General features: G+C 65.1%; 46 protein-coding genes and 1 riboswitch. Of the genes, 24 read left to right on the forward strand and 22 right to left on the reverse strand.

What is annotated here, in order from left to right; genetic code table 11:
* Together FNJ47_RS12070 and FNJ47_RS12075 are read left to right on the forward strand one after the other, a co-directional pair.
* Positions 1 to 1,726: M23 family metallopeptidase (locus FNJ47_RS12070; protein ID WP_163153295.1), on the forward strand; the 1,726-nt coding region annotated here is incomplete at its 5' end.
* A 90-nt stretch (positions 1,727 to 1,816) separates the two neighbouring features.
* A complete protein-coding gene (locus FNJ47_RS12075) occupies positions 1,817 to 2,074 on the forward strand; it encodes a hypothetical protein (RefSeq protein ID WP_163153296.1) in 258 nt (85 codons plus the stop codon).
* A 54-nt stretch (positions 2,075 to 2,128) separates the two neighbouring features.
* On the opposite strand, the gene clpB is transcribed toward FNJ47_RS12075, so the two are convergent.
* Together clpB and FNJ47_RS12085 are read right to left on the reverse strand one after the other, a co-directional pair.
* The gene (gene clpB / locus FNJ47_RS12080) at positions 2,129 to 4,780 is read right to left on the reverse strand and encodes an ATP-dependent chaperone ClpB (protein WP_163153297.1); all 2,652 of its coding nucleotides are present in this window, start codon (positions 4,778 to 4,780) and stop codon (positions 2,129 to 2,131) included.
* A 191-nt stretch (positions 4,781 to 4,971) separates the two neighbouring features.
* Complete coding sequence (locus FNJ47_RS12085; protein WP_163153298.1) at positions 4,972 to 5,535, reverse strand: helix-turn-helix domain-containing protein; 564 nt, start codon at positions 5,533 to 5,535, stop codon at positions 4,972 to 4,974.
* A gap of 58 nt (positions 5,536 to 5,593) precedes the next feature.
* Here FNJ47_RS12085 and FNJ47_RS12090 point away from each other — a divergent pair, with 58 nt between their 5' ends.
* Entirely contained in the window at positions 5,594 to 6,109 is a 516-nt protein-coding gene (locus FNJ47_RS12090) for a GNAT family N-acetyltransferase (protein ID WP_163153299.1), read from the forward strand.
* A gap of 56 nt (positions 6,110 to 6,165) precedes the next feature.
* A complete protein-coding gene (locus FNJ47_RS12095; RefSeq protein ID WP_163153300.1) occupies positions 6,166 to 6,957 on the forward strand; it encodes an MOSC domain-containing protein in 792 nt (263 codons plus the stop codon).
* A 41-nt stretch (positions 6,958 to 6,998) separates the two neighbouring features.
* Here FNJ47_RS12095 and FNJ47_RS12100 read toward each other — a convergent pair whose 3' ends face one another.
* A complete protein-coding gene (locus FNJ47_RS12100) occupies positions 6,999 to 7,664 on the reverse strand; it encodes a TIGR02594 family protein (protein WP_163153301.1) in 666 nt (221 codons plus the stop codon).
* 75 nt (positions 7,665 to 7,739) lie between these two features.
* Here FNJ47_RS12100 and FNJ47_RS12105 point away from each other — a divergent pair, with 75 nt between their 5' ends.
* Both FNJ47_RS12105 and FNJ47_RS12110 read left to right on the forward strand, forming a co-directional pair.
* A complete protein-coding gene (locus tag FNJ47_RS12105; protein ID WP_163153302.1) occupies positions 7,740 to 7,934 on the forward strand; it encodes a hypothetical protein in 195 nt (64 codons plus the stop codon).
* A complete protein-coding gene (locus FNJ47_RS12110) occupies positions 7,909 to 8,781 on the forward strand; it encodes an alpha/beta fold hydrolase (RefSeq protein ID WP_163153303.1) in 873 nt (290 codons plus the stop codon). The genes FNJ47_RS12105 and FNJ47_RS12110 overlap by 26 nt, the downstream gene beginning before the upstream one ends.
* A gap of 128 nt (positions 8,782 to 8,909) precedes the next feature.
* On the opposite strand, the gene metW is transcribed toward FNJ47_RS12110, so the two are convergent.
* Positions 8,910 to 9,575 (reverse strand): methionine biosynthesis protein MetW, encoded by a 666-nt coding sequence (gene metW, locus FNJ47_RS12115; protein WP_163153304.1) that lies wholly within the window; start codon positions 9,573 to 9,575, stop codon positions 8,910 to 8,912.
* Positions 9,572 to 10,777: a homoserine O-acetyltransferase MetX gene (metX, locus tag FNJ47_RS12120; RefSeq protein WP_163153305.1), complete on the reverse strand. Its 1,206-nt coding sequence runs from the start codon at positions 10,775 to 10,777 to the stop codon at positions 9,572 to 9,574. The genes metW and metX overlap by 4 nt, the downstream gene beginning before the upstream one ends.
* A gap of 85 nt (positions 10,778 to 10,862) precedes the next feature.
* Positions 10,863 to 10,942: riboswitch (SAM riboswitch) on the reverse strand.
* A 186-nt stretch (positions 10,943 to 11,128) separates the two neighbouring features.
* On the opposite strand from metX, the gene FNJ47_RS12125 reads away from it, so the two are divergent.
* From FNJ47_RS12125 to FNJ47_RS12135, 3 genes are read left to right on the forward strand one after another with little or no spacing between them, the layout of a single operon-like run.
* Entirely contained in the window at positions 11,129 to 11,992 is an 864-nt protein-coding gene (locus FNJ47_RS12125; protein WP_163153306.1) for a chorismate mutase, read from the forward strand.
* Between the two features lie 23 nt (positions 11,993 to 12,015).
* On the forward strand, positions 12,016 to 13,113 hold the full coding sequence (hisC, locus tag FNJ47_RS12130) for a histidinol-phosphate transaminase (RefSeq protein ID WP_163153307.1): 1,098 nt from the start codon (positions 12,016 to 12,018) through the stop codon (positions 13,111 to 13,113).
* A gap of 4 nt (positions 13,114 to 13,117) precedes the next feature.
* The gene (locus FNJ47_RS12135) at positions 13,118 to 14,050 is read left to right on the forward strand and encodes a prephenate/arogenate dehydrogenase family protein (protein WP_163153308.1); all 933 of its coding nucleotides are present in this window, start codon (positions 13,118 to 13,120) and stop codon (positions 14,048 to 14,050) included.
* Between the two features lie 344 nt (positions 14,051 to 14,394).
* On the opposite strand, the gene FNJ47_RS12140 is transcribed toward FNJ47_RS12135, so the two are convergent.
* Together FNJ47_RS12140 and FNJ47_RS12145 are read right to left on the reverse strand one after the other, a co-directional pair.
* Complete coding sequence (locus tag FNJ47_RS12140; protein WP_235999841.1) at positions 14,395 to 14,904, reverse strand: hypothetical protein; 510 nt, start codon at positions 14,902 to 14,904, stop codon at positions 14,395 to 14,397.
* 40 nt (positions 14,905 to 14,944) lie between these two features.
* Entirely contained in the window at positions 14,945 to 16,519 is a 1,575-nt protein-coding gene (locus tag FNJ47_RS12145) for a hypothetical protein (protein ID WP_235999842.1), read from the reverse strand.
* 379 nt (positions 16,520 to 16,898) lie between these two features.
* Between FNJ47_RS12145 and FNJ47_RS12150 the strand changes: the two genes are divergently transcribed.
* On the forward strand, positions 16,899 to 17,324 hold the full coding sequence (locus FNJ47_RS12150) for a GFA family protein (protein WP_163153309.1): 426 nt from the start codon (positions 16,899 to 16,901) through the stop codon (positions 17,322 to 17,324).
* 9 nt (positions 17,325 to 17,333) lie between these two features.
* Here the strand turns inward: FNJ47_RS12150 and FNJ47_RS12155 are convergent, their stop codons facing one another.
* The gene (locus FNJ47_RS12155; RefSeq protein ID WP_163153310.1) at positions 17,334 to 18,521 is read right to left on the reverse strand and encodes a DUF2125 domain-containing protein; all 1,188 of its coding nucleotides are present in this window, start codon (positions 18,519 to 18,521) and stop codon (positions 17,334 to 17,336) included.
* Positions 18,522 to 18,662: 141 nt separating this feature from the next.
* Here FNJ47_RS12155 and FNJ47_RS12160 point away from each other — a divergent pair, with 141 nt between their 5' ends.
* The 4 genes from FNJ47_RS12160 (at position 18,663) to FNJ47_RS12175 (ending at position 26,210) form a co-directional block, all read left to right on the forward strand.
* Positions 18,663 to 19,268, forward strand: a complete 606-nt coding sequence (locus tag FNJ47_RS12160) for a gamma-glutamylcyclotransferase (RefSeq protein WP_163153311.1) — start codon at positions 18,663 to 18,665, stop codon at positions 19,266 to 19,268.
* A gap of 109 nt (positions 19,269 to 19,377) precedes the next feature.
* Positions 19,378 to 21,174: a caspase family protein gene (locus FNJ47_RS12165; RefSeq protein ID WP_163153312.1), complete on the forward strand. Its 1,797-nt coding sequence runs from the start codon at positions 19,378 to 19,380 to the stop codon at positions 21,172 to 21,174.
* A gap of 131 nt (positions 21,175 to 21,305) precedes the next feature.
* Positions 21,306 to 24,599, forward strand: coding sequence for an efflux RND transporter permease subunit (locus FNJ47_RS12170; RefSeq protein WP_163153313.1), 3,294 nt, complete (start codon positions 21,306 to 21,308; stop codon positions 24,597 to 24,599).
* Positions 24,600 to 24,728: 129 nt separating this feature from the next.
* On the forward strand, positions 24,729 to 26,210 hold the full coding sequence (locus tag FNJ47_RS12175) for an aldehyde dehydrogenase (RefSeq protein ID WP_163153314.1): 1,482 nt from the start codon (positions 24,729 to 24,731) through the stop codon (positions 26,208 to 26,210).
* A gap of 2 nt (positions 26,211 to 26,212) precedes the next feature.
* On the opposite strand, the gene FNJ47_RS12180 is transcribed toward FNJ47_RS12175, so the two are convergent.
* The 4 genes from FNJ47_RS12180 to ftsE all read right to left on the reverse strand — a co-directional run bounded on the left by FNJ47_RS12180 (position 26,213) and on the right by ftsE (position 29,478).
* A complete protein-coding gene (locus FNJ47_RS12180; RefSeq protein WP_163153315.1) occupies positions 26,213 to 26,971 on the reverse strand; it encodes a lysophospholipid acyltransferase family protein in 759 nt (252 codons plus the stop codon).
* A 13-nt stretch (positions 26,972 to 26,984) separates the two neighbouring features.
* Positions 26,985 to 27,695, reverse strand: a complete 711-nt coding sequence (locus tag FNJ47_RS12185) for a YdcF family protein (RefSeq protein WP_163153316.1) — start codon at positions 27,693 to 27,695, stop codon at positions 26,985 to 26,987.
* A 159-nt stretch (positions 27,696 to 27,854) separates the two neighbouring features.
* Entirely contained in the window at positions 27,855 to 28,826 is a 972-nt protein-coding gene (locus tag FNJ47_RS12190; RefSeq protein WP_163153317.1) for a cell division protein FtsX, read from the reverse strand.
* On the reverse strand, positions 28,819 to 29,478 hold the full coding sequence (gene ftsE, locus FNJ47_RS12195) for a cell division ATP-binding protein FtsE (RefSeq protein WP_163153318.1): 660 nt from the start codon (positions 29,476 to 29,478) through the stop codon (positions 28,819 to 28,821). The genes FNJ47_RS12190 and ftsE overlap by 8 nt, the downstream gene beginning before the upstream one ends.
* Before the next feature lie 171 nt (positions 29,479 to 29,649).
* Here ftsE and FNJ47_RS12200 point away from each other — a divergent pair, with 171 nt between their 5' ends.
* Together FNJ47_RS12200 and FNJ47_RS12205 are read left to right on the forward strand one after the other, a co-directional pair.
* Entirely contained in the window at positions 29,650 to 30,513 is an 864-nt protein-coding gene (locus FNJ47_RS12200; RefSeq protein WP_163153319.1) for an MJ0042-type zinc finger domain-containing protein, read from the forward strand.
* Positions 30,514 to 30,550: 37 nt separating this feature from the next.
* Positions 30,551 to 30,928 (forward strand): response regulator, encoded by a 378-nt coding sequence (locus FNJ47_RS12205; protein ID WP_163153320.1) that lies wholly within the window; start codon positions 30,551 to 30,553, stop codon positions 30,926 to 30,928.
* A gap of 162 nt (positions 30,929 to 31,090) precedes the next feature.
* Here FNJ47_RS12205 and FNJ47_RS12210 read toward each other — a convergent pair whose 3' ends face one another.
* Positions 31,091 to 33,724, reverse strand: coding sequence for a TIGR02302 family protein (locus FNJ47_RS12210; RefSeq protein ID WP_165445653.1), 2,634 nt, complete (start codon positions 33,722 to 33,724; stop codon positions 31,091 to 31,093).
* Between the two features lie 171 nt (positions 33,725 to 33,895).
* Between FNJ47_RS12210 and FNJ47_RS12215 the strand changes: the two genes are divergently transcribed.
* Entirely contained in the window at positions 33,896 to 34,279 is a 384-nt protein-coding gene (locus tag FNJ47_RS12215) for a carboxymuconolactone decarboxylase family protein (protein WP_018268955.1), read from the forward strand.
* 193 nt (positions 34,280 to 34,472) lie between these two features.
* Positions 34,473 to 35,384, forward strand: a complete 912-nt coding sequence (locus tag FNJ47_RS12220) for an NAD(P)-dependent oxidoreductase (protein ID WP_163153321.1) — start codon at positions 34,473 to 34,475, stop codon at positions 35,382 to 35,384.
* Between the two features lie 177 nt (positions 35,385 to 35,561).
* On the opposite strand, the gene lysA is transcribed toward FNJ47_RS12220, so the two are convergent.
* The 3 genes from lysA to argH form a co-directional block, all read right to left on the reverse strand.
* Complete coding sequence (gene lysA / locus FNJ47_RS12225) at positions 35,562 to 36,827, reverse strand: diaminopimelate decarboxylase (RefSeq protein ID WP_163153322.1); 1,266 nt, start codon at positions 36,825 to 36,827, stop codon at positions 35,562 to 35,564.
* Between the two features lie 16 nt (positions 36,828 to 36,843).
* Positions 36,844 to 37,101: an LPS translocon maturation chaperone LptM gene (gene lptM, locus FNJ47_RS12230; RefSeq protein ID WP_163153323.1), complete on the reverse strand. Its 258-nt coding sequence runs from the start codon at positions 37,099 to 37,101 to the stop codon at positions 36,844 to 36,846.
* 92 nt (positions 37,102 to 37,193) lie between these two features.
* Complete coding sequence (gene argH / locus FNJ47_RS12235; RefSeq protein ID WP_163153324.1) at positions 37,194 to 38,591, reverse strand: argininosuccinate lyase; 1,398 nt, start codon at positions 38,589 to 38,591, stop codon at positions 37,194 to 37,196.
* 128 nt (positions 38,592 to 38,719) lie between these two features.
* On the opposite strand from argH, the gene tlpA reads away from it, so the two are divergent.
* A complete protein-coding gene (gene tlpA / locus FNJ47_RS12240) occupies positions 38,720 to 39,412 on the forward strand; it encodes a thiol:disulfide interchange protein TlpA (protein ID WP_347341658.1) in 693 nt (230 codons plus the stop codon).
* On the opposite strand, the gene FNJ47_RS12245 is transcribed toward tlpA, so the two are convergent.
* From FNJ47_RS12245 to FNJ47_RS12255, 3 genes are all read right to left on the reverse strand, one after another.
* Entirely contained in the window at positions 39,413 to 39,601 is a 189-nt protein-coding gene (locus FNJ47_RS12245) for a putative motility protein (protein ID WP_163153326.1), read from the reverse strand.
* Positions 39,602 to 39,670: 69 nt separating this feature from the next.
* Positions 39,671 to 39,889 (reverse strand): helix-turn-helix domain-containing protein, encoded by a 219-nt coding sequence (locus FNJ47_RS12250; RefSeq protein WP_021079458.1) that lies wholly within the window; start codon positions 39,887 to 39,889, stop codon positions 39,671 to 39,673.
* Between the two features lie 10 nt (positions 39,890 to 39,899).
* Positions 39,900 to 40,475, reverse strand: a complete 576-nt coding sequence (locus FNJ47_RS12255; RefSeq protein WP_163153327.1) for a DUF2975 domain-containing protein — start codon at positions 40,473 to 40,475, stop codon at positions 39,900 to 39,902.
* 83 nt (positions 40,476 to 40,558) lie between these two features.
* On the opposite strand from FNJ47_RS12255, the gene FNJ47_RS12260 reads away from it, so the two are divergent.
* Positions 40,559 to 40,927 (forward strand): chlorophyllide reductase, encoded by a 369-nt coding sequence (locus tag FNJ47_RS12260; protein ID WP_163153328.1) that lies wholly within the window; start codon positions 40,559 to 40,561, stop codon positions 40,925 to 40,927.
* Between the two features lie 8 nt (positions 40,928 to 40,935).
* On the opposite strand, the gene FNJ47_RS12265 is transcribed toward FNJ47_RS12260, so the two are convergent.
* Positions 40,936 to 41,793, reverse strand: a complete 858-nt coding sequence (locus FNJ47_RS12265) for a LysR substrate-binding domain-containing protein (RefSeq protein ID WP_163153329.1) — start codon at positions 41,791 to 41,793, stop codon at positions 40,936 to 40,938.
* A gap of 105 nt (positions 41,794 to 41,898) precedes the next feature.
* On the opposite strand from FNJ47_RS12265, the gene FNJ47_RS12270 reads away from it, so the two are divergent.
* The 4 genes from FNJ47_RS12270 (at position 41,899) to FNJ47_RS12285 (ending at position 45,741) form a co-directional block, all read left to right on the forward strand.
* Positions 41,899 to 42,282, forward strand: a complete 384-nt coding sequence (locus FNJ47_RS12270) for a tautomerase family protein (protein ID WP_163153330.1) — start codon at positions 41,899 to 41,901, stop codon at positions 42,280 to 42,282.
* The gene (locus FNJ47_RS12275) at positions 42,279 to 43,490 is read left to right on the forward strand and encodes a pyridoxal phosphate-dependent aminotransferase (RefSeq protein WP_165445655.1); all 1,212 of its coding nucleotides are present in this window, start codon (positions 42,279 to 42,281) and stop codon (positions 43,488 to 43,490) included. The genes FNJ47_RS12270 and FNJ47_RS12275 overlap by 4 nt, the downstream gene beginning before the upstream one ends.
* A 414-nt stretch (positions 43,491 to 43,904) precedes the next feature.
* The gene (locus FNJ47_RS12280; RefSeq protein WP_235999843.1) at positions 43,905 to 45,245 is read left to right on the forward strand and encodes a metallophosphoesterase family protein; all 1,341 of its coding nucleotides are present in this window, start codon (positions 43,905 to 43,907) and stop codon (positions 45,243 to 45,245) included.
* Between the two features lie 88 nt (positions 45,246 to 45,333).
* A complete protein-coding gene (locus FNJ47_RS12285) occupies positions 45,334 to 45,741 on the forward strand; it encodes a hypothetical protein (protein WP_057016305.1) in 408 nt (135 codons plus the stop codon).
* 757 nt (positions 45,742 to 46,498) lie between these two features.
* Here FNJ47_RS12285 and FNJ47_RS12290 read toward each other — a convergent pair.
* Together FNJ47_RS12290 and FNJ47_RS12295 are read right to left on the reverse strand one after the other, a co-directional pair.
* Positions 46,499 to 47,380 carry a 3-hydroxybutyryl-CoA dehydrogenase gene (locus FNJ47_RS12290; RefSeq protein ID WP_163153331.1) on the reverse strand — a complete coding sequence of 294 codons (882 nt, stop codon included), beginning with the start codon at positions 47,378 to 47,380 and terminating at the stop codon, positions 46,499 to 46,501.
* A gap of 247 nt (positions 47,381 to 47,627) precedes the next feature.
* The coding region (locus FNJ47_RS12295) for an electron transfer flavoprotein subunit alpha/FixB family protein (RefSeq protein WP_163153332.1) at positions 47,628 to 48,295 on the reverse strand (668 nt) is incomplete at its 5' end.

The raw sequence follows: 48,295 nt of genomic DNA on the forward strand, positions 1-48,295 counted from the left end.
CCTGGTGCGCGTGTCGCCCGTGCCCCGCGTCGGCAATCGCGACGTGATGCGGGTACGGCCCTTCATCCGGATTTCCGGCAATCTCTCGATGACCACGAGCGATCTGTCGTCCAAAATACCGGCATTCAACGCGCAGCGTCTGTTGACCGATGTCGGCTCCAACACGCCGGCGGCGACCGAGGATCCGAATGCGGCGGATGCCGCCGAGCCCGACGCCGAGGTCTCCTTCGTCACCAAGGATCTCGGCTCCGTGCTGCCGAAAGCCAAGCTCGCCGCCGTCGTCGCGCTCGACGACGTGCTGATGCGGGTTCGTGACGCCGCCAACTGGCGCGGCTCCGGCAATTCGGTGCGCTACGCCTCGCTGGCCAATGCCACGGCCGACGCAAGCGGCGCCGCCCCCGACATGAGGATGGCCTACGCCACCGAGGGCAACACCTCCGATCCCTATGCGGGCTTCGAGACCCGCGTGGTGCCGGAGAACGTCACGCTGCTGCCGAAGACCAAGGAGCAGGTCACCGGCGGCAATCCGGTCGGTGAGCGGGTTCACCTCGTCAAGAAAGGCGACACCATCACCTCGATCCTGCGCGATCAGGGCGCGACATCGGACGAGGCGAAGGCGATTGCCGCAATGCTCGGCCCGCGCGGCCGCGACGGCGGCCTGAAGGAAGGCCAGAAGGTGCGGATCCTGATGGCGCCGGCAGCTCCCGGACCGAATGTCAGGCTGCAGCCCTATCGCGTCGTCGTCGCCAATGATTCCGCCGTCGAAGCCGTCGCCGCCCTGTCCGATCTCGGCAAATACGTCGCCGTCGACGTGCAGAGCATGAACACCGTCAACGAAACCGCGGATAATTCCGGCGACGATGACGAGGATGATGGCAGCGGCGTGCGGCTCTATCAGAGCATTTACGAGACCGCGCTGCGCAACAAGGTGCCGCCAACCGTGATCGACGACATGGTCAAGATCTACTCCTACGACGTCGATTTCCAGCGCAAGGTGCAGCCGGGCGACTCGTTCGACGTGTTCTATGCCGGCGAGGACGAGGGCGTTACCAGCACCGAAAAGACCGAAGTGCTCTACGCCGCGCTGACCGTGGGCGGCGAAACCAAGAAATACTACCGCTTCCAGAGCTCCGACGACGGCCTCGTCGACTACTATGACGAGACCGGCAAGAGCGCGAAGAAGTTCCTGGTGCGCAAGCCGGTCAACAACGCGATCATGCGTTCGGGCTTCGGTGGCCGCCGCCATCCGATCCTCGGCTATGTGAAGATGCACACCGGCGTCGACTGGGCCACCGCCTACGGCACGCCGATCTTCGCTTCCGGAAACGGCGTGCTCGAGAAGGTCGGATACGAAGGCGGTTACGGCAAATACATCCGCATGAAGCATGCCAATGGCTATGAGACGGCCTACGGCCACATGTCGGCCTTCGCCAAGGGCATGGAGATCGGCAAGAAGGTGCGGCAGGGCCAGGTGATCGGCTTCGTCGGCTCGACCGGCCAGTCGACCGGCCCGCACGTCCACTACGAAATCCTGGTCAACGGCCGATTCGTCGATCCGATGCGCGTGAAACTGCCGCGCGGCCGCTCGCTCGAAGGCCCGATGCTGGCGAGTTTCGAACAGGCACGCGACAAGATCGAAGCCCAGATGTCCAGCCGCGGCAGCTCGCGCATCGTCTCGGATGCGACCAGCTCCACGTCGCAGACCCGCTCGATCAGCAACCGCTGACGGCGAGAATCGCCCTCGAACCATCCAAACGGAACGATTCGCGCCGGTTGGGCTTTGTCCGGTCAGGCAAACCTTGCAGAGGAGGCGCGGATGGCCAGCCTCACCCGCGACGACGTGCTGAAAGCGGTCGGCAACGCCGACGACGTCACGATTGCCCGGATCATCGCGTCGGGAGCAACCATCGCCGAGCTTGCCGAGGCGCAGGCCTGGCTTACCAATGACGAGCCGTTGATGAATGCCGGCAAACCGCTGGCCACGGGTCGCGCCCGCGAGCTGGTCGACATCTTGTCCGAACTCGAGCCCGTCGAGGACGACCAGCCGTCACCGCCCATCGCTCCGCAGGGATGATTCGTACAACAAACCCTCCCCGCGGCGTGCGGGAAGGGTTTTCTGTTGTTGCGATCAGTTCAGCTTGCGCTTCGAGACCGGGGCATCGAATTGCACGACCTCGGCAGTCTTGGACGGCTGACCGTTGAAGGTCAGCACGTTGCCCTTCACCGAAATCAGCACGCGATCGCCGTCCCTGACCTCGCCGGCGAGGATCATCTCGGCCAGCGGATCCTGCACGCTGCGCTGGATTACCCGCTTCAGCGGACGGGCGCCGTAAGCCGGATCCCAGCCCTTCTCCGCGAGCCAATCCCGCGCTTTCGCATCGAGCGTCAGCTCGATCTTGCGATCCTCGAGCAGCTTGGTCAGCCGCGCGAACTGGATCTCGACGATGCGGCCCATCTCGTTCCGCTGCAGCCGGTGGAACAGGATGATCTCGTCGATGCGGTTCAGGAATTCCGGCCTGAAATGCGCCCGCACGACGCCCATCACCTGATCGCGGACATCAGCGGTGTCCTCGCCTTCCGGTTGATTCACCAGGAATTCCGAACCGAGGTTCGAGGTCATGATGATCAACGTGTTGCGGAAATCGACGGTGCGGCCCTGACCATCGGTCAGGCGGCCGTCATCGAGCACCTGCAACAGCACGTTGAAGACGTCGGGATGCGCCTTCTCGATCTCGTCGAACAGCACGACCTGGTAGGGCCGGCGTCGAACGGCTTCGGTCAGTGCACCCCCCTCGTCGTAACCGACATAGCCGGGAGGCGCGCCGATCAGCCGCGAGACCGAGTGCTTCTCCATGAACTCGGACATGTCGAGGCGGACCATCGCGGTCTCATCGTTGAACAGATCAGCGGCGAGCGCCTTGGTCAGCTCGGTCTTGCCGACGCCGGTGGGGCCCAAGAACATGAACGAGCCGGTCGGCCGGTTCGGATCCTGCAAGCCGGCGCGGGCACGGCGCACGGCGGTCGCCACCGCACGCACGGCTTCGGCCTGGCCGACGACGCGCTTGGCGAGCGCATCCTCCATCTTCAGGAGCTTGTCCTTTTCGCCCTCGAGCATCTTGTCGACCGGCACGCCGGTCCAGCGCGAAACGACCTGCGCGATGTGGTTGGCGGTGACCGCCTCCTCCATCATCTCCCCGCCGTTCGGCCTGCTGCTTTCGGCAGCCTCGATGTCGGCGAGCTTCTTCTCCAGGTCGGGGATCCGGCCATAGGCCAGCTCGCCCGCCTTCTGGAATTCGCCGCGACGCTGCGCATTGGCCAGCTCGACGCGGAGCGCATCGAGTTCGCTCTTCAGCTTCTGGGCATTGGAGAGCTTGTTCTTCTCCGCACTCCAGCGCGCCGTCAGTGCCGTCGACCGCTCCTCGAGCCCGGCGAGCTCCTTCTCCAGGTTCTGGAGCCTGCTCTTCGAGCCGGCATCGCTTTCCTTCTTCAGCGCCTCCTGCTCGATCTTGAGCCGGATGATGTCGCGATCCAGCGAATCGAGCTCCTCCGGCTTCGAATCGACCTGCATCTTCAGCCGCGCCGCCGCCTCGTCCATCAGGTCGATGGCCTTGTCGGGCAGGAAGCGGTCAGTGATGTAGCGGTTCGACAGCGTGGTCGCGGCCACCAACGCGGAGTCGGTGATGCGCACGCCGTGGTGCTGCTCGTATTTGTCCTTCAGGCCGCGCAGGATCGAGATGGTGTCCTCGACCGTCGGCTCGCTGACATAGATCGGCTGGAACCGGCGGGCCAGCGCCGCATCCTTCTCGACATGCTTGCGGTACTCGTCGAGCGTGGTCGCACCGATACAGTGCAGCTCACCGCGTGCGAGCGCAGGCTTCAACAGGTTGGAGGCGTCCATCGCACCGTCGGTCTTGCCGGCGCCGATCAGCGTGTGCATCTCGTCGATGAACAGGATGATGCCGCCCTCGGCGGTCGAGACCTCCTGCAGGACGGATTTCAGCCGCTCCTCGAACTCGCCGCGATATTTCGCGCCGGCGATCAAGGCGCCCATGTCGAGCGACAGCAGCTTCTTGTCCTTCAGGCTCTCCGGCACGTCGCCGTTGAGGATGCGCAGCGCCAGGCCCTCGACGATCGCGGTCTTGCCGACGCCGGGTTCACCGATCAGGACGGGATTGTTCTTGGTTCGCCGCGACAGCACCTGGATGGTACGGCGGATCTCCTCGTCGCGGCCGATCACCGGGTCGAGCTTGCCGTCGCGCGCAGCCTGGGTCAGGTCGCGGGCATATTTCTTCAGCGCGTCATAGGCGTTCTCGGCGGTAGCACTGTCCGCAGTGCGGCCCTTGCGCAGCGCTTCGATCGCCGCGTTCAGGTTCTGTGCCGTGACGCCGCCCTTGCTCAGGATGGAGGCTGCCTCGGTGCCCTTCTCGAGCGTGAGCCCAAGCAGCAGCCGCTCGACGGTGACGAAGCTGTCGCCGGCCTTGTCGGCGGCCTTTTCCGCCGCATCGAAGGCGCGCGCCAGCTCCGGCGACAGGTAGACCTGCCCGGCACCATTGCCCGAGACCTTCGGCAGCTTGTTCAGCGCCTCTTCGGTCGATTTCAGGATCGCTCTGGAATTGCCACCGGCACGGTCGATCAGACCGCCGGCGAGCCCCTCATTGTCGTCCAGCAGCACCTTCAACAGATGCAGCGGTGAGAACTGCTGGTGACCGTCACGCATTGCGAGTGATTGGGCAGACTGGATGAATCCGCGCGAGCGCTCGGTGTACTTCTCAATGTTCATTCGTTTTCCCTCGGCCTGCCATCGTCACCCATTCAGGCATGACAACGGCATCTTCATTGGGTTTCCGCGGGCCGCGTTGACGTTCCTCAACCAGCCTCTGGTCGTCGCCATCATTTTTCAGGCTTGCCGCAGATGTGGGCACTTGGTTCCGAAACGGAAGAGCCACGGTCCGCGATTTCGCCCGATCGAGCTCAGCGCCGCACGATGGCGACAAGGTAGCGGCAGGGCTGAGCAGTTTCGTTACGGAAGACGATGTCCGACGGCGGACCAAGCTCGACGCGGTCACCCGCAGCGAGCTCATGACGCTCCGTCCCTTCCATCAAGGTGAGGCGGCCGCTGATCACCCAGACCACCTGACGGACCAGGTGATAGGCACTGGCGGGGAAGCCGGCTTCCTGCCTGGCAGGCAGTTCGACCTCGACCAGCTCCAGCGGATTGGCCGGGTGCAGAAACACCTGCCGTCGCAGATAGGCCGCCTTCGGATCCCGCCATACCGGCTGATCCTTGGCCCGCTGCAGGCGGGAAGTGGCCGAGGCAACCTCGAACAGCGCGGCCATGGTCAGGCCATAGGCGGTGGCGATCCGCGACAGCGTTGCCGCCGTCGGGCTTGCCTCCGCCCGTTCGATTTTGCTCAGCATGGCCTTGGACACGCCTGCCCGCCCGGCGAGTTCCGCCAGCGACCAGCCGCGCCCCTCCCGTTCGGCGCGAACCCGTCGCCCGAGAGCCTCCTCGGCCTTGTCTTCTATAATTGACATGTCGTCTTATATAGTAGACGATGGGGTCCATTCAAGAGGCTTCGTTAAGGGAACCACGATGATTATCCGTCCCGCCACCGAGGACGACATTCCTGCGATCACCGCGATCTTCAATGAGGCGGTCGTCAACTCGAACGCGATCTGGACGGAGAAGCAGGATTCGGAAGCGGAGCGGCTGGCCTGGATGAAGGCCCGGCTGGCGCTGGGTTACCCGGTGCTGGTCGCGGTCGAAGGATCTGTGGTGCTTGGGTACGGCACGTTCGGCGACTTCCGGGCCTTCCCCGGTTACCGCTACAGCGTCGAGCACAGCGTCTATATCCATGTCGATCACCGCGGCCGAGGGCTCGGCCGCGTCATTGTCGACGAGCTCGTGGCGGCTGCGCGGGCGCTGGGTAAGCACGTCATGATCGCCGGTATCGACGGCGGCAATCCCGCCTCGCTCCGGCTGCACGCGCAGGCAGGCTTTGTCGAGGTCGCCCGGATGCCGGAGGTCGGACGCAAGTTCGGCCGCTGGCTCGAACTCGTGTTCATGCAACGTGTCCTCGACACCGAAGGTGCGGCGCGGCCCGACTAGCAGCCTCACCGCTGGCGGCGGTTCTCCTCGCCCGGCAAACAGGCTAGAGCGGGCGGATGGACACCACGCACGCTTCCTTCGCCCGGATCACCGGCATCTACCGCTACCCCGTTAAGGGTCTGACGCCCGAGCCCCTGCCCCGCACAGAGCTCAAGGTCGGCGAGACACTCCGCTCGGATCGCCGCTACGCGATCGAGAACGGCCCGAGCGGCTTCGATGCATCAGCGCCGAAATGGCTGGCGAAGCCGCATTTCCTGATGCTGCAGCGGGACGAGTGGCTGGCGCCGCTGCGCGCCCGTTACGACGACGACAGCCATGTGCTGACACTGCGCCGGGATGGCGCGATGGTGGCCCAGGGCGATCTCGAAACGGCCGAGGGGCGCGCGGCGATCGAGCGCTATTTTGCCGATCGCCACGCCGGCCAGATCAAGGGACCGCCCAAGGTGCTGGTGAGCCCCGGGCACAGTTTCTCCGACGTGCCGCGCAAGGTGGTCTCGATCATCAACCTGGCGAGCCTGCGGGCGATCGAGGAGATGGTGCAGGCGCCGGTCCACCCGCTGCGCTTCCGCGCCAACCTCTATGTCGAGGGCTGGCCGGCCTGGCATGAAGCCGGCCTGCTCGACCAGACCATCGCGATCGGCAGCGCGCGGGCCAAGGTAGTGAAGCGCATCACCCGCTGTGCCGCAGTCAATGTCGATCCCGATACCGGCGCGCGCGACCTCTCGGTCCCGAACACGCTGATGCAGCGCTTCGGCAACAATGAATGCGGCATCTACGCCGAAATCATCAGCGAGGGCGGCGCGGCCGTCGGCGACATGATTGCCGCCGAGCAGCCTGTCGTTTCGTAGAGAGGGCAAGGCGCGCACGCCGAGCCCACCCTTTCGACCGATCAGCTCGTCGGCATCACATAGGCGTAGATGCGGCCGCGCGAGACTGGCGTCTCGCGGACGCGATGGCTGCTGTTGCCCGAGATCATGATCGGATTGCCCTTGGCGTCGACGCCGGTGATGATGCCCACATGGCCGCCGCCGCGGCGGCCCATCACGGCGATGGCGCCGACCTGCGGACCGGAAACGCGCGTGCCGTATTTCGCGAACGAGCTCGCCATGTCGGAGCCGGTGCCGTGATGGCCGGTCTGCTGCAGCACCATGTTCATGAAGCGCGCGCACCACAGGCTGGAGCGGCCGGTCGGATTGCCGCCGAGATAGCGGCGCGCCGTGGCGACGATGCCGGACGAGCCGAAGCCGCCTGCCGTGCTCACGCCGCCGGTGTTGGGCACGGTTTCGGTGCCGCCCGGCAACGCGGCCGCATTGGCCTCGTTGAAATCACCCGACTGCATCTGTTCGCGGCGCTCGGCGCGCGAGAGCCGTGCGACGTGCCTGTTGTGACGATGAGCGGAGTGGCGCGCGTGATGGCCGGCATGGGCCGAATGCGCGTGACGCGAGTGGTGCGGACGGGCGGATGCCGGAGCGGCGGCGATCACGGCGAGAGTGAGCGAACACAGAGCCAGCGCCAAGACTCGAAGCGACCGGCGATACGCAACCAACTGAACCATACTTCACGAGATCCTCTGTAACGCCCCCCAACTCCCCGTCGCGTTCCTTTGTCATTTCCCCTGGGAAACGCGGCGATGGTTTTGAAAATCACGATGTGGCGCGAGGAAGATTTCATGCGGCGCTGCGGAAACGATTTCTGGGTCATTCCGAGCAAATTCCATGACGAAAATAGTCAGGACTGCCGCATTGCAGCCGCGGAAATTAATTGCAAATCTGAAGCCGGCCAACGAGAGGAGAATTTCAATGCCCCACGCCGTCACGAAAGATAATGTCCGGCTCCATTTCGAGGAGGCCGGCAGCGGAACGCCGATCATCTTCCTGCACGAGTTCGCAGCTGACCACACCAACTGGGAACCGCAGATGCGCTACTTCTCGCGCGGCCACCGCTGCATCGCCTATTCCGCACGCGGCTACACGCCGTCGGACGTGCCTGCGAGTGCGGACGTCTACACCTACAAGCATTTCTATACCGACGCGCTCGCAGTGCTCGACCACCTCGGGATCGCAAGCGCGCATTTCATCGGCCTCTCGATGGGCTCCTATTCGTCGTTGCAGGTTGCGCTCAACGCGCCGGAGCGCGCACTGTCGATGACGCTCGCCGCCGTCGGCTCCGGCTCTTCGCTCGAGAATCTGGATGCCTTCCGCGCCCAGTGCCGCGCCAATGCCGAGCAATACGAGTCGATCGGCGCGGCCGAGGTCGCCAAGGCGACGCGCGAGGCGCCGAGCCGGATTTCGTTCCTGGTGAAGGACCCGCGCGGCCACGCCGATTTCTATGCCGCGCTCGCCCGCCACGACGCCAGGGGCTCGGCCAACACGATACGCAGCTTCCAAGGCGGCAGGCCATCGATCTACACCATGACCGACGCCATCAAGCGCGCAGCGACGCCGGCGCTGATCCTGTGCGGCGACGAGGACGACAATTGCATCGCGCCCAGCATGTTCCTGAAACAGCATCTGCCGGCCGCCGGCCTCTCCTTCTTTCCGAAGTCGGGCCACGTGCTCAACCTCGAGGAGCCGGCGCTGTTCAACGAGATGGTCGAGCACTTCATCGCGCTGGTCGAGGCCGGCCGCTGGCCGGTGCGCGATCCGAGGTCGCTGGTGGCGGCGCCGGTGTAGGCCGTCATTCCGGGGCTCGCGAAGCGAGAACCCGGAATCCATTGGGCCGCAAAGTTCGTGGATGAATGGATTCCGGGTTCGATGCTGCGCATCGCCCCGGAATGACGAAAGTAAGCTACCGCGCAGCCCTACTTACCCTGCCCGCCGCGGCTGAGCAGGAACACGCCCTGCTCGCCGAACATGTTCCACACCCACCAGGGCAGGTTGAGCGGGACCGGGCGGCCGTAGAGATCGAGCGCCACCGCGCGCTCCATCTTGACGTTGATCTGCTCGCAGAGCTCCACGAAATCCTTGATGGTGCAGAAATGGATGTTGGCGGTGTCGTACCAGCTGGCCGGCAGATTCTCGGTCCGCGGCATGTGGCCGCCGATCAGGAGCTGCAGCCGCATCCTCCAGAACCCGAAATTCGGGAACGAGACGATGGCGCGCTGGCCGATCCGCAGCAGGTTCTCCAGCACCACCTTGGGCTGCCGCGTCGCCTGCAAGGTCTGCGACAGGATCACGTAGTCGAACGCATCATCGGGATAATTGACGAGGTCGGTATCGGCGTCGCCCTGCACCACCGCGAGCCCCTTGGCGACGCAGCCATTGACGCCCTCGCGCGACAGCTCGATGCCGCGGCCGTCGATGCCGCGGCTCTCCAAGAGCTGCAGCAATTCGCCATCGCCGCAGCCGACGTCGAGTACGCGCGAGCCCGGCCGCACCATCTCGGCGACCAGAAGATGATCCCTGCGATAGCCGCCGGTCCGCTCCGGCGCGACGCCCGGCAAGGGCAATGTCTGCTGCATGCTCATGACTGGCCGTCGTCCTTCAGTCCGCGCGCCTTGCCTGCGGCCAGCAGGAAGGCAAGGGAGATTTCGAGGAATTCGGGCACGTCGAGCAGGAAGGCGTCGTGACCTCGATCGGTCTCGATCTCCGCGAACGACACCCGCGCACTCGACGCATTCAGCGCGTGCACCAGCGCGCGCGATTCCGAGGTCGGAAACAGCCAGTCGCTGGTGAACGACACCACGCAGAACCGCGTCTTGATGCCGGTGAACGCTTTCGCCAGTACGCCGTTGTGGTCGGCGGCGATGTCGAAATAGTCCATCGCGCGGGTCAGGTAGAGATAGCTATTGGCGTCGAAGCGCTCGACAAAGGACGAGCCTTGATAGCGCAGATAGCTCTCGACCTGGAAATCCGCATCGAACGAGAAGGTCGGCAGCTCGCGGTCCTGCATGCGCCGCCCGAACTTGCGATGCAGCGCGGCGTCGGAGAGATAGGTGATGTGCGCGGCCATGCGGGCGACCGCCAAGCCGCGATGCGGATGGGTGTCCTCGTCGACATAACGGCCGCCGCGCCAGTCCGGATCGGCCATGACAGCCTGGCGGCCGAGCTCGTGGAACGCGATGTTCTGCGCCGAATGGCGCGTCGAGCAGGCGATCGCGAGCGTCGCGAACACGCGCTCGGGATAGGCCGCGGTCCATTGCAGCACCTGCATGCCGCCCATCGAGCCGCCGACCACGCAGAACAGTGTCGCGATACCGAGGCGATCGATCAGCATCGCCTGCGCGCGCACCATGTCGGGGATCGTGATGATCGGGAAATCCAACCCCCACATCTTGCCGGTCGCAGGGTTCAGCGACGCAGGGCCCGTCGAGCCCATGCAGCCGCCGATCACGTTGGAGCAGATGATGAAGTATTTGTCGGGATCGATCGGCTTGCCGAGGCCTACCATGGTGTCCCACCAGCCGGGCTTGCCGGTGACGGGATGGATGTTGTTGACGTGCTGATCGCCGGTCAGCGCATGGCAGATCAGGATCGCATTGGACCGGTCGGCATTGAGCTCGCCATAGGTCTGATAGGCGATCTGGAACGGCGCGAGATCGACCCCGCAATCGAGCTTCAGCGGCTGATCCATGCCGAACTTCGCCACCAATGACGACGGATGATCGGCCTCATGGGCGCGATCATCGCTCTGGGTTTGCGGGCTCGGTATCGGACGCACGTTGCTCATTTCAGCGACCCTGCCTCCGCGCGGGAGGGCTCGAACAGAAATCAGGCCAATAAAAAACCCGGCCTGAACATAGGTTCGGCCGGGAGCTGATCTGTCCCCGGCCTGTTTAGCGAGTTGTTTAACGTGGCTGCAAGCCGGCCGGCTCAAATGACCACGGAGTGCAGCGAACCTAGTCCTCACGCCCCCCGTCGTCAAGGCGGCCGGCCAACGTCCCCCTGCCGGGCGCCGATGGTTAACCGAATGCGCAAGGCACGGCTGCGACGTTTCTCTTTGCTTTCGCTGCCCGTCTTTCCTAATCAGGGACCCTGTCCGGCACGGCATCGGGCCGCCCGGACGACAAGGTTTTAGAGCATGTCCAAGCCACCCCCGTCGCCGCCCTCGTTGCAGGAGCTGCGCAAGGAGATCGACGCGATCGACGAGCAGGTTCACCGCCTGCTGATGGCGCGCGGCGACATCATCGACCGCCTGATCCAGGTCAAGAAGACCCAGGAGGTCGGCTCCGCGTTCCGCCCGGCGCGCGAGGCCAGCATGATGCGCGAACTGGTGCAGCGTCATCGCGGCATCCTGCCGCTCGACACCATCGAGGGCATCTGGCGCGTCATCATCTCGACCTTCACCTACGTGCAGGCGCCGTTCGCCGTGCATGCCGATGTGTCCGTCGGCGAGCAGGCGATGCGCGACTCGGCGCGGTTTCACTTCGGCTTCGTGGTGCCCTACGTCTCGCATTTCAGCGCGCAGGCCGCGGTGGAGGCGGTGGCGAAATCGAAGGGCGACCTCGCACTGGTCTCCGCGATCGCGAGCCGCACGCCGTGGTGGAATGCGCTCGAGGCCGATGGCGCGCCGAAGATCATCGCGCGGCTGCCGTTTCTCGAACGCGCCGACCATCCCGCCGCTTTGCCGGTGTTCCTGGTCTCCCGCGTCGCTGACGACGCGATGGTGACCGAGGTCCAGATGTGGAGCGTCCGCGTTTCCGGCTGGAACGCCGATGTCGCCCGCGCGCTGGCGCCGCTCGCCGAGATCGTCGCGGTCCCCGACACCGCCTTCGACGGCGCGGCGCTGCTGGTCTCGGTCGCCGGTCAGGACCCGGAGAGCAAGCGCTTCGAGGCCATCAAGCTCGCTCTGATCAAGGCCGGCGCCTCGGTGCGCTCTTCTGCCCTCGTCGGCAGCCACGCAACACGCTATACGGTGCCCACCAACGGATCGGCCAGAAGCTAGCCACCCGTAATCCGGAGTTGATGATGTCCCGCCCCGTGCCGAACCCCGGCATCCTCGATATTGCGCCCTACACGCCCGGCAAGAGCCCGGTGCCGGAACCGGGCCGCAAGGTGTTCAAGCTGTCCGCCAACGAGACGCCGTTCGGCCCGTCTCCGAAGGCGATCGCGGCCTACAAGGGCGCGGCTGACCATCTCGAGGACTATCCGGAGGGCACCTCGCGCGTGCTGCGCGAGGCGATCGGCCGCGCCTACGGGCTCGATCCCGACCGCATCATCTGCGGCGCCGGCTCCGACGAGATCCTCAATCTGCTGGCGCACACCTATCTCGCGCCCGGCGACGAGGCGATCTCGACCACCCACGGCTTCCTGGTCTACCCGATCGCCACGATGGCGAACGGCGCGAAGAACGTGATTGCCGCCGAGACCAACTTTACGGCCGATGTCGATGCCATCCTGAAGGTGGTGACGCCACGCACAAAACTGGTCTGGCTCGCCAACCCAAACAATCCGACCGGCACCTATATCCCGTTCGACGAGGTCAAGCGCCTGCGCGCCACCCTGCCCTCGCATGTGCTGCTGGTGCTCGACGCCGCCTATGCCGACTATGTCTCGCGCAACGACTACGAGTTCGGCATCGAGCTGGTCGCGACCACCGACAACACGGTGGTGACACACACCTTCTCGAAGATCCACGGCCTTGCCGCGCTGCGGATCGGCTGGATGTTCGGCCCGGCGCATATCGTCGATGCCTGCAACCGGATCCGCGGCCCGTTCAACGTCACGACCCCGGCGATGCTGGCGGCGGTGGCGGCGATCGAGGACTCCGCGCATGTGCAGATGTCGCGGACCCACACCGAACAGTGGCGCAACTGGCTGACCGAGGAGATCGGCAAGCTCGGGCTCAAGGTGACGCCGAGCGTCGCCAACTTCGTGCTGATCCACTTCCCGACCGACAACGGCAAGACTGCGGCGGAAGCCGACGCCTATCTCACGCGGCGCGGCCTCGTGCTGCGCGCGCTCAACAATTACAAGCTGCCGCATGCGCTGCGCATGACCATTGGCACCGAGGAAGCCAACCGCCTCGTGGTCGAGGGGCTGCGCGACTTCCTGGCCGGAAAGTGACATCGTGACCACGGCTCCACTCTTCAACCGCATCGCGCTGATCGGCTTCGGCCTGATCGGCGGCTCGATCGCGCGCGGCGCGCGCGCGCAAGGCCTGGTCGGCGAGATCGTGACCACCGCCCGCTCGGAGAAGACGCGTGCGCGCGTCGCCGAGCTCGGCATCGTCGACCGCGTCGTCGAGACGAATATCGAGGCGGTCAGGGATGCCGATCTCGTCATCCTCTGCATCCCCGTCGGCGCCTGCGGTCCGGTCACGGCCGAGATCGCAAGCCATCTGAAACCCGGCGCCATCATCTCCGACGTCGGTTCGGTGAAGGGCGCCATCGTCAAGGACATGGCGCCGCATCTGCCAAAGACGGCGCACTTCGTGCCGGCGCATCCGGTGGCCGGCACCGAGCATTCGGGTCCGGATTCTGGCTTCGCCGAGCTGTTCATCAACCGCTGGTGCATCCTGACGCCGCCCGAAGGCACGGATCCCGCCGCGACCGACCGGCTGCGCGCCTTCTGGGCCGCGCTCGGGGCCAAGGTCGAGATCATGACGCCGGACCATCATGACCTCGTGCTCGCGATCACCAGCCATCTGCCGCATCTGATCGCCTACACCATCGTCGGCACCGCCGACGAGCTGGCGCAGGTGACGGAATCCGAGGTCATCAAGTTCTCCGCCGGCGGCTTCCGCGACTTCACCCGCATCGCAGCCTCGGACCCGACGATGTGGCGCGACGTGTTCCTCGCCAACAAGGACGCCGTGCTCGAGATGCTCGGCACCTTCACCGAGGATCTGTCGAAGCTCACCCGCGCGATCCGGCGCGGCGACGGCGAAGCGCTGTTCGACCACTTCACCCGCACCCGCGCCATCCGCCGCGGCATCGTCGAGACCGGCCAGGACTCCGCCGCGCCCGACTTCGGCCGCCCGCATGCGAATTTGAAGAAGTAGGCGGGGCTCGGTCCGCATGCTCGCTGTCGTCCCCCATACGCCGCGGCTTGTGTCGTGAACGAGACTCGTCGTTCCAGCATTGCACAACAATGATGAGCTGTGGTTATGGGTCCCGGCCTTCGCCGGGACGACGATGCTGATGGTTCTCGATACAAGATGCCGCGCAACGCGGTGTCATCACCCGCGAAAGCGGGTGATCCAGTATTCCAGAGGCAGTCGTTATTGAGCCGAGAGGCCGCGGCGTACTGGATCGCCCGGTCGAGCCGGGCGATGACAGTTGAGGATGAGGACGCAGCTTCGCGTTCTCGCGACATGGATTGCTGGCCGCGCACCCGTACCGGTGCTCACCGTTTCATCCGTTGATCCCGGATCGGCCCCGCCGACGCCACTGCGACCTTCTGCGCCAGCCGCTGACGGCCGGCCAAGCCGGCAATTGCCAGCATGACCGCGCCGCCGAACCACCACGAGCCGAACACGAATTCCCAGGCCCGTGGCGGAATCTCGTCGAACACGATGCCATAGACCGACACCAGCGCGGCGAGTGCGGCGAGAAAGATGCCGCCCGCGCTCAGCAGCTCGACGGTGTCGATGCGCCCCGTCACGCGCACCGTCGGCTTCGGAATATCGATGCCGAGATAGAAGCCGACGGCGCCGATCACGATCGTCGTCGCGATGAAGGCAAGTGTGCCGAAGAAAGCGATGTGGCCCTTCGCGAGCTGAGCGGCGACGAAGGTGCCGCCCATGGCACCGGCCATCGCCAGCCCGGTTCGCTGCAGCACATGCGCGGCGCGGCTGACCATCATCAGTTCGCGAGCGATCACGGCCCTGCCCTTCGGTCTGCTCACGATCCTCATCTGCGGTCTCCTTTACCGGCTCTGCTCCCTCTCTCCGTTTCTACGGAGAGAACGGGTAGTAGCGGATCTGCGACATGATGATGTGGTCGTCGGTCCTCGGCGCGCCGCCGACACCGGCGAAGGCGAAGCGCTGGTTGTAGGAGTACTGGACGCCGGCCTTGATCGCACCGTAGTCGCCCTTGAAGATCGTGTCGTAGAAGCCGGCGGTATACTGCCTGACCTCCGAGGTGTTGCCGTTACAGGTCGCCGCCGGCGAATTCTCGATGTTGCAGCCGAGATTGTTGTAGAGCGGATTGCCGTAGCCGAACGGCACCGTGCCGACATTGGAGAACGTCGCCTTGGTCTTCTCGAGGCCGGCATAGGCGTAGAGATCGAGCGACGGCGTCGTGTGCCAGACCGTGCCGAGCAGGAAGGCCGTGATCGGCAGCGGCTGGATCGTGCCGTCCTGGCGAAGCGTTGCATCCGGGAACGGCGTCGCGGTGAACCGGCCGAGCGCACCGTGGGACGCGGAGCCCTGCAGCTCCAGCAGCTTCGGCACGATCTCCGCCGAGAAATGCCCGCCGAAGCTCACCGTGTTGAGGTCGTGGTTGGCGAAGTTGAAGCGATCGTAGAAGTCGCGATACATCGCCCAGCCCTCGACGTGTACCTTGTAGGGCCCGAGCCGCGGATCCCACGCGCCCTTCACGGTGAAATCGGGCACATGGTTGAGGCTGACATTGTTGGCGTTGTTGAAGAAGCTGCCGCCCGGCCCGGTGAGGTTGACCAGCACGTTCGGATTGAGCACGCCCTGCGGCCCGACCGCAGGCGTGCCGACCAGCGGCGTGTTGCCGCCGAAGAACGAGGTCTGCGGGTTTTCCGCCGAGACCGCGAGCTTGACCTCGGGCCCGATATCCTGCCAGACGCGAATGCCGGGCTGCCGCGCCGCAAGGAAGCCGGGCACCGATTCGAAATCGATCACACCGGGTGCATCGACCCCACGCGGATCGATGCCGGCCTTGCTCGGCGCGTTCAACGACCAGCTCTGGCCGGCGAGGATGTGCAGGCCGAGATCGGTGCGATCGATCTCGACGCTGGCCTGCCGCAGCCGCGGATTGAAGGAGTTGGTCGCGACCGAATTCGCCGTCTGCGCCGCGCCTTCGAGGTCGAGTTCGCCGTAGCCGGCGACACGGGTGTTGGCGAACACCTCGGCTTCCGCAAGCACCGAGAAGCGGGTCTGCCGCGCCGAGAAGCGCGACTCGCCGGTGTTGAAATTCTTGCTCTGCGGGAACGGAATGAAAGCGTAGACCGAGCCGGTGTCGGAGGCGAGATTGCGGGTGCGATAGATGCCGGTGAGGTCGACCCAGCCGCCGAAAGTGAAGGTGACGCCCTTGTAGCAGAGCTTGCCCGATGCGCAGGGATCGAACGGCACCGGCGCCTTCGCGGCCATCTGGGTATGCTGCATTGCGCTCTGTTTTGCGGCCAGCGCCTCCTCCTTGCGCGCCTGCACCTCCATCTTCTGTTCAAGCTGCTTGAGACGTGCCTTCAACGCACGCAGCTCGGACGCATCGTCCTCCGCCAGCACCGGCCCCGCCGACAGCAGCATGCTGCCGAGCAGAATTCCCCCGAGAATTCGCATCGCTTCCTCCACACGAGGTTGTTTCCTCAGGCGAGAGAGAGCGGTACTCGGGGAATGATATTCGCGGCGACCCGCATTATTGCGGTCACGTTTTTCTCATCGCGACCGCGGGAATAGGTTGCCGCAACCGACAATATCGCGCGCGAGGGAATAGTGAGTGCGTCCGATGCGTAGGGCGGATTACCGTCAGCGTAATCCGCCGCACAGCCGACGGCGACCGTTGGCGGATTACGCCTGACGGCTAATCAGCCCTACAAGACTGACGTCGAGCCCTCGCGTGAGTTTTTCTAGCGCTATGCGCGAGTTTTGCGGGATTGTCGGGCCCGGATTTTGGAGATACGCCCGTATCGAGTGCAGGCTATCAAGAGGGGCAGGCAACATGGTGGACGACGCCAACGTTCGAGCTGGCCAGTGCCATTGCGGCGCGGTGCGTTTCGAGGCGACGCTGAGCGACGGCTTCAATTCGATCCGCCGCTGCACCTGCTCCTACTGCCGGATGCGCGGCGCCGTCGTTGTCATGGCGGAAATGGGCGGGATCAAGTTTCTGCAAGGCGAGGATGCGCTGACCAGCTACCGCTTCCATACCGGATCGGCGCAGCACTTCTTCTGCTCCCGCTGCGGCATCTACACCCATCATCAACGGCGATCCGATCAGAACCTCTATGCCGTCAACGTGGCCTGCCTGGACGGCGTAAGCCCGTTCGACTTCCCCGAGGTGCCGGTCATGGACGGCGTCAACCACACCAACGACACCGGCAAGCCGACGCGCCGCGCCGGCACGCTCCGCTTCATCCCGGCTGACTGAGCGCGCAGCTCAGAACAGCGGCGGAATCTGCGCGACTTTCAGCGGGCCCAAAAACACCGCGCCGTCGGCGAAGCGCAGCGGGAAGCTGCGCGCCTTCTTGCCTTCGAGCGTGGCCTCGGTGCCGAGCGAATTGATGCCGGCGGAAATGCCGGCATTGGCGTTCTGCTTGATCACCTTGCCGAGGCCGGGGATCGCGCGATCCAGCGCGCCGAAGAGATTGCTGAGGTCCTGGCTCTTCACGCCCGGCGCGACGCGATCGAGCGTCGACTGCGGCACGCCCTCCTCCAGCATCTTGTCGATGCCGAGCGCGGGGATGACGCGTTCGAGGCCGGCGACCGTCATCTGCAACTCGCCGTCGATGCGACCTTGCGCGTTGAGGCGCAGCGTGCCGGCCGCGACCGACACCACGTCGCCCTGCTCGATCCGCGACTGCTGGATCTCGACGCTGCCGCCGGCCGCCTGAATCTCGCGGAAACGATCCGGCCACGGCTTAGGCGAGAAATCCTTCAGGCCGTTCAGCCGCGCATGGATGTCGGCGTTGAACGGCTGGGTCAGCAGCGGATGCACCTCCTGCAAGGTGCCGCCTGATATTTGCAGCACGGTCTCGATCGCGGGGCTGTCCGGGGCCGAGCCGTCGACCTGCCTTCCATGCAGCTCGATGTGATTGACGCGCATCAGCGGCGTCGGCGCGGGACCGCCGGTGCGGTCGATGGCGAGATTGTCGAACACCAGCGAGGCGCGCTGCGGCACCGCCGGCAGGCCGACCACGCTGCTGCGCCCGAGGCTCCAGTTCACGGACAGCGTGGGCTGCGCGTTGCGCTCGGCGATCGTCGCGGGGCCCTTGAACTCCGCGATCACAAGCTTGGGGTCATAGACCTGCGCGACCACCAGGATCTCGGCGAGCCGCGCCACGAACGCCATCTGCGGCGAGGCGGTCTGCGACACCAGCATCACGCTCGGATCGGTGCAGCGGACCTCGAATCGGAACGGGTAACCCGCCACCGAACGGTTGCCGCAATCATAGACCCGGCCGGCCTTCGCCTCCTGGGCGCGCCAGGCATCGGCCTGCACGCCGACCTCGGAAGCTGCAAAGAACCAGAAACCGCTCCACGCGACCGCGGCGATCAGGACCGCGACGGGGACGGCATAGAGGCCGAAGCGCGAGCGGCGGCGGGGGGCGGAGGTCAAATCGGACATGCGGGTCCTTTGGCGGGCGAATTTGTCAAATCTAAGCGGCCGCAAGCGAAGGGCAACCCTTGCGCAACTCCTGCGCAACTCTTGGAAACATCACGGAATTTGCTTCGCTTCGACTCGTTGTTCTGCTAGCCCATCTGCGCGATGTCAGCAAATCCAACTCATTCCGAAACCGACGGCGACCTCTGGGTGTTCGGTTATGGCTCGCTGATGTGGAAGCCGGGCTTCGAGTACCTCGAGCAGGTGCCGGCGCGGCTGATCGGTGAGCATCGCGCGCTCTGCGTCTATTCGTTCGACCACCGCGGCACGCCGGAGAAGCCGGGTCTGGTGCTCGGGCTCGACCGCGGCGGCGCCTGCCGCGGCATCGCGTTCCGCGTCGCCGCGCAGCTGCGCCACGACACCATCGCCTATTTGCGGGCGCGCGAGCAGACCACCAATGTCTATCGCGAGGTGATGCGCTCGGTGTGGCTGGAGAATGCGGCGCGCGATCGCGTCTCTGCGCTGGCCTATGTGGTCGATCGCGGCCATGTGCAATATGCCGGGCGGCTGTCGCTGTCGGAGCAGCAGCGCCTGGTGCAGCAGGGCCATGGCCGCTCCGGCAACAACCGCGACTATGTGCTCTCGACCGTTGCCTCGATCGAGAAGCAGGGCTTTCGCGACACCCAGCTGCATCAGCTTGCGACGATGCTGCACGATTCAGGCTCGCTGCACCGGGATGCGCGTGCGGCTGGCGGGATCGATCCGGCCTGAGCCCGGCCGCGCCGATTGCCGGCGCCGAGGAACCCGGTTCGCGAATTCTTGCCACGGCGCGAACAACATTGTGGTCTCAATTTCCGGTCGCTGGAATGGAATGACAGGAATGCGCCCCTCATTGTTCAAGCTCGCCGCAATCGGCCTGCTGTTGCTGCTGAACGCCCCATCTTATGCCGGTCTGAGAGAGGATGGCGCGGTTTGCGATGCCAGGAATTCGCGGCCTGACCTGGTGATCCCCGCCTGCACCCGTCTGATCGCGCTCAATCCCAGGGGGCGCGACCTTTCGATCACCTATTACAACCGGGCGCTCGCCTGGCATAACAAGGGCGATCTGGAAAAGGCCAAGGCTGACTACGATCAGTCGATCGCGATCAATCCGGCGTTCGCGCCCTCCTATGGCCAGCGGGCCAAGGTCTATCTGCAAAACCAGGACTACGACCGCGCGCTGAGCGACTTCGATCGAGCCATCCAGCTCAAGCCTACCGGTCCGTTCAGCGCCGGCTGGTTCAACAATCGCGCCGAGCTGTTCGTTGCCACCGGAGACTATGATCGCGCGCTGGCCGATTACGGCAGATCCATCGAGCTCGATCCCAACTCCTGGTACGCCTATGTCAATCGCGCGCTGGTCTATGATTTCAGCGGCAAGGATCGGCTCGCGGCGCTGCATTGCCAGGATGCGCTCAAGCTCGCGCCGCGCGCCGGCGGTCCCTATTATTGCCGGGCCGTGATCGAGGTCAGCGCCGGCGACATCGACAATGCCGCACGAGACGTCGATCGCGCGATCGCGATCCAGGATGGGCAGCCCGAGTTCTACTCGCTGCGCGGCCTGACGCTGGCCAGCAAGGGCGAGCTCGATCAAGCCGTGCGCGACTACGACCACGCCACGCAACTCAATGCCCAGGGCGCGTTGAACTACGCCCACCGCGGCATCGCCGACGAGAAGAAGGGCGATATCGAGGGTGCGCGCGCCGACTTCCGCCACGCGCTCGATGTCATCGGCCTCGATCAGCTCGACCGCACGCAAGGGCAGCGCGTCGCCAGGGAAGGCCTGCAACGGCTCGATAAAATTGCCAGCACGGACAAGAGCGTCGTCGCGGATCACGGTGCGGCAAAGCCGGCCCCCGCCCTCGCCGCGGCCGTTCCGATCGCGCCGGTCGGCGCGGGCCCAAAGGCGGCAACGACCGAACGGCGCGTCGCCCTTGTCGTCGGCAACTCAAAATACCGCTCCGTCCCGGCGCTGCCGAACCCCGTCCAGGACGCAGCGGCGATCGCCGAGACGCTGCGTGCCACAGGCTTTCAGGATGTCCGCCTCGTCAATGACGCCACCCGCGACGGCCTGGTCGAAGCGCTGAAGTCATTCGCCAACGCTGCAGACGGCGCCGACTGGGCGGTGATCTACTATGCCGGGCACGGCATGGAGATGGCGGGCGAGAACTATCTGGTCCCCGTCGACGCCAAGCTCGCGACCGACCGCGACGTGCCGTACGAGGCCGTCGCGCTGACCCAGGTGATGGGCGCCACCGAAGGCGCGCGCAAGCTGCATCTCGTCATCCTCGATGCCTGCCGCGACAACCCGTTCGCCAACCAGATCAAGCGGACCGTCGCCTCACGTTCCATCGGCAGGGGATTGGCACAGATCGAACCCGACAGCGGCACGCTGGTCGTCTACGCCGCCAAGCACGGCCAGGTCGCGCTCGACGGCGACGGCGGCCACAGCCCGTTCGTGACGGCCCTGATCAAGCGGATGCAGACGCCGCGGATCGAGATCCGCAAGCTGTTCGACCTCGTGCGCGACGACGTCATGGCCGCGACCGATCGCCGGCAGCAGCCGTTCAGCTACGGCTCGGTGCCAGGAAGCGAGGATTTCTACTTCGTCGGCGCGAGCGCGAACGCGGCGAAGTAGTCCGCGGCCGTGGCCTTTGTTGCGACCAGACACATCGCGGCTTCTGTATGGCAGCGCCCTGTGACATTTAGGCTTTTGCATCGCGGCGCGGACGGATAGAAGCTGATCCGCAAACATCGCTTGCTGATGCAATGAACCTCTCCGCGCCCTTTATCCGCCGACCGGTCGGCACCACGCTGCTGTCGCTTGGACTAGTGGTGGCGGGCATCATTGCGTTCTTCAAGCTGCCGGTGTCGCCGCTGCCCGACGTCGACATCCCGACCATCATGGTGCAGGCGACCCTGCCCGGCGCCAGCCCCGCCGACGTCGCCTCCACCGTGGCGAGCCCCCTGGAACGTCACCTCGGCCAGATCGCCAGCGTCACCGAAATGACCTCGGTGTCATCGCTCGGCTCAGCCCGCATCACACTGCAATTCGACATCGACCGCGACATCAACGGCGCCGCGCGCGACGTGCAGGCGGCGATCAACGCGGCGCGGGCCGATCTGCCGACCAACCTGCGCGCCAATCCGACCTACCGCAAGTTCAACCCGGCCTCGGCGCCGATCCTGATCTACACCCTGACCTCCGACACGCTGACGCCGGCCGAGCTGTATGACGCCGCCTCGACCGTGCTGGCGCAGAAGCTGTCGCAGGTCGAGGGCGTCGGCGAGGTCTCGGTCGGCGGCGGCTCGCTGCCCGCGGTGCGCGTCGAGCTGATCCCGCCGGCGCTCTACAAATACGGCATCGGACTCGAGGACGTCCGCGCCGCGCTCTCGAGCGCCAATGCGCACAGCCCGAAGGGCGGCATCGACGTCGGCCACCAGCGCTACCAGATCTACGCCAACGACCAGGCCCGGAAGGCGGCCGACTACAAGCCGCTGGTCGTCGCCTACCGCAACGGCGCGGCGGTGCGGCTGACCGATGTCGGCGACGTCATCGACTCCGTGGAGAACGTGCGCACGCTCGGCCTTTCCAACGGCAAGCCGGCCGTCGTGATGATCGTGTACCGGCAGCCGGGCGCCAACATCATCAAGATGGTCGACAATGTGAAGGGGCTGATGCCGCAGCTCCGGGCCTCGGTCTCGCCGGCGATGGACATCACGCTGGCGATGGACCGCTCGAAGACAATCCGGGCTTCGCTGCACGACGTCGAAATCACGCTGTTGATCGCCGTCGCGCTGGTGATCCTGGTGGTGTTCGCGTTCCTGCGCAATGCACGGGCGACGCTGGTGCCTGTCGTGGCGGTCGGCGTATCGCTGATCGCGACCTTCGCGGTGATGTATCTGCTCGGCTACACGCTCGACATCTTCTCGCTGATGGCGCTGACGGTGGCGACCGGTTTCGTGGTCGACGATGCCATCGTGGTGTTGGAAAACATCACCCGCCACATGGATGCCGGGTTGTCGCGGATGGAGGCCACGCTGCTCGGCACCCGCGAGGTCGGCTTCACGGTGCTGTCGATGAGCGTGTCGCTGGTCGCGGTGTTCGTGCCGATCCTGTTAATGGGCGGGCTGGTCGGCCGCCTGTTCCGCGAATTCGCGATGACGATCACGATCGCGATCGTGATCTCGCTGGTGGTCTCGCTGACCACGACGCCGATGATGTGCTCCGTGCTGCTGCGCAAGGAGGAAGGCCAGCCGCATGGCTGGATCTACCGGATCAACGAACGCGTCTTCGAGCTGATGCTGAACGGCTACCGCGCGACGCTCGGCCTCGCGCTGCGCCATCCGCTGCTGGTGATGCTGATCCTGGGCTGCACGCTCTATTTGAACGTCCATCTCTACACCGTCGTGCCCAAGGGCTTCGTGCCGCAACAAGATACCGGGCTCCTGGTCGGCTCGATCCAGGCCGACCAGAGCACCTCGTTCCAGCTGATGCAGCAGAAGCTGACGCAGTTCATCGACATCGTGAAGGCGGACCCGGCGGTGGATACCGCGGTCGGCTTCACCGGCGGCGGCGGCGTCGGTCCCGGCGGCACCAACACCGGCACCGTGTTCGCCTCACTGAAACCGATGGACGAACGCAAGCTGCGCGCCGACAAGGTGATCGAGCGGCTGCGCGACAAGCTCGCGACGGTGGCGGGCGCCACCCTGTTCCTGCAATCGATCGGCGATCTCGGCGCCGGCGGGCGTTCGGGTAACGCCGCGTATCAATACACGCTGAAGGGCTCGACCTTCGAGGGGCTCAACGAGTGGACGCCGAAGCTCGTCGCGGCGCTGCAGAAGGAGCCGACCCTCGCCGACGTCAACACCGACCAGCAGAACAAGGCGCTGCAGGCCAATCTGGTGATCGATCGCGACGCCGCCTCCCGGCTCGGCATCACCGTCAGCCAGCTCGACAACACGCTCTATGACGCCTTCGGGCAGCGCCAGGTCTCGACCATCTTCGTCGCGCGCAACCAGTATCACGTGATCATGGAGGTCGCGCCGCGCTTCTCGCAGGACCCGCAGACCCTGAAGGAGGTCTACATCTCGACCTCGGGCGGCTCGGCGAGCGGCACCCAGAGCACCAATGCGGTGGCCGGAACGGTGGCCTCGTCGTCGCAAAAGAGCTCGATCAGCTCGGTCGCCGCCAATGTGGTGCGCAACCAGGCCACCAACTCGATCGGCGCCACCGGCAAGGGCGTCGCCTCGACCGGAACCGCGGTCTCGACCAGCGCCGAGACGATGATCCCGCTGTCCAGCGTCGCCCGTTTCGAGCATGGCGAAACGCCGCTCTCGGTCAACCACCAGGATCTGCTGGTCGCCAGCACCATCTCCTTCAATCTGCCGCCGGGCGTCTCACTGAGCACGGCGACCACCACGATCGAGAATACGATGCATGCGCTCGGCATGCCGGCAGGCATTTCCGGCGGCTTCGCGGGCTCCGCAAAGGTCTTCCAGCAGGCGCTGGCCAACGAGTTGTTCCTGATCCTGGCCGCGCTGGCGACGATCTACATCTCGCTCGGCATGCTCTACGAGAGCTACATCCACCCGCTGACGATCCTGTCCACTTTGCCCTCGGCCGGCGTCGGCGCGGTGGCCGCGCTGATGCTGTCGCACACCGATTTCGACATCATCGGCATGATCGGGGTGATCCTGCTGGTCGGCATCGTGAAGAAGAACGCCATCATGATGATCGACTTCGCGCTCGATGCCGAACGCCAGCGCGGGCTGTCGTCGCGCGACGCGATCTACGAAGCCTGCCTGATGCGTTTCCGGCCGATCATGATGACGACGCTCGCCGCATTGTTCGGCGCGGTGCCGCTGATGATCGGCCTCGGCGAAGGCAGCGAGCTGCGCCAGCCGCTCGGCATCGCGATCTTCGGTGGACTGATCCTGAGCCAGATCCTGACGCTCTACACCACGCCGGTGGTCTATCTCTATCTCGACCGCGCGAGACTCTGGACCCAGCGGCGGCGCGCCGCACGCCGCGCACGGCGCACAGCAGCACGCGCGTCGTGAGCGCCCATCGTTGACAGACCCGTCCGGGTCCGGGCCGTCTGCAACCCCGCTCACGCAGCTGCGTTATGACGGCGTCGCGCAAGGCGTGATAGCCTGAGGTCAACCAGAACCATCGTGCGGGAGCGTCTCATGAAGACCTATCAGCTCTACATCAACGGCCAGTATGTCGACCCGGCCAATGGCGAGTGGTTCGAATCGATCGATCCCTATCGCGGCGAGGCCTGGGCAAAGATCCCGCGCGGCACCGCCGCCGATGCCGACAAGGCGGTGAAGGCCGCCAATGAGGCGATGTGGAACGGCCCGTGGACGAAGATGACGGCGTCCGCGCGCGGCAAGGCGATGCGCAAGCTCGGCGACCTCGTCGCCGCCAATGCCGAGCGTCTCGCCGAGATCGAGGTGCGCGACAACGGCAAGCTGATGGCGGAGATGCTGGGGCAGCTGCGCTACCATCCGGAGTGGTGGTGGTATTTCGGCGGCCTCGTCGACAAGCTCGAAGGCGGCCTGGTGCCGATCGACAAGGCCGACACGTTCGCCTACACGACGCATGAGCCGGTCGGCGTCGTCGCGGCGCTGACCGCCTGGAATTCCCCGCTGCTGTTCGTGGCCTGGAAATGTGCCGCCGCGCTCGCGGCGGGCTGCGCCGTGGTCGTCAAGCCCTCGGAATTCACCTCGGCCAGCACGCTGGAATTCGCGGCGCTAACGAAAGAGGCCGGAATCCCCGACGGCATCTTCAACGTGGTCACCGGCTTCGGCCCCGAGGCAGGCTCGGCACTGATCTCCCATCCCGGCGTCGCCAAGATCACCTTCACCGGATCGGACACCACCGGCGCCAAGGTCTACGAGACCGCGGCCAAGAGTCTGAAGCGCGTCTCGCTCGAGCTCGGCGGCAAGTCGCCCAACATCGTGTTCGAGGATGCCGATCTCACTGCGGCTGCGGCCGGCGCGATCTCCGGCGTCTTCGCCGCCACGGGGCAGACCTGCATCGCCGGCTCGCGCCTGCTGGTGCAGAGCTCGATCAAGGAGAAGTTCGTCGCGCGCGTGCTGGAGCTCGCGAAATCCGCCAAGATCGGCGACCCCATGCAAGCCGACACCAATGTCGGGCCGATCACGACGCCGGCGCAGTACAAGAAGGTGCTCGACTACATCGATATCGCGAAAGCCGAAGGCGCGCACTGCCTGCTCGGCGGCAAGCCCGCCTCCGGCGACGGCATCAAGGGCGGCCAGTTCGTCGAGCCGACGATCTTCACCGACGTCGACAACACCATGCGGATCGCGCGCGAGGAGGTGTTCGGGCCGGTGCTGTCGATCATCTCGTTCGACACCGAGGAAGACGCCATCCGGATCGCCAACGACACGATCTACGGCCTTGCCGCCGGCATCTGGACCAAGGACCTCGCCCGCGCCATCCGCGTGCCGAAGCTACTCCGCGCCGGCACGGTGTGGGTGAACACCTACCGCGCCATCAGCTACATGATGCCGTTCGGCGGCATGAAGTTCTCCGGCGTCGGCCGCGAGAGCGGCATCGACGCGGTGCGCGAATATCAAGAAACCAAGAGCGTCTGGATCTCGACCGCGACGGACGTGCCGGCCAATCCGTTCGTGATGCGGTAGCCTTACCCCTTCGCCCCCGGCACACCGCCGAACAATTTCGCCTGCTCGGCGCGGCCGGCGTCGACGATGCGGGTGGTGGCGGTTTCGATCTGATCGCGTAGGCGGGTCATGAACTCGTCGCGCGGCAGGCCCGGCGGCAGCGGATCGAGGAATTCGACCACCAGCGTGCCGGGATAGCGCATGAAGGTGCGGCGCGGCCAGAACAGCCCGGAATTGAGCGCGATCGGCAGGCACGGCACGCCGCTCTCGGCATAGATCTGGGCGACGCCGGCCTTGTAGTTCGGCGCGGCACCGGGCGCGGTGCGGGTGCCTTCCGGAAAGATCACGAGCTGCCGACCGAGCTTCACCTCGGCCGCCGCCGCCTTCAGCGTCTTGATCAGCGAACGCGGTCCGCCGCCACGCTCTACCGAGATCATGCCGACCTTCTTCAGGTACCAGCCGAACACCGGGATCATCATCAGCTCGCGCTTGAGAATGAACAGCGGGTGCTCGAAGAAGCGCACCAGCGCAAACGTCTCCCAGAACGATTGATGCTTCGAGGCGACGACCAATGGTCCCGCCGGGATCTTCTCGACGCCGCGGAACTCGATCCTGATGTTGCAGATCACGCGCATCAGGAACAGGCTGGTGCTGGCCCATGCGGCTTCGATTGCCATCAGCGCGCCGCGCGGCAGCAGCAATGCCGGTAGCGCGATGACGCAGAGCAGCACCAGCACGAGATAGAACAGCACGTTGAAGATCAGCGAGCGCAGGAAGATCATCTCAGTCCCAGTTCTAGTTCGCCTGCGCGGTCGCCGGGCGGCGTGGCGCCGCTGCCGGCTCGGCAAGATCCGAGGTCAGGTCGAGGCCGATATCGGCCAACCGCACCCGCATCTCCGCCGCGACATATTTGGCGTATTCCGATAGCAAGAGACGGAACGCCGCGCCACTCGTCCACCAGGGCTCGTCGCGCCATTTGTCGCCGACCACCGCGAACGGGATCAGCGTGACATCAGGCATCGCGTGTGACAGTTCCACGATCGCCCGCGGCATGTGGTAGTTCGAGGTCACCACGATCAGCGATTTGAAGCCGCGCTCGCGCGCCCAGCGCCGCGTCTCCGCCGCGTTGCTGCGGGTGTTCACCGCCGAGCGGTCGAGATCGACGCAGCAGCTCATCAGCCCACGGCTGTCCGGCACCGAGCGCGAGATGTCGCCGGCATCATTGGTCGGGTGCACGCCCGAGATCAGGAGACGCTTGCCGTAGCCTGCAGCCAGCAGTTCCATCGCATCCGACACCCGCGACGAGCCGCCGGTCAGCACCACGATGCCATCGGCATTGTGCGGCGGATCGGTCTCGACGCCGCGCAATTGCGACAGGAAGCCGATGAAGCCGACCGCCGCAGCAACGAAGGCGATCGCCAGCGGCGCGACGATGACGGCGCGCAGCCAGCCGCGCGGACGCGCGGCATGGCCATTCGGCGACGTATCGTCGGGCTGCAAACTCATGTGATGCGGTCGTCCTTCCCCCCGGGGATTTTAGAGCATGATCCGGCAAAGTGGAAACCGGTTTTGCCGGGCCAGCGCCGCGTGGATGCACGCGGAAGGACACTCGGGCGACCAAACGCAATCACGACACCGACCATGATTTTCGATTTCGCAGGCCCGTCAGTCGATGTCGTCGAGCGTGGCAAACAAGGTGCGCCGCGACGCCCATGCGGTGATCGCCGCGATCAGCACCGCCTGCATCGCCAGCACCAGATAGCCGGACGGACGCAGCGAGAACGTGCCGAGCAGGGCCGCGAACTGGTCGCCTACCGGTGTGCCGGAGAACCAGTTGGCGATCGACTCCGAGAAGCCGAATGCCAGCATCGCCGCGCCGCCCCCGATCAGCCCGCCTTCGAGGCCGAGCCGCAGGAAGTGCCGCAGGAAGCGGTTGGCGATGAAGCTGTCGCCGGCGCCGACGAAATGCAGCACCTCGACGATCGGACGGTTGGCGGCCATCGCGCCGCGGGTCGCGAACGACACCGAGATGATGGTGGCGATGATCACGAGGATCAGGATGCCGATGCCGGCAAACACCGTGGCGCCGGTCATCGAGCGCATGCGCTCGATCCAGGCGCGGTGATCGTCGACGCTTGCGGTCGGCGCCGCCTGCGTCACCCGTGCGCGCAGCGCCGCGAGATCGAGCGTGGTGCCGGGCTGCACCCGCGCCACGATGACGCGCGGCACCGGCAGCTCGTCGATCGAGAGCCCGCTGCCGAGCCACGGCTCCAGCAGCTTGGCGGATTCTTCCTTGCTGAACGGACGAACCTCGAGAATGCCGGGCTGCGCCCGCATCGCCTCCACCGCCGCCTGCGCATCGCGATCGAGGTCGCGGCCGGGCGAAGGGCGCACCTGGATGGTGACCTCGCTCGACACCTCGGACTGCCATTCGGCGGCCGACGCGCTGACCAGGAGCACGGTGCCTGTCGTCAGCGAGGCGAGGAACGTCATGATCGCGACGACCGCGACCAGCGCGCGGCCGGAGATCGAGGCACGCGGCACGATCGGCGACATGTTGCGCGCGGTGGCCGGGACCTGCGGGCGCTCGCGCCCGAGATCGACCAACGACACTTTCTCGTCGCCGCTCTTACTCATAGATGTGCAGCCGTCCCTGATGCAGCACCAGCCGCCGCGCCTCGTACTGATCCATCAACGTGATGTCGTGGGTCGCGATGATAACAGCGGTGCCCGATTTGTTGAGCTCGATGAACAGCCGCAGCAGGCGGCGCCCGAGCGTCGGATCGACACTGCCGGTCGGCTCGTCCGCCAGCAGCAATTGCGGCCGCGAGATCACCGCGCGCGCGATCGCCGCGCGCTGCTTCTCGCCGCCCGACAGGATCGGCGGCAGTGCATCCATCCGCTCGCCGAGGCCGACCCATTTCAGGAGGTCGATCACCTCGCGGCGATAGCTCGATTCCTCGCGGCCCATCACGCGGAACGGCAACGCGACGTTCTCATAGGTCGTCATATGGTCGAGCAGGCGAAAATCCTGCAGCACGATGCCGATCCGCTTGCGCAGGTCGGCGACCTGGTCCTTGTTGAGCAGGGAGACGTCCTTGCCGAACAGATTGACCAGCCCGCGGGTCGGCCGCAGCGACAGGAACAACAGCCGCAGCAGCGAGGTCTTGCCCGCGCCCGACGGGCCGGTGAGGAACTGGAACGAGTGCGCCGGGATCGTGAACGAGAGGTCGCGCAGAACCTCCGGGCCGAGCCCGTAGCGCAAACCGACATTTTCGAACCGAACCAATGCGCTAGCTCCGTTCGAGAGGGCCAGTGGCCCAATGCCCCACAAAGACGTCCCGGGCCCCGGCCGACCGGCCATGAACCGCACAGAAAGGTTGTGCTGCGGTTATGGTTTCCGATTCGTTAACGGTCGCTAAGTAGCATCCGGGCAAAGTCACGGTGGAGATTCGGCTCCATGCATATCGTTTGCCCGCATTGTACAACATCCTACGCCATCAATCCGGCCACCCTGGGGGAGGCCGGACGCTCCGTCCGTTGTTCCCGCTGCCGGGAGGTCTGGCTGGCCCGGCCGGAGGACGCGATCGGGGCTGTGGCGCCCATTCTGGCCTATCAGTCCGCCGGGTCCGACCTGGCTGCCGAATGGGATGCGATGGGCCGCGAGGAGGCTGACGAGACCCCGATGGTCGAAAGCCCCTCGATTTCGGCCGATTTACCCGAGGGCGACGCCGCAGCGGAATGGCCGGCGGTGGCCGCCGCGGATGCCGCAGCTCATGCCGACGGCCAGGAGCCGACCGGAACCCGGCGCCGCTTCCGCCTGCCCCGGTTTCCCCGGCTGTTCAGCCTGCCTTCCCTGCCCCGGATTCCCTTTATGCCGGTGATCGGCGCGCTGCCGACCACCTGCGCTGCCATGGCCGCGCTGATCGTCGCACTGTTCGTCTGGCGCAACGACGTGGTCCGCCTGCTGCCGCAGACGGCGCTGTTCTACAAGATGGTCGGGCTCGACGTGAATCTGCGCGGGCTCGCCTTCAAGGACCTCAAGATCACCAACGAGACCGTGGACGGCAAGCCGGTGCTGGTCATCGAGGGCATGATCGTCGGCCAGACCCGGAAGCCGGTCGAATTGCCGCGGCTGCGCTTCTCGGTCCGCGACGCGCAAGGCGCTGAAATCTATGCCTGGAACGCGGTGCTGGAGCAGCCGGTGCTGAATCCCGGCGAGCGCGCCTTCTTCAAGTCGCGCCTCGCCTCGCCGCCGCCCGAAGGCCGCAATATCGACGTACGATTCTTCAACAAGCGTGATCTCACCGGCGGCCGCGCCTGAGACTGCCGGCCAACACTTTGGGAATCGACCAATCACCATGACGCGTGTTCTGATCGCCGACGACGAAGACTCGATGCGCTCGCTGGTGGCGCGCGCCATCGCCATGGACGGCCACGAGACCGTGACCGCGCAAGACGGCGCCGAGGCGCTGGAGGTGCTGACGCGCGATGAGGGCGCGTTCGACCTCTTGCTTACCGACATCCAGATGCCCGTGATGGACGGCATCGCGCTGGCCCTGACCGCGGCACGCGACTTCCCCGGGCTGAAGATCCTGCTGATGACCGGCTTCGCGCATCAGCGCGAGCGCGCCTCCGGCCTCAATGCGATCGTGCATGACGTGGTGACCAAGCCGTTCTCGGTCGCCGACATCCGCACGGCGGTGGCGGACGCGCTGGCGGCAAGGAAGGCCAACTAGGACGTCATTGCGGGCGAAGCAACTCGCCTCACATTCTGTGTCAAGCTCCGCGAAAGCGGGGCATCCAGTACGCCGCGGCTTCTCGATTCAATTGCTGACGTCTCTGCAATACCGCATCGCCCAATCGCGCGCCGCGCGATGACGGTGGAATGTGTGGTGGCCTCAATAATCCTTCAGCAGGCGCTCGATGTAATCGAGCTCGATCTGCGGCCGCGACGGATCGGCGAGGCGGCGGCGCAGCTCTTCGAGGATGCGGCGGACGCGCTGGACATCGATCTCGCCGGGAATCTTCACGGTGTAGTCGTCGCCGAACTCGCGGCCGTGCAGCGGCCGGCCGAGCGGATCGGTCTGGTTGCCGCCGCTCTGCTGGCGGCCGGCGCGGTTGCCGGGGCTATCGCCCGGCTGGTCGCCGTCGCCCTGCTGCATCGCGTCGGCAAGGCTCTGCGCGCCCTTGCGCAAGGCGTCCAGCGCGCGGCCTTGCGAATCCACCGCGCCGTCGGCATTGCCCTCGCCGAGCCGGCCCGACGCATCGCCCATCGCGGAATCGGCCTGGTCGAGCCCGTCGCCGTCATCACCCTGATCGCCGCCCTGGTCGCCCTGCTGCGCCTGATCGCCCTTCTGGCCCTGGCCCTTCTGCCCCTGCTGGCCCTTCTGGCCGCGCTGATCCGGACCCATGCCGCGCTTGGCGAGTTCTTCCTGCAATTTCTTCAGGCGGTCGCGCAGCGCCTGCTGATCCTGTTGCAGATCGCCCATCGACTGGTCGCCCTGCTTGCCGCGCATGCGATCGCGGCGGGAGTCCTGGCCCTGCTTGAAGGTCTTGTCGCGCAATTGCTGCTGCTTGCGGATCATGTCGCCGAGCTCGTTGAGCGACTGCTGCATGTCGTCGTCGCCCTGATTGGGCTGCGCCATCTGCAGGTTTTCCAGCATCTGCTGCATCTGCTCGAGCAGCTGCCGCGCCGCATCCTTGTCGCCGGAGCGCGACAGCCGCTCCATGCGATCGAGCATGTTCTTGAGATCCTGTTGGCTCAGCACCTTGGCGTTGGGATCGAGCGGCCGGGCGAGCTGCTGCGGATTGTTGCGGAACTGCTCGACCATCTGGCGCAGGAAATTGTCCAGCGCCGCGCGCAGATTGTCGGTGAGCTTCTTGATCTCCTCGTCGGTCGCGCCGCGCTCCAGCGCCTGCTTGAGCGCGTCCTGCGCCGCGCGCAGCGCCTTGTCGACATCACTGATGTCGCCGTCCTCGATGGTGACGGCGAGCGACCACAGGCTGGCGACGACCTCGCGCAGCTGATCGTCGGTGCGGGCCGCCTCGAGCTGGCGGGCCACGGTGTGCAGGCCGAGATAATAGCCGGTCTCCGGCATGAACATTTCAGGCGCGATCATCAGCGCGTCGAGCGCGGCGTAGACCTGCCCGTTCTGGTTGGCATCGAGCGCAAGGATCCGACGCTGCTCGATCAGCGCGCGCGCCAATGGCTTGGTGAACAGACGCTCGGGCAGCCGCATGTTGAACGGTTCGCTCTTGCCCTCATTGCCGGCTTCATCCTTGGCGGTCAGCGTCAGCGTCACGTCGGCGCCGGCATAGGGATCCTCGCTGAGGTCCTTGACGGTCTGGCCGACGCCGTTGCGGGTGCGCGCATTCGGCAGCACCAGCGGGAATTGCGGCGGCTCGAACAGCGGACGCGGCTGCGTCGTCTTGCCGTCGGCATCCTTTGCTGCATCCTTTGTTGCATCCTTGGGCGCATCGCCCGGTCGCGGCGCGAACTGCGCGCGCGCTTCGGTCACGCCGTAATCGTCCTCGAGCCGGTAGGACATCTGCAAGGCGCCACGTGCCTGCCGCTCCGGATCCTTGGCGAGCGCGATCGACGGCGGGCGGTCCGGCGTCGCGGTGAACTTCCACTGCGGCTGACCGGCCGGCGCGCGGACATGCGCGGTGCCGTCGCCGGTGATCTTGAAATGCCGCTCGTTGGTGCCCTTGGGCGCCTGCCCCTCCGGCGCGACCTCATTGACGCCGCCACCGACCACGACGTCGATGGTGCCGCCGCTCGAGCGCACCAGGAGCGTGCTGCCCGAGGGAACCGCGAGCGGGGTGGTGTCGGCCGCGTTGGCGTCCTCGTTGGCATTCGACAGGATGATCGGCGGCTTGCCGGTGTAGTTCGGCGGCGTCACCCAGGCATCGACCCGGACATTGGCCGGCGCCATGATGCCGTTCCAGTCGAACGCGGAGGCGACCCGCAGGCCGCGCTCGTCGCCGGCCGCGACATAGCTCGCGACCAGCATCACGATGACCAGCGCGCGCAGCGCCCAGGGATCGTGCAGCGAGACGCGCGGCCGCGGCAGGCCGGCGCGGATGCGCTTGATCGAGGCCAGCGTGCGCTCGCGCTGCGCCTGCCACAGTGCCAGCGCAAACGGGTCCTTGTTCGTGAGCGTGTCGGAGAGCGTGGTCGCCGGACGATGGCGGATGCCGGCGCCGCGGTCGAGCCGGCTCAGGCCCTCCTCGCGGCTCGGCCAGCGGAAGCGCAGCAGCGGCGACAATGCTGCGAGCCCGGCAAGGCCGAACAGGCCGGCACCGGCCAGGCGTGCTGCAAACGGCAGCACCAGCCACAGCCCGGCCCAGGATGCGACCAGGAACAATCCTGCAACCGTCAGGAACCGCGCCAGATGCGGCCAGGCCCGTTCCCACGCGATCGCGAATTTTGCCCGCTGCAGAGCCTCGGTCAGCTTCAAACGCGCGATCGCATCGCTGTCGGGGACGGCGCGTGAGGCGTTGTCAGACGGGTCGATGTTGGCTCCGCTCAATAAAATCTCCGGGGTAGCCGGCAGATCAGCCTAGCACGGCGGCGGCTTTGAGGCACCCGTTCCCCGACGTAACCCACACCGGGAAATACGCATAACACGAAGGCGTGACTGCGGCGGTGCGACCCCGTAACTTCCCGGCCCGAACCAACGCCTTAGGCATGAGGAAACGATATGGACCAGAAGACGCACGACAAGGGGCTCGAAATCCGCAAGGCGGTGCTCGGCGAGGCCTATGTCAACAATGCGCTGAAGAACTCGGACAGCTTCAACAAGCCGTTCCAGGAACTCGTCACCGAATATTGCTGGGGTGCGGTGTGGGGCCGCGAGGAGCTGCCGCGCAAGACGCGCAGCATGCTCAACCTCGCCATGATCTCGATCCTGAACCGGCCGCACGAATTGAAGGCGCACATCAAGGGCGCCCTGACCAACGGCGTCTCCCGCGACGAGATCCGCGAGATCTTCATGCAGGTCTCGATCTATGCCGGCATCCCGGCCGGCGTCGACAGCTTCCGCATCGCGCGCGAAGTGTTCGCCGAACTCGACAACAAGGCGTGAGGCGCTGCTGCCTCACCGCCGTCGTCCTGGCGAAAGCCAGGACCCATAACCACAGGCGTTCGTGGCGAGAACACGCTGGGGCTCCAGCGGAGCACAGCAATTGACCGCGGTGGTTATGGGTCCCTGCTTTCGCAGGGACGACATCGGATGTGAGGCACGCGGCTTCGCGCATAACGACGAAGAGAGGAACACCATGGAAATCGGATTCATCGGCCTCGGGAAGATGGGCTTCCCGATGGCGCGCCGGCTGATCGAGGCCGGCCACAAGCTCACCGTGTTCGACACCCGCAAGGACGCGCTCGCAAGGCTGGTGGCGCGCGGCGCTGAGGCAGCAACGTCGCCCAGGGACGTCGCCGACCGCGTCGAGACCGTGATGGCGAGCCTGCCCTCGCTGCAGGCCTCGCTTGAGGTCGCGACCGGCGCCGGCGGCGTGATCGAGGGCAAGCGCGTCAAGCGCTTCATCGATCTCTCCACCGTCGGCTCGCAGATGGCGGTCAAGATCCACGATCTCTTGGCCAAGAGGAACATCGTGCAGATCGACAGCCCGATCTCCGGCGGCGTCTCCGGCGCCGAGAAGGGCACGCTGGCGGTGATGGTGTCGGGCCCGCGCGCCGATTTCGAGCTGGTGAAGGGCGCGCTCGACGTAATCGGCAAGGTGTTCTTCATCGGCACCAAGCCGGGCTCCGGCCAGACCATGAAGCTCGCCAACAACTTCCTGTCGGCGACCGCGATGGTCGCGACCTCGGAAGCTGTGGTGATGGGCGTGAAGTCCGGGCTCGATCCGGCCGTGATGATCGACGTCATCAATGCCGGCTCCGGGCTAAACACCGCGAGCCGCGACAAGTTTCCGCGCGCGGTGCTGCCGCGCAGCTTCGACTTCGGCTTCGCCACCGGGCTGATGGTGAAGGACGTGCGGCTCGCGGTCGAGGAAATGCGCTCGCTCGGGCTTTCGATGGAAGTCGCCGAAGCGGTCGGCCGGCTCTGGGAAGTCATCATCCGCGACGAGGGACCGGAGTCGGACTTTACGGCTGCGATCAAGCCGATCGAGAAGGCCGCGGGGGTGATCGTGGGTGGCGGTAAGGGCGGAGCTCACGCCGCGAAGTAAGGCGGTCGACAAAGAGCCGCCGTCGTCCCGGGCAAGCGAAGCGCGACCCGGGACCCATAACCACAGGCGTTTGTGATTCAGCTGAGCTGGGCCCCGGCTCAGTGTAACAATCAAGGGCGGTGGTTATGGGTCCTGGCCTTCGCCAGGACGACACTATTGATGCGGCACGCTAGTGCCTCACAACCACGGCGCGGGCTTGTCCATCGCGATCAGCGCGTCGACGTCGATGCGCGGGCGGACCACAGCATACTGGTCGTCCTTGACCAGCACCTCCGGCACCAGAGGCCGGGTGTTGTAGGTGCCGGACTGCACGGCGCCATAGGCGCCGGCGGTCATGATCGCCAGGAGATCGCCGGCCTTCGGCTGCGGCAGCGCACGGTCGAGCGCGAGATAGTCGCCGGTCTCGCAGACCGGGCCGACCACGTCGCCGACCATGGTCGGCGTGCCCTGCGCCGGCTGACGCACGGCTAAGATGTCGTGATGCGCTTCATACAGCGTCGGCCGGATCAGATCGTTCATCGCGGCATCGATGATGACGAAGTTCTTGGCCTCGCCCGGCTTCACATGGATCACGCGGGCAACGAGGATGCCGGCATTGCCGACGATCATGCGGCCCGGCTCGAACATCAGCGTGCAGCCGAGATTATGCGTGACCCGCTTGACCATCGCGGCATAGGCATCTGGCGCCGGCGGCGCGGCGCGGTCCATGTAGTAGGGAATGCCGAGCCCGCCGCCGAAATCGATATGCGAGATATCGTGGCCGTCGGCGCGCAGCGTCTGCACGAATTCGGCGAGCAGCCGGAAGGCCACTTCCAGCGGACCGAGATCGGTGATCTGGCTGCCGATATGCACGTCGGTGCCGGTGACCTTGATGCCGGGCAGCTTCGCCGCGCGGGCATAGACCTCGCGGGCGCGCGCGATCGGAATGCCGAACTTGTTCTCCGACTTGCCGGTCGAGATCTTGGCATGAGTGCCGGCGTCGACGTCGGGATTGACCCGCACCGAGATGCGCGCGGTCTTTTTCATTTCGACCGCAAGGCGCGACAGCATCTCGAGTTCCGGCTCGGACTCGATATTGATGCAGAGGATGTCGGTGGCGAGCGCGGCGCGCAGCTCGCCTTCGGTCTTGCCGACGCCCGAGAACACAATCTTCGACGGCGGAATGCCGGCTGCCAGCGCCCGCTTCAACTCGCCGCCCGACACCACGTCGGCGCCGGCGCCGAGCTTGGCCAGCGTGCGCAGCACCGACTGGTTGGAGTTCGCCTTCATCGCATAGCAGACCAGCGCCTTCTCTCCGGCGAAGGCTTCGGTGAAGACGCGGTAGTGCCGCTCCAGCGTCGCGGTCGAATAGCAATAGAACGGCGTGCCGACGGCTTCCGCGAGCTCAATGAGATTGACCGCCTCGGCATGCAGCACGCCGTTGCGATAGTCGAAATGGTTCATGACAAGCTTTTAGATACTAGTTGCCGAGCAGCGGATCGAGGACGAAAGACCGTTTGTTGCCTTTCGACGCGGCCGGCGCGGCATCCGAGCCGTAGGTCGGATTGAACACGCTGGGCTGCGCCGCCCGCTCGGCCTCGGTATCGCCCGGCGCGGCGTTCGCGGTCGGCGGCAGGTCGAGCGGTCCCTTGCGGCCGCAGCCGCCGAGCGCGAGCGTTGCAGCGCTCAGCACAATGATGGCCCATCCCGAGGGGGTCAGGCGGTTCTTGCTAATCACAACGAATTCCCCAATTCGGGCGGCACCATACAAACATTGGCGTGCTCTGGCGAGAGGCCGAGGGCTGAGAAATCACGGCCAAATTTTCCGGTTCAGCCCAATTTTCGCTCTTTTTCCAGCCGCTTGGCCCAGGCTTTGGCCTGCGCCATCACATTCTTCGGCGCCGTGCCGCCAAACGAGGTCCGGCTCTTCACCGAAGATTCGACGCTGAGCACCTTAAGCGCCTCAGCCGTAATCTTCGGCTCGACCTCCTGCATGGCCGCCAACGGTAATTCGTGCAGCGCCACGCCCTGCTTCGAGGCCAGGCCGACGATGCGCCCGGTCACGTGGTGGGCGTCGCGGAACGGCATTTTCAGGGTGCGCACCAGCCAGTCGGCAAGGTCGGTCGCGGTCGCGTAGCCCTCGCCGGCGGCGGCCTTCATCTTGGCCTCGTCCGGCACCAGGTCCTCGACCATGCCGGTCATGGCGCGGATCGCGAGCGACAGCGCCTCGAACGCCTCCATCGCGCCCTGCTTGTCCTCCTGCATGTCCTTTTGATAGGCGAGCGGCAGGCCCTTCATCACGATCAGGAGCGCTGACAGCGCACCGATCACACGGCCGGTCTTGGCGCGCACCAGCTCGGCGGCGTCCGGGTTGCGCTTCTGCGGCATGATCGACGAGCCGGTGGTGAACTTGTCGCTGAGCTTGACGAGACCGACCAGGGGCGAAGTCCAGATCACGATCTCCTCGGCGAAGCGCGACATGTGCACCGCGCAGATCGCGGCTGCCGACAGCGTCTCCAGCACGAAATCGCGGTCGGACACCGCGTCGAGCGAATTGGCCATCGGCCGGTCGAAGCCGAGCGCCTGGGCGGTAGCAGTGCGGTCGATCGGAAACGAGGTACCGGCGAGCGCGGCGGCGCCGAGCGGCGACTCATTCAGCCGCTTGCGCGCGTCGGCAAAGCGGCCACGGTCGCGACCGGCCATCTCGACATAGGCCAGCAGATGATGGCCGAAGGTCACCGGCTGCGCGGTCTGCAGATGCGTGAAGCCCGGCATGACCGTTCCGGCATGCTCCAGCGCACGGGCGACCAGCGCTTGCTGGAACGCGGCCAGCGCCGCATCGGTCTCGTCGATTGTATCGCGGACATAGAGCCGGAAATCGGTCGCGACCTGGTCGTTGCGCGAGCGGGCTGTATGCAGCCGGCCCGCGGCGGGCCCGATCAGTTCGGACAGCCGCGACTCGACATTCATATGGATGTCCTCGAGCGCGCGCTTGAAATCGAAATCGCCCTTGCCGATTTCTGACAAAATCGTGTCTAGACCTTTGCCGATATTTTTCGCATCAGCTGACGTGATGATGCCTTGCGCGGCGAGCATCGCGGCGTGGGCCTTGGACGCGGCAATGTCCTGGGCGTAAAGGTGACGGTCGACGTCGATGGAGACGTTGATTTCCTCCATGATCGCGTCGGGACGCTCCGAGAACCGGCCGCCCCACATCTTGTTGCTCATGACATCTCGCTCACGAATTTGTATTTCAGGCCCTGCTGTTCCCGCGCCGAGACGGCGAAACAGCATGGCGGTTCCGGTCGTAATTCCCGGCACTGCTTAGCCACATCTGACCCAGGATGACAAACGATATGCCCGAGACGACCCCATCCGAACCGACCGCCAAGTCGAGTGCCAGGCCGACTGCCAAGTGGCGCATCCCGCTGGTGATCGGCGCCGTGCTGGCCGGGGCCGCGATCGGCTATGTCGGGGTCTCCGGCCTCAAGCATCCCGCGGGCGGCGATATCGCCTGCAACAGCGCGGTAGATCTGGCCAAGAAGATCGCCCCGCTCGCCCATGGCGAAGTCGCGGCGCTGACCATGGCGACCACGCCCTTGAAGCTGCCCGACCTGACCTTCGAGGACGCCAACGGTCAGCCGAAGAAGCTCTCGGACTGGCGCGGCAAGACCGTGCTCGTGAATTTGTGGGCGACCTGGTGCGTGCCCTGCCGCAAGGAGATGCCGGCGCTCGACAGCCTGCAGACCAAGCTCGGCGGCAAGGATTTCGAGGTGGTCGCGATCAACATCGACACCCGCGACCCGGACAAGCCGAAGAACTTCCTGAAGGAAGCCAATCTGACCAATCTCGGCTATTTCAGCGACCAGAAAGCCAAGGTCTTTCAGGACCTTAAGAACATAGGCAAAGCGCTGGGCATGCCGACCTCGGTGCTGGTCGACGGCAAGGGCTGCGAAATCGCCAATATCGCCGGTCCCGCCGAATGGGCGAGCGACGATGCGATCAAGCTGGTGAAGGCGGCGCTGGCCCCGGCCGCGGCCGGGTTCTGATCAGGCGACGGCGTTGAGATTGCCGCCTATACCGGGACCGAGATTTGCGGTGGAGGGGTTGCCGAGCAGGGTCTGAACCGCAGACCTCTCCGCGTCGAGATTCTGCTTGGTCACCCGGGTCGCGATCTCGCCTTGCAGGTTGCCCTGCTGCATCGACAAGATGCTCGACACCATGCTCATCATGTCCATGCGCGGTACTCCCGGAACTGGCTCTGGGGTAGCGCGCGAAAGTTAATACTTGGGTAATGCATGACCGCATCAGGCTGACGCATCGTCGTCCTCATGGCGCAGCAAGTCGCCGGGCTGGCACTTCAGATAGGTGCAAATCCGTTCCAGCGTATCGAACCTGACGCCCTTCACCTTGCCCTGCTTGAGCAGGGACAAATTGGCCTCGGTGATCCCGACATATTCGGCAAGCTCCTTCGATTTCACGTTGCGCTCGGCGAGCATCACGTTGAGCCGGACCCGGATCGGCATCGCAACCGCCTCAAACGAATTGCGCGTGCTCGTCGGCGATCGCATTGGCTTCGGCCATCACCCAGGCCGTGACCGCGACCAGGCCGGCAAACAGCAGCGCCAGCAGCGTGTCGGAACCAAACGCGATGACGACGGACTTGCCTAGTGCGTAGGTCTGCCAGCTCAGCAGGATCGAGAGCAGCGCGCCGATCAACGGCTTCAGCAAGGTCGAGACCAGCATCGCGATCGCGAGGTCGCGCAACCCCGTGACGTTTTCGGCCGTGAAGAACCGCCCGTCCGCGAACGACGCGAAGCAGCGGCGCACGCGCGACAGTCCCCAGATCAGACAGGCCAGCGGCAACGCCGAGACCATGAGACCCATCAGGCGAACCAGCCAGCCGATTGGATGGAAGGCGATCCCGGTCAGCCCCGCATCGCGCAGGATCGCCTCATCCGGGCTCGTCAGCCAATAGGCCAGCAGGCCCACGGCGAGCACGAACGAGATGCCGGTGCACGCATAGGCGAGCACGCGGCTGACCGCACTGATGCGTTCAAGACGCGCCGGTCGCGCGGACTGGGGAAGCTCTGACGAGAGGGACGCGGACATTTGAACCTCGGGACTATTGACCTGACATTATTGTTTTACAATAATTATTATCTGCAAGTCAACATGTATCGAAAGGTAGCCTCATGCTGAACCGCCCGACCCGCGCCATCTGTGCCCTCCTCGTGCTGACGACCGCTGCGCACGCTCAGCCTTCGACATCGCGTGGGCAGATCTCGGTCGCGCAGGTCAGGGCGATGTTGGACCAGGCCGCGACCAATCCCACCGCGCGGCAAACGCTGACAGCCTATCTGGCCGGCACCGGCGAAGCCGCCGGCTGGCTGCTCGATGCCGCGCGCAGCCGGCCGCCCTGCCCCCGTCAGCTGACGCTCGACGCCGAGCAGGCCCGCGACGCGATCGCAAGCGCGGCTGCCACCGCCGCGACCGAGACACCGGCAACGCCGCTGATCGTCCGCGACATGCTCAAGCGCGCGGGGTGCCACCTGACTGAATGAGAAGCCGCTCAGGCCGCGTTCGCCGCGAACGCTGCGCCGAGGGTGCGCAGCGCCTGCCGCGTCCGCGCGTCCGACAGCTTCGAGTGCAGCATGACGTCGCGCGACGGCAATGGCGGCAGGCCAAGCCGGGGCCCGAGATCGATGGTATCGGCCGGTGCCACCCGGCGCGCCAACGCGGCGACCGCGAGCCCCGCGGAGATCGCGGCCCCGATCGTCGCAAGCCCGCCACCGACGAACGCCTCGGTCCAGGCGATACCGGCGGTGTCGAGAACTTCGACGGCCATGGCGCGCACGCTGCACGGCTCGGCTTGCGTGGCGAGCCGCAACGGCTCGCCCGGCCGATGGTGAAAATCGGGCGCCGCCATCCAGCCAAAGGGTTCTTCGAACAGCACGTCGCCATCGCGGCGCTTGGTGTCGTGGCGTAGCGCGATTGCAGCATCGAGCTTGCCGTCGTCGAATGCGCTGAGCACCGCGCGCGACGTGTCGACGTGCAGCTGGATCACCAGGCCAGGATCGGTGGCGTTCATCCGCTTCAACAGCGAGGCCAGCTCCGTTCCGACGATGTGGTGGCTGATGCCGACGACCAACCGCCGATGCTCGACCGCAAACGACCCGATCGCCGATTGATGCGCGGCAACCAGATTGCGCGCCGCGCCGAGAAAGGCCGCACCTTCGGCGGACAGCCGGACCAGCCGCGGCGTGCGCTCCAGCAGCCGCCGGCCGAGCCCGTCTTCCAGCCGCCTGATCTTCAAACTGACCGCCGACTGCGTGGTCTCCATGACCTGCGCCGCGCGCGTGAAGCTGCTGAGGTCGGCGACCAGGACAAAGGCCTGCACCGCCTCGACGTCGAGTGCCTTCATGGCCATTCATTTAAATTGGCAATCATTGAAATACGATATCATACTATTTTTCAATGATCAACGAACCCCTAGGATCAGCTGAACGCAACCATCGCCAGGAGAGCCACCATCATGCCGTTGACCCGTGTCTCGCTGCGGCGGGGCAAGCCCGCCGCCTACCGCAAGGCCATTCTCGACAGCCTTTATCGCGCCATGCGCGAGACCTTCGATGTGCCGGAAGGCGATCGCTTCATGACGGTCTCCGAGCACGACGACGACAATTTCGCCTACGGCGCGGACTACCTTGGCATCAGGCGCAGCGGCGATCTGGTCATCATTCAGATCACCGTCAGCAACACCCGCCCGGTGACGCAGAAGCAGGCACTCTATCGCCGGATCGCCGAACTGCTGACGGAGAGCCCCGGCCTGCGCGCCGAGGACGTCTTCATCAACCTCGTCGAGGTGCTCCCCGAGAACTGGTCGTTCGGCAACGGTGAGGCGCAGTACGTCCGATGACCGCACCACCGATCCTCTCGCCGCGGATGCGCGGCATCAAGGCATCGCCCGCCTCGGTGCTGCGCCGCCGCGCCCGCGAGCTGCGCGCCACCGGGCGCGACATCATCGAGTTGTCGTCGGGCAATCTGGACTTCCCGACACCGGATCATGTGATCGCCGCGGCGCATGACGCGGCCTTGCGCGGCGAAACCCGCTACACCGATGTCGACGGCACGCCGGAGCTGAAGCAGGCGGTGCAGGCCGCGCTGCTGCGCGACCATCATCTCGACTATCGGCCGGATGAGATCGTCATCACCAACGGCTCGACGCAGGCGCTGTTCAATGCGCTGCTGGCAACGCTGGCGCCCGCCGACGAGGTGATCATCCCTGCCCCCTATTGGGCGCCCTATCTCGATCAGGTGCGGCTGGCGGGCGGCACGCCCGTGGTCGTGCCGTGCGCGCAGAACAACGGCTTCAAGCTGCGCGCGGAGGATTTGCAGGCAGCGATATCGCCGCGAACGCGCTGGATAGTGCTCAACAATCCGGTCAATCCGTCCGGCGCGCTGTATTCGCGTGAGGATCTGTCCGAGATCGCCGCGGTCCTGCTGCGGCATCCGGACATCTGGGTGCTTGCCGACGGGCTCTACGAGCACATCGTGTTCAACGGCACGCCCGCGCCGACGCTTGCGGAGATCGAGCCGCGCCTGAAGCCGCGGACATTGACCGTCAGCGGCCTCGCCAAGAGCTACGCCATGATGGGATGGCGGATCGGCTATGCCGCCGGACCAGCGGCGCTGATCCGCGAGATCATCACGATCCAGTCGCAGACCACGTCGGGTGCATCGTCGATCAGCCAGGCCGCCGCGGTCGCGGCGCTCGATGGTGCGCAGGATGTGCTGACGGAACGCGCCGCCATCCTTCGCGCGCGGCGCGATCGCTTTGCCGAACTGCTGAATGAATGCGCCGGGCTGTCCTGCGTGCCGCCGGAAGGCACGTTCTATCTGCTGGTCAATTGCGCCGGCGTGATCGGCAAGCGTGCGCCCGACGGCAAGGTGATCGCGACCGACCGCGATTTCTCCGCCTACTTGCTCGAGCAGGCCGATGTGGCGGTGTTTCCCGGCGAGGATCTCGGGCTGTCGCCCCATATCCGCGTCAGCTTCGCCAACCCGTCGGCGACCATCGAAGAAGCCGCAAGGCGATCGAAGCGCGCCTGCGAGGCATTGCAATGACGCCTCACGGACACAGCCAGCGCCTGGCGCTAACAGCGCATCTGCTCGGACTTGGAACGGGCACAACGGTCATTGTCGGTCTCGTGCCGACAGCGCTTGCGCTGCAGCGGGCACTGACCTGAAGAGAGCTCGGGCGCGTACTCATAAATCCGCCACGTCGGCTCTCCCCCCCTAAAACCGGACATCGCCGGGTGACCACGGAGTGTCGGTTTTAGGCCCAACAGCGGAAGTGACCATCACTCGATCACCTCGTTAGGACACCGACCGTCGTACCATTGATTGCGGGAAGAACGTTCGGATGCCGACGGCTGGTGACGACGTTGATCTATATCAAGGCTACCTGCCGCTGAAGGGCAATAACGCGTTTCGCACCATGCGGCGGCGCATTCGCTCTCCTCAACAGGGGTTATTGACATGCAATCCTCCCGGCCTAACGAGCCCAGTCGGCGCGTTGTACTCGGCGCACTCGCAACGGTGCCAGTACTCTACGTGCCGCTCACTCGCAATGCGCAGGCGCAAACAACTACCGCCCAAGCACCGTCTACCGAAGGGGCCGGGTTTTCGTTCGCTGCGGTCGGCGACACCAGACCGATGATGTACCTCCCGCTCAAGGAAGGGCAGCCGGACCTCAACAAGTTCTTCGTTGAGATGTTCGGGCTGGTGATGCCGGAGAAGGTCGCTGAAGCCATTGTGGCGAGGGATGTGAAGATGATCTTCGATCCGGTCACAAAAGAGCTGATTAAGGTAATCATGCCATTCGCGTCCAAAACGGAAGTCATGACACTGACCGTCGATAAAGGATGGGTGACAGAGGCATCCGTGGAAGACTTGAAACTGCTTCCCGGAGTGCACCGCACGATGTTCCGGCTTCAGGGCGGCGAATGGGTTACCCGTGAAATCGTGAAGGACGTTCAATCCGGTCGCGCCAAATTCGTGGTCAACAGCGGTGACGCCGTATGGTGGGGCAATCAGGGCTTGACTGTCAGTGACAGCCCATACTGGAAGCGCGTGAATGATACGATGTTGAAGAAGCTACCTGCACCGGACGACGAGATGCGCGCAGCCGGTCTCGATGGACGCTTTTTCATGAGTGTAGGCAATCACGAGGTGTGGGCCGATCCAAAAATCGAGGGCGTTCTCTCGGCCGTGCCATATTTGAAGAAATTCGGCGTGACGCCCGACAAGCTCATCTACAAATTCGACTTCAAAGGTACCCGCTTTATCTATCTTTGGAGCGGCAAGTACGACTACCGCTCGCCTTCGCTTTGGGACGCTGATCGGCCAAAATATGCCGAACAGATCACGCAGCTTCAGAAGTGGATGGACGACGCCAGGGCCAATGGCATTCGTAAGGTCTTTATTGTCTTCCACTATCCTGTGTTTGCGCGGTCGGGCTTAGGTCCAATCCCAGCCCCCGACAATCCGCACAAGGTGATCGCGTCGTATGCTAAGGACACGGAGGTGGTCGTGTTGAACGGGCACGTCCACACCACCGAAATCTACGAGGTAGATGGCGTAAAGTATCTGATGCTGGGCGGTGGCGGCGCGGAACAGGACCCAATCCTCCCCGGCCGCACGAGCATCAAGGTACCCGCTGACTATCCGCCCGATCTCTACTGGAAGGGACAGGCCCCGAAAGAGGAATACAATTACGTGCTTGTCGATGTCCAACCCGACCAAAAGACGAAATTCACCCTCAATCGGTTCAGGCCGTGGTCGGCAGAACCGTTCGGGGCTGAGGAACTCTTCAAGTGAGCCGGGAGCAGGCATTTACGGGAGTGAGGTTCTGGCGACAGCTCTTCTGATCATCCACGGATTGATCGCAGTAGCACTACTTGGCGCGATGACGCACCAGACTTTGGCGGCATGGGCATCGGTGGCGGCGCGACCGCCTTCATTCTTTGGCCGCTTTCGTTCTGTGCCGTCCGCCTTGTTTGCAAACGCTGTGGTCGCTTTGTATGTGGCCACAACGCTGCTGGGTGGGATCATCTACCTTTATTTCCGTGTGGACGTCAGACCCGAGTTAGAGCGTGCGGGTCACTGGCACGTACTCGGCTTCTTCGATCTCAAGGAGCACTTCGCAGCCATCGGTTTGGCGTTGTTACCCGCCTATTGGGTTTGCTGGCGACGCCCGCTTGATGATGAGCCAGCCCAAACACGCACCGCGCTCACTTCGATCCTTGCCTTTATCGTTTGGTGGGGCTTTCTGTCCGGCCACGTCGCCAACAATATTATGGGTTTCGGCTCATGACGTCCTCAACGCCATTCCGCCGCTTTGCATTCGCGTTCGGGACCACGTTCGGGGTCTTCTACGTTGTCGCACTTGCCAAGGACCTTGCCCTTTTCTCCGTTTTCCCGTCCCTCGGCGTCGTGCTCGCTGGCACGCATCACTCGCGAGATGTCGCCGACCCCGCGATGGGGTTTCTGGCTCCTGCGATGTACTGGTACGGGTGGGTTGCGACCGCCGCACTCGGGGCACTGATGGTCGGCCTTGTTGCTGCTTCGCCGCCCGGACGTTCGGTGCGATACGTTTGGCCAGGATGGGTGTGGGCAATTCCTGCTCTTTCGATGATCGCTTGCATCTATCTCACTCTGCCTTGGTTTCGGCTCTGACTTGGTTGCGACTTCCGCAATGGGTCATCCTCGACCGATTTCACCGTGGGTCCGCGATGTCCCTTATTCTCCGGAAGCGGACATCGGACCGCTGGCGTGAGTACGCGCCCCAGTGACTAAAGCCGCAAATACTCCGTCTCCCGCTACGGCCACGTTCCATAGCCCGCGGGGTGAGGCGCACCGCACTATTTCTGAATAATAGAATAGTGCCGCTGATTTGCCCGACATGTCAAGCCGGCACGCCGCCGGCTACTTTGCATGGGGTTGTTTTCGATATTTTGGCAGCGCGCCCCAGCGGAGGCAGGCTGTCACATATGGCAGCCCAGATTCCATGGCTCGTCCGGCCTGTCCCGGCCGAGACGACGTGGACCTGTCAGTTGCAAAATCTCACGCGATTACCGCGTCGGGATCGGCTTGTCGCCGCGATAGTCGTAGAAGCCGCGCTGGCTCTTGCGTCCGAGCCAACCGGCTTCGACATACTTCACCAGCAGCGGACACGGCCGGTACTTGGAGTCGGCCAGCCCCTCATGCAGCACCTGCATGATCGACAGGCAGGTGTCGAGGCCGATGAAATCGGCGAGCTCGAGCGGGCCCATCGGATGGTGCGCGCCGAGCTTCATCGCAGCATCGATCGCCTCGACGTTACCGACCCCTTCATACAGCGTGTAGATCGCCTCGTTGATCATCGGCAGCAGAATGCGGTTGACGATGAAGGCGGGGAAATCTTCCGACACCGCGACCTGCTTGCCGAGCTTGGCCACGAATGCCTTGGCAGTGTCGAAGGTCGTGTCGTCGGTGGCGATGCCGCGGATCAGCTCGACCAGCTCCATCGCCGGCACCGGATTCATGAAGTGAATGCCGATGAACTTCTCCGGGCGGTCGGTCGAGGCGGCGAGCCTTGTGATCGAGATCGACGACGAGTTGGTCGCGACGATCGCTTCCGGCTTCAGCACCGCGCAGACGTCGTGGAAGATCTTCCGCTTGGTCTCTTCCTTCTCGACCGCGGTCTCGATCACCAGATCGCAATCGGCCAGCGTATCGATCGACTCAGCGGAGGCGATGCGGTCGAGTGCCTGCTTGCGCTCGTTCTCGCTGATCGCCTTCTTGGCGACCTGGCGGGTCAGATTGCCGTTGATGGTCGCCAGCGCCGACTTCAGCCGGTCGCCGGACACGTCATTGAGCACCACGTCGAAACCGGCCAGCGCCGCCACATGGGCAATGCCATTGCCCATCTGGCCCGAACCGATCACGCCGACCTTTTTGATTGCCACCGTCATCTTGTCATCCACCGGAACGGCGCGCATGTCGCGCCTGCCCAATTCCAACGATACCCGAAGTGAAGCCTTCCGGGTTGCCCAATCCGCCGGAAAACGTTTCCCGGGACCACGATGTGATGACAGGTCATCACACCCCGATCCCATCTCTCCTGACGGGCATGATCCTTTCGGAAAAACGTTTCCGGATCATTGCCTCGAAAATGGTAACACCGGCTGGAGCTTACCCATCCAGCCGGTGTCTTGTCGCTTACTTTCCGAGCTTGCCGAGCGCTTCGGTGAGCTCTGGAACCGCCTGGTAGAGGTCGGCGACCAGGCCGTAATCGGCGACCTGGAAGATCGGCGCGTCTTCATCCTTGTTGATGGCGACGATCACCTTGGAGTCCTTCATGCCGGCCAGATGCTGGATCGCGCCGGAGATGCCGACCGCGACATAAAGTTCCGGGGCCACCACCTTGCCGGTCTGGCCGACCTGCCAGTCGTTCGGCGCATAGCCGGCATCGACCGCGGCGCGCGAGGCGCCGACACCGGCGCCGAGCTTGTCGGCGAGCGGCTCGATGTACTTGGCGAAGTTCTCGCGGCTCTGCATGGCGCGGCCACCCGAGACGATGATCTTGGCCGAGGTCAGTTCCGGACGGTCGCTCTTGGCGACTTCCTCGCCGACGAACGACGACAGGCCCGGATCGGCGGCCGATGCGGCGTTCTCGATCGCCGCGCTGCCGCCTTCGCCGGCGGCGGCGAAGGTCGAGGTGCGGACCGTGATCACCTTCTTGGCGTCCTTGGACTTCACAGTCTGGATCGCGTTGCCGGCATAGATCGGCCGCTCATATGTGTCGGGCGCGACGACCTTGATGATCTCGGAGACCTGCATGACGTCGAGCAGCGCTGCGACGCGCGGCATCACGTTCTTGAAGCGCG

The sequence above is a fragment of the Bradyrhizobium uaiense genome, assembly GCF_010811875.1.
Classification (GTDB): Bacteria; Pseudomonadota; Alphaproteobacteria; order Rhizobiales; family Xanthobacteraceae; genus Bradyrhizobium; species Bradyrhizobium uaiense.

What these genes read in the sequence shown, in the direction of transcription:
- FNJ47_RS12075 (WP_163153296.1), top strand. Translation starts at nt 1,817, where the DNA reads ATGGCCAGCCTCACCCGCGACGACGTGCTGAAAGCGGTCGGCAACGCC.
- clpB (WP_163153297.1), bottom strand. Translation starts at nt 4,780, where the DNA reads ATGAACATTGAGAAGTACACCGAGCGCTCGCGCGGATTCATCCAGTCT.
- FNJ47_RS12085 (WP_163153298.1), bottom strand. Translation starts at nt 5,535, where the DNA reads ATGTCAATTATAGAAGACAAGGCCGAGGAGGCTCTCGGGCGACGGGTT.
- FNJ47_RS12090 (WP_163153299.1), top strand. Translation starts at nt 5,594, where the DNA reads ATGATTATCCGTCCCGCCACCGAGGACGACATTCCTGCGATCACCGCG.
- FNJ47_RS12095 (WP_163153300.1), top strand. Translation starts at nt 6,166, where the DNA reads ATGGACACCACGCACGCTTCCTTCGCCCGGATCACCGGCATCTACCGC.
- FNJ47_RS12100 (WP_163153301.1), bottom strand. Translation starts at nt 7,664, where the DNA reads ATGGTTCAGTTGGTTGCGTATCGCCGGTCGCTTCGAGTCTTGGCGCTG.
- FNJ47_RS12105 (WP_163153302.1), top strand. Translation starts at nt 7,740, where the DNA reads ATGGTTTTGAAAATCACGATGTGGCGCGAGGAAGATTTCATGCGGCGC.
- FNJ47_RS12110 (WP_163153303.1), top strand. Translation starts at nt 7,909, where the DNA reads ATGCCCCACGCCGTCACGAAAGATAATGTCCGGCTCCATTTCGAGGAG.
- metW (WP_163153304.1), bottom strand. Translation starts at nt 9,575, where the DNA reads ATGAGCATGCAGCAGACATTGCCCTTGCCGGGCGTCGCGCCGGAGCGG.
- metX (WP_163153305.1), bottom strand. Translation starts at nt 10,777, where the DNA reads ATGAGCAACGTGCGTCCGATACCGAGCCCGCAAACCCAGAGCGATGAT.
- FNJ47_RS12125 (WP_163153306.1), top strand. Translation starts at nt 11,129, where the DNA reads ATGTCCAAGCCACCCCCGTCGCCGCCCTCGTTGCAGGAGCTGCGCAAG.
- hisC (WP_163153307.1), top strand. Translation starts at nt 12,016, where the DNA reads ATGTCCCGCCCCGTGCCGAACCCCGGCATCCTCGATATTGCGCCCTAC.
- FNJ47_RS12140 (WP_235999841.1), bottom strand. Translation starts at nt 14,904, where the DNA reads ATGAGGATCGTGAGCAGACCGAAGGGCAGGGCCGTGATCGCTCGCGAA.
- FNJ47_RS12145 (WP_235999842.1), bottom strand. Translation starts at nt 16,519, where the DNA reads ATGCGAATTCTCGGGGGAATTCTGCTCGGCAGCATGCTGCTGTCGGCG.
- FNJ47_RS12150 (WP_163153309.1), top strand. Translation starts at nt 16,899, where the DNA reads ATGGTGGACGACGCCAACGTTCGAGCTGGCCAGTGCCATTGCGGCGCG.
- FNJ47_RS12155 (WP_163153310.1), bottom strand. Translation starts at nt 18,521, where the DNA reads ATGTCCGATTTGACCTCCGCCCCCCGCCGCCGCTCGCGCTTCGGCCTC.
- FNJ47_RS12160 (WP_163153311.1), top strand. Translation starts at nt 18,663, where the DNA reads ATGTCAGCAAATCCAACTCATTCCGAAACCGACGGCGACCTCTGGGTG.
- FNJ47_RS12165 (WP_163153312.1), top strand. Translation starts at nt 19,378, where the DNA reads ATGCGCCCCTCATTGTTCAAGCTCGCCGCAATCGGCCTGCTGTTGCTG.
- FNJ47_RS12170 (WP_163153313.1), top strand. Translation starts at nt 21,306, where the DNA reads ATGAACCTCTCCGCGCCCTTTATCCGCCGACCGGTCGGCACCACGCTG.
- FNJ47_RS12175 (WP_163153314.1), top strand. Translation starts at nt 24,729, where the DNA reads ATGAAGACCTATCAGCTCTACATCAACGGCCAGTATGTCGACCCGGCC.
- FNJ47_RS12180 (WP_163153315.1), bottom strand. Translation starts at nt 26,971, where the DNA reads ATGATCTTCCTGCGCTCGCTGATCTTCAACGTGCTGTTCTATCTCGTG.
- FNJ47_RS12185 (WP_163153316.1), bottom strand. Translation starts at nt 27,695, where the DNA reads ATGAGTTTGCAGCCCGACGATACGTCGCCGAATGGCCATGCCGCGCGT.
- FNJ47_RS12190 (WP_163153317.1), bottom strand. Translation starts at nt 28,826, where the DNA reads ATGAGTAAGAGCGGCGACGAGAAAGTGTCGTTGGTCGATCTCGGGCGC.
- FNJ47_RS12200 (WP_163153319.1), top strand. Translation starts at nt 29,650, where the DNA reads ATGCATATCGTTTGCCCGCATTGTACAACATCCTACGCCATCAATCCG.
- FNJ47_RS12205 (WP_163153320.1), top strand. Translation starts at nt 30,551, where the DNA reads ATGACGCGTGTTCTGATCGCCGACGACGAAGACTCGATGCGCTCGCTG.
- FNJ47_RS12215 (WP_018268955.1), top strand. Translation starts at nt 33,896, where the DNA reads ATGGACCAGAAGACGCACGACAAGGGGCTCGAAATCCGCAAGGCGGTG.
- FNJ47_RS12220 (WP_163153321.1), top strand. Translation starts at nt 34,473, where the DNA reads ATGGAAATCGGATTCATCGGCCTCGGGAAGATGGGCTTCCCGATGGCG.
- lysA (WP_163153322.1), bottom strand. Translation starts at nt 36,827, where the DNA reads ATGAACCATTTCGACTATCGCAACGGCGTGCTGCATGCCGAGGCGGTC.
- argH (WP_163153324.1), bottom strand. Translation starts at nt 38,591, where the DNA reads ATGAGCAACAAGATGTGGGGCGGCCGGTTCTCGGAGCGTCCCGACGCG.
- tlpA (WP_347341658.1), top strand. Translation starts at nt 38,720, where the DNA reads ATGCCCGAGACGACCCCATCCGAACCGACCGCCAAGTCGAGTGCCAGG.
- FNJ47_RS12245 (WP_163153326.1), bottom strand. Translation starts at nt 39,601, where the DNA reads ATGGACATGATGAGCATGGTGTCGAGCATCTTGTCGATGCAGCAGGGC.
- FNJ47_RS12250 (WP_021079458.1), bottom strand. Translation starts at nt 39,889, where the DNA reads ATGCCGATCCGGGTCCGGCTCAACGTGATGCTCGCCGAGCGCAACGTG.
- FNJ47_RS12255 (WP_163153327.1), bottom strand. Translation starts at nt 40,475, where the DNA reads ATGTCCGCGTCCCTCTCGTCAGAGCTTCCCCAGTCCGCGCGACCGGCG.
- FNJ47_RS12260 (WP_163153328.1), top strand. Translation starts at nt 40,559, where the DNA reads ATGCTGAACCGCCCGACCCGCGCCATCTGTGCCCTCCTCGTGCTGACG.
- FNJ47_RS12265 (WP_163153329.1), bottom strand. Translation starts at nt 41,793, where the DNA reads ATGGCCATGAAGGCACTCGACGTCGAGGCGGTGCAGGCCTTTGTCCTG.
- FNJ47_RS12270 (WP_163153330.1), top strand. Translation starts at nt 41,899, where the DNA reads ATGCCGTTGACCCGTGTCTCGCTGCGGCGGGGCAAGCCCGCCGCCTAC.
- FNJ47_RS12275 (WP_165445655.1), top strand. Translation starts at nt 42,279, where the DNA reads ATGACCGCACCACCGATCCTCTCGCCGCGGATGCGCGGCATCAAGGCA.
- FNJ47_RS12280 (WP_235999843.1), top strand. Translation starts at nt 43,905, where the DNA reads ATGCAATCCTCCCGGCCTAACGAGCCCAGTCGGCGCGTTGTACTCGGC.
- FNJ47_RS12285 (WP_057016305.1), top strand. Translation starts at nt 45,334, where the DNA reads ATGACGCACCAGACTTTGGCGGCATGGGCATCGGTGGCGGCGCGACCG.
- FNJ47_RS12290 (WP_163153331.1), bottom strand. Translation starts at nt 47,380, where the DNA reads ATGACGGTGGCAATCAAAAAGGTCGGCGTGATCGGTTCGGGCCAGATG.